This window comes from Microvirga antarctica, from assembly GCF_017921815.1.
In the GTDB taxonomy this organism is placed as follows: Bacteria; Pseudomonadota; Alphaproteobacteria; order Rhizobiales; family Beijerinckiaceae; genus Microvirga; species Microvirga antarctica.
This window is the reverse complement of sequence record NZ_JAGEMM010000002.1, coordinates 57,672-112,651: the sequence shown is the minus strand read 5'-3', so window position 1 is coordinate 112,651 and position 54,980 is coordinate 57,672. Positions and strand designations below refer to the sequence as shown.

The window sequence follows — 54,980 nt, the reverse complement described above, 5'->3', positions numbered from 1 at the left end:
ATGTGGGCGCCATCGGGGCCGGCGGCGGATCGATCGTGTGGGCAGACGCACAAGGGTTGCTGAAGGTCGGGCCGCTCTCGGCCGGCGCCGACCCCGGGCCGGTCTGCTACGGACGCGGCGGCACGGAGCCCACGCTGACCGATTGTTACGTCGTGCTGGGCATCATCGACCCGGCAACGTTTCTCGGCGGACGCATGAAGCTTGACGCGGATGCGGCCTTCAAGGCCGTCGATGCCATCGCGGCGCGCCTCGGCTTTGCCGGCCCGGATCGCGCCATCGCGGCGGCCGAGGCAGCCTTGCGGGTCGCGAGCGCCAAGATGGCGACGGAAATCACCAAGTTGCTCGCAACCGCCGGCGTCGATCCGCGCACCTTTGCGCTCGTCGCCTACGGGGGCGCGGGTCCGACCCATGCCAACCTGCTGGCCGAGGAGGCCCAACTCACCGCCGTGATGGTGCCCACGGCGCCCGGCACCTTTTGCGCGCTTGGCGCACTGCTTGCGGATGTCAGGCGCGATTACGTTCGCACCGCGCGCCACCTCATCGGCGAGACGCCTGTCGCCAATGAGGCCTGGATGGCGATCAGCCAGGTGCGGCAGGATCTGGAGACCGAAGCGCGCGCGTGGATCGCCAATGAGGGCGATCTCATCGGCGAGAGCGATATCGTGGTGTCGTTCAACATGCGCTATCTCGCGCAGGCGTCAGAACTGGAAATCGTCGTTCCATCCCATCTCCTGCACGATCTGGATCATCGCAGTCTCGGTGATCTGTTTCACGCGCAGCATCACAAGCTCTACGGCTTCAGCGAGCCGCGGGTGCCGATCCAGACCGCGACCGTGCGCCTGGCCGTCATCGGCCGCGTTGCGCCGGTCTCGCTGCCGTCCGTCACATCCTCCGATCCCCAACCGCAGGGAGAGCGAACCGTCTGGCATGGGGGCCGCAAGTGGGACGCGAAGATCTACGCGCGTTCGCAGATCGGCCACGGCGCGCGCGTGACCGGACCTGCCATCGTCGAGCAACTCGACACCACGACGTTCATTCTTCCCGGCTGGCAGGCTGAAGCCGATGCGCTCGGGACATTGCATTTGACCCGCGAGGCCGCGTGATGAAGCTCGATCCCATCCTCATCGAAATCTTTCTCCACAAGGTGACGGCCATCACCGAGGAAATGGCCATCACCCTGCAGCGCACGGCGCGGACGACCTATGTGAAGGAAGCGGGCGATTTCGGCACCGCGCTCGCAACGCCGGCCGGGCGCTTCTTCGCCTATCCGAAAGTGCTCGGCGTTTCCGGCTTCCTCGACAGCAATGTGGGCCCCGCACTCGCCGCCATCGACGATCTCGAACCCGGCGACGTCATTCTCACCAACCATCCGTTTGCCAGCGAGGGTCTGGCGACGCACATGCCGGATCTTCACCTGATCCAGCCGATCTTCCACGACGGCAAGATCGTCGCGCATGCGTGGAATTTCATTCACTCGGCCGATATCGGCGGCGGCGTACCCTCCAGCATCTCGCCGCGCTTTTCCGACCTGTTTCAGGAAGGCTTCCAGATCCCGCCGATCAAGCTCGTGAAAGCGGGCGTGATGAACAAGGATGTGGTCACGCTCTACCGCGCCAATTGCCGCACGCCCGAGGTCAATCTCGGCGACATCAAGGCGATGCTGGCTGCACTCGCGGTGGGCGAACGTCGGGTCCAGGGACTGATCGCCCAGCATGGCCTCGACACCTTCCTGCAGGCACAGGGCGATCTGGCGGAATATGCCAGCACCAAGGCGCTCGCCGTGCAGAAACTCATTCCCGACGGCTCGTATGATTTCTGGGATCTGCTCGACGACGATTTCAACTCCAAGGTGCCGATCCGCGTCCGGTGCCGGCTGACTGCCAGCAACGGACAGGTGCATCTGGATTTCACCGGCTCCGATCCGCAGGTGCTGGCAGCCTACAACATACCCACCGGCGGCCATCGCCATCCCTGGCTGACCCTGAAGCTGATGCATTTCATCTACAGCCACGACAAGACGATCCCGCTCAACCACGGCATCTTCGAAAACATCACCGTGGAGGCGCCACGCGGCTCGATCGTCAATCCGGAACCGGGCGCTGCGGTCGGTGTGCGCAGCGCGACCGCCATCCGCCTCAACGAGGCGCTCGTCGGAGCCATCGCCATGGCAAAGCCCGGCCTGATGCCGGCGCCCAGCGGCGGGATCATGATCCCGTCGGTGCTGGTGGAAACCGATTCGCTCACGGGCGAGCGGAACGTGATGGTGCTGCAATCGCTTGTCGGCGGCACCGGTGCGCGCAACGGCGCCGACGGCGTCGACGGACGCGATTCAAGCCTCGCCAATCAGCGCAACACGCCGATCGAGAAGACCGAGGAAGAGGCCGAGGCCACCATCGTCGATTATTCCCTGCGTCAGGATTCCGGCGGCGCCGGCTGCTGGCGCGGCGGCACCGGCGTGACGTTCAGCGTGCGCATCGCGCGCTCCGGCAGCGCGGTGCTCGGCCGCGGCATGGAGCGGTTCGTTTTCCGGCCGTGGGGCATGGCCGGCGGCAGGCCGGGCGAGAAAGCCCGCGTCGTCGTCAATCGCGGGACGCCGGAAGAGCGTGAACTCGGCAAGCTCGATATCTTCTATCCGCAACCGGGCGACATCGTCACGATCATGACGCCGGGCGGCGGCGGTTATGGGGATCCGCTCGACAGGCCCGCCGAACAGGTGCTGAGCGATGTGCTTCTCGGCTATATCAGCCTTGCCTGCGCGCGAGACGATTATGGCGTCGTCATCGCCGACGAGGAACTGGATCGAGGCGCCACCACGGCGCTGCGCGCCACGCTGCGCACGGATCGCGGCGCAGTGCCGGCGTTCGATTTCGGGCCGGAGCGCAGCGCGTGGGATGCGGTCTTCGACGACGCCACCATGACCGACATCAACGCGCTGCTGATGCGGCTGGGCTCGAATGCGCGGCCGCAGCGGCGGCGCGAATTGTTCGAACGGGTGGTGCCGCGCCTGCCGCAGGTCGGCCTTCTGCCCATGCACGAAGCCATTGGCGATATCCCTGAGGCGCAGGCGCGCGCCCAGGCTGAACTCGCCCGGCTTCGCTCCGAAATCGAGTCAATCCACGCAGGATCGTGAAAGCACCATGACCGACAGGCGACATGACTTCTATCTGCTGACCCCTGGCCCTCTCACGGTTCCGCCGGAGATCAAGGCCGAGATGCTGTCCGATCGCAGCCCGAATGCCGAGGCGCACCAGGCTCTCACCAAGCGCATTCGCGATTACATGCTGGAAATCTGCAATGGGACGGAAACGCATGTCTGCGTGCCGATCCAGGGCAGCGCCACCTATGGGATCGAGGCAGGTCTTCACACGCTGGTTCCGCGCGATGCGAAGATCCTCATTCTCGAGAACGGGTATTACGGCGGACGGCTGCGCGAAGTCGCGGGCGGCAGCGGGTTTCAGATCGTCTCCCTCAACCTGCCGATGATGCCGCTGCCAACCGCGCAGGATATCGAGGCAGCCCTCGATGCGGACGAATCCATCACGCACATCCTGCTGTGTCATGCGGAGACCGGCACCGGCATCCTCAATCCGATCGAGGCCATTGCGGACGTCGCCAAGCGGCGCGGCAAGAAGCTGCTGATCGACGCGGTGGCGTCGTTTGGCGGGTTCAAGATCGATGTGGCGGCGCTCGACGCGGAAGCGGTGTTCTGCTCACCCAACAAATGCCTCGAGAGCGTTCCGGGCGTCGCCCTCGTCATCGCCAAGAAGTCTTCGCTCGAAGCGTCTGAAAAGCGCTCTCCGTCGGTCGTGCTCGATCTGCACGCGCAATGGAAATTCCTCGAGGCGACCGGATGCTGGCGCTGGACGCCGCCGACCCATGTGGTCGGTGCCCTCGGCAAAGCCTGCGAGCGACACAAGGCCGAGGGAATGACGGCGCGGGCAGCGCGCTACCGGTCAAGCTGGCGGCGTCTTGTCGACGGCATGCGCCAGCGCGGTTTCAAGACCCTTCTGCCGGACGAGGCAGCAGCCCCGATCATTGCGACCTTTTACGACCCCGAGGACCCCGCCTATTCCTTCGAGGCTTTCTACGAGGCCATGAGCCGGCGCGGCCTTGTGATCTTTCCCGGTCGCCTGACGGCCGCCGGGACATTTCGGATCGGCATCATGGGCGATATCAACGAGACGGATATCAGCTTCATTCTCGAGACGATCGACGAGTCCCTGGCGGAAATCGGCGTGCGAACCGATGGCGGCGCGCGGTGACCCATATTGCCATCATCGATCCGCAATTCATCGACATTCCCGATATCGAGCGATCGGTCGCAGGCGCGCAGATCACCTTCGACATCATCCGTCCGGGTGAGGACGGCGTGCGCGCGGAGCCGCTGCGCGAGGCCGACGCCATCGTCAACTGCCGCAGCCGCCACCAATTGCCGGCTGCCGTCATCGACACCCTGGAGCGCGCGCAGATCGTCGTGCAGGCGGGCGTCGGGTTCAACCACATCGATGTGGAAGCCTGCGCGCGCAAAGGCATCCCGGTCTGCAACACGCCGGATTACGGCACGATGGAGGTGGCCGATCACGCCATCGCGCTCATGCTGTCGCTGACGCGCGGCGTGACGACCTACAACAACCGGCTGCTGTCGCGCGACGATTCCTGGAGCACGGCCGAACTGCCGATTGCGCCGGTGCGTCGCATGGCCCGGCAGGTCTTCGGCGTCATCGGGCTCGGCCGCATCGGCACTGCCGCCGCCCTGCGCGCCCGGGCGTTCCAGATGGACATCGTGTTCTTCGATCCCTACGTCCCGGCCGGACAGGAACTGGCCCTCGGCTTCCGGAGGGCGGATTCGCTTGCGGCGCTACTCGCCGAGGCAGACATCGTCAGCCTCCATTGCCCCCTCACGAGCGAGACCCACGGCCTCATCTCACGCGACACCATCGCGGCGATGAAACCGGGCGCCATTCTCGTCAACACGGCACGCGGCGGCATCGTCGATCTCGACGCGGTCGAGCACGGACTGCGCTCCGGCGCCCTGTGCGCTGCGGCGCTCGACGTTCTGCCGCATGAACCGATGGATCGCCGTCACCCGCTAATCGCCGCGTGGTCGGCCGGCGAGAAATGGCTCGAAGGACGGTTGGTGCTAACCCCGCATGCGGCCTTCTACACCCCGGAGAGCCTCGCCGACATGCGTCGCCTGTCGATGCTGGCCGCCGTCGAGTTTCTCGGCACGGGGCGTCTGCGCAGCTGCGTCAACCTGAAAGCGTTGCAGCGACACGGATACCATCTCGACGCCTGACCCCAGAGAGTGTGATGCGTCCACGCGCCACGGGGAAAGATCGGTCAAAGGGGCAGTCGCGCGGGCGAACTGCCTGAACCATGCAGGCATGGCGCGCATTGTTGAGGACACATTGCGAGTCCCCACATGACCCATCACACGAAGCCTCTCCTGGCAGCCAGCCTCCTTGCCCTCATCGTCGCCGGCTGCGGCGAAAGCGCGACGGTGCCGGTCGAGCAAGGCTATGGGCCGAAACCCACCCTGCCAGCCCCGAACAAGACGCTGATCCCGACGGTCAACATCGCGCCGGCGAAAGGCTGGCCCGCAGGCGGCAAGCCGACGCCTGCGGCAGGCCTCGCGGTCGCGGCCTTCGCCACCGGCCTCGATCATCCCCGCTGGCTCCACGTGCTGCCGAACGGGGACGTTCTGGTGGCCGAAAGCAATGCACCGCCCAAGCACGACGAGGTGGGCTTCAGCATCAAGGGCTTCGTCATGGGCATCGTGATGGGCAAGGCGGGTGCGGGCGTGCCAAGCCCCAACCGCATCACCCTGCTTCGCGATGCGGATGGCGACGGCGTCGCGGAGCTGCGCCAGCCCTTCCTCGAAGGTCTGAATTCGCCCTTCGGCATCACGCTCGTCGGCGACCAGCTCTATGTTGCCAACACCGATGCGATCGTCAAATTTCCCTACAAGACCGGCGACACGAAAATCACCGCACCGGCCGTCAAAGTGGCCGACCTTCCGGCCGGTCCGATCAATCACCACTGGACGAAGGACGTGATCGCAAGCCCGGACGGCAGCAAGCTCTTCGCCACCGTCGGGTCCAACAGCAACGTGGCGGAGAACGGCATCGCGGCCGAGACGGATCGCGCGAGCGTGCTGGAAATCGATCCCGCCACCGGCACGAAGCGCGTCTTCGCATCGGGCCTTCGCAATCCGAACGGGTTGTCGTGGCAGCCGCAGAGCGGCGCGCTGTGGGTCGCGGTCAACGAGCGCGACGAGATCGGCAGCGATTTGGTGCCGGATTACATGACCTCGGTAAAGGATGGCGGCTTCTACGGATGGCCCTACAGCTATTACGGCCAGCATGTGGATTCCCGCGTGGAGCCGCAAAAACCCGACCTCGTCGCCAAGGCTCTGGTGCCGGATTACGCGCTGGGTCCGCACACCGCCTCCCTCGGCCTGACCTTTTACCAGGGGTCGCTGTTTCCGGCAGAGTACAACGGCGGGGCGATCGTCGGCCAGCACGGGTCCTGGAATCGTAAGCCGGCGAGCGGTTACAAGGTGGTGTTCGTGCCGTTCCAGAACGGGACGCCCGCGGGCGCGCCGAAGGACATGCTCACCGGCTTTCTCGATTCCAATGGGGATGCGCTTGGCAGGCCCGTCGGCGTTGCGGTCGACAAGGCGGGCGCCGTGCTCGTGGCGGATGATGTGGGCAACGCGATCTGGCGGCTGACGCCCGCCAAGTAGAGCGGATTGTCAGGCGTCCCGTTCCAGCAGGGCATCGAGCGCGCGCTGCTCGTCACTGGAGAGAGCAGCCGCGCTCCTGTGCCGCCGCCTCACCGCGTAAGCCAGACCGATGCCGCCGAGGCCCAAGACCAGGACCGGCGTCAGCCATAACAGCAGCGTCCGCAAGCGAAAGGTCGGGCGCAGCAGCACGAATTCGCCATAGCGATCGACCACAAAGTCCCGCACCTTGGCGTCGCTGTCCCCGGCGGTCAGGCGTTCGCGCACGAGGAGGCGCAGATCGCGGGCGAGATCGGCGTCGGAATCGTCAATCGACTGGTTCTGGCACACGAGGCATCGCAGGCCCGAGGAGATCGCCCGCGCCCGCTGTTCGAGCGCGGGGTCCTTCAAGACTTCGTCGGGCTGCACGGCCCTTGCCGTGCCGAAGGACAGGAGGATGATGGCGAATGCGATCAGCGCGCGCATCAGAGCGTCATTCAGCCGGGAGCGGGGAGACAGGCAGCCGCCGCGCCTTGGCGGCCGCGCCAACGCGCAGGCGGCGGTCCGTGAGCGACAGGCCGCCGCCCGCCGCCATCACCACCGCGCCCAGCCAGATCAGCAGAACCAGCGGCTTGTAGTAAAGCCGCATCCCGAGCGCGCCATTGGGTTGGATCTCGCCCAGGCTCACATAGACCTGGCTCAATCCGCGCGTGAGGATGCCCGCCTCCGTGGTGGGCATGCCGCGCGTGATGTACAGCCGCTTCATGGTCTCGACGCTGCCCAGTTCGCGCCCGCCCGACAGGATCGTCAGCGTTGCCACGTCCTCGCGATAATTGGCGCTCCGACGCGGGACAATGGTTTCGAGCCGTGCCTCATAGGGCCCGACCGCAAGCCGGTCGCCCGGCCGCATGGTGCCCAGGCTCTCCACGTCCCATGCCGTTGCGGCAATCCCGATGACGGTCAGACCCACACCCGCATGTGCAATGGCGGCGCCCCAGGAGGAGCGCGGCAGGCCGAAGGCCTTGCGGCGGATGAGCGACCAGTCGCCGCCCTTGACCCAGGAGCGCGTGACGATGTCGTTCAGGGAGCCGAGGATGAGGAACACACCAAGGCCGATACCCAGCGGGGCTGCCACCGGGCCCTGATGGGTGAAGGCGAAGATCACGATCATGACCAGCAGCGAGAGGCCGAACGCCGCATAGAGCCGTTGCGCTGCGCCGAGCAGGTTGCCGCGCTTCCACGCCAGCGTCTGACCGAGCGGCAGCAGCAGCAGGAGCGGGATGATCAAGGGCACGAAGGTGAGATTGAAGAAGGGCTCGCCGACGGAAATCTTCTCACCCGTCATCACCTCGAGGGCGAGCGGATAGAGCGTGCCGATAAAGACCGTCGCACAACCGGTTGCGAGGAACAGGTTGTTGAGCACCAGCGCGCCCTCGCGGGAGATCGGCGCGAAGACGCCGCCCTGCTGGAGCATGGGCGCGCGCCACGCGAAAAGCGCGAGCGAGCCGCCGATGAAGACCACGAGAATACCGAGAATGAACGAGCCGCGCTCCGGGTCGACCGCGAAGGAATGAACCGAGGTCAGCACGCCCGAGCGCACCAGGAAGGTGCCGAGAAGGGACAGGGAAAATGTCAGGATCGCGAGCAGGATCGTCCAGATCTTGAGGCTGTCCCGCTTTTCCATTACCACCGTCGAATGGACGAGGGCGGTGCCGGCAAGCCAGGGCATGAGCGAGGCGTTTTCAACCGGGTCCCAGAACCACCAGCCGCCCCAGCCGAGTTCGTAATAGGCCCAGTAGGACCCCATCGCGATGCCGAGCGTCAGGAACGCCCAGGCGATCAGCGTCCAGGGCCGCACGATCCTGGCCCAGACCGCATCGATGCGTCCGTCGATGAGCGCCGCACAGGCGAATGCGAACGCGATCGAGAACCCAACATAGCCGACATAGAGCAGCGGCGGGTGGATCGCGAGGCCGAGATCCTGCAGCAGCGGATTGAGGTCCTGCCCGTCGGCGGGCGCCGGAATGACCCGGTCGAAGGGGTTCGATGTGGTCAGGATAAAGGCCAGGAACGCCAGCGTGATGGCGGCCTGGACGGCCAGGGTGTTGGCCTGGAGGCGGGCCGGAATGCTGTCACGCGAGAGGGCCACGATGCCGCCGAAGAGGCTGAGAATCAGCACCCACAGGAGCATCGAGCCCTCGTGGTTCCCCCACACGCCGGCGATCTTGTAGATCAACGGCTTGGTGGAATGGGAATTCTCGACGACGTTCAGGACGGAGAAATCCGACGTCACATAGGCCATGGTGAGGGCGAAGAACGCGAATCCGATACAGGCGAACACCGCAAGCGCCGTGGTCGGCGCGACGGCCATCAATACGGGATCGTTCGCCCGCGCACCCCAGAGGGGCACGACGACCTGAATCAGCGACAGGCCAAGCGCCAACGCCAGCGCGAAATGTCCGGCCTCCACCAACACGACGGCACTCTCCCTATTGCTCGGCCTGTTGTGAGGCTTTTCCTTCGCCCTGCCAGTGGCCTTGTCGCCGCAGGGCGTCGGCCACCTCGCGCGGCATGTATGTTTCGTCGTGCTTGGCCAGTACGCTGTCGGCGCGGAAAACGCCAGATGGGTCGAGCGCCCCTTCGGCCACGATCCCCTGCCCCTCCCGGAACAGATCCGGCAGCAGGCCGCGATACTGGACGCGGATCACGCTCTTCGTATCGGTGACCTCGAAGGCCACCTGCTGCCCGTCGCTGCGCACGACCGAGCCTTCCTTGACCAGTCCGCCGAGGCGGAAACGGGTGCCCGGCCGCACGTTCTTGGTCTGGACGTCGGTGGGCGCGTTGAAGAACAGGATGGTGTCGTTCATCGCGTAGAGCACCAGCCCCAGGGCTGCGGCCAGCACGCATCCGGCCGCCACGATGACCGACAGACGACGCTGCTTGCGGCTGAGCCCGCGGGCCGGAGGCTTGCCTGTCATGGTGTCACGTCACTCAGGCGCAATTCGCGCGCCATCGTGTCGATGGTCTGCAATCCGGCGGGGTCGCCGGCGAGCGCCTGGCGAGCCTTCAGGGTTGCGGCCGCTGCCTTGTCGCGTTGTCCCATCACCGAATAGGAGCGCATGAGCCGGGCCCATTCGTCCGCGCTTCCACCTTGGGATTCGAGGCGGGACGAGAGGCTCGACACCATGCCGGCGATCGCATCGGCGCTGTCAGACGCTGCGGCAACCTTCGCGCCGTCGAGCCGCGCCAGTTGGTCGCGCACGAGCGAAGCCCACGGGGCATCGGGGGGCGATGCGGCGAGGATCGCATCGTAATCCTGGCGAGCCTTGTCGAGGCGGCCATCCTGCTCGGCCGCGCGGGCCAGATAGAGCCGCGATTTCGCCGAGCCGGGATCAAGCGCCAGGGATTTCTCGAAGGCCGTCTGCGCGTCCTTCGACACCAGGCCGTCCTTGGCGATCACCAGCGCCTCGCCGTAATTGGCCAGGCGGTCGCCCTCGGGGCCCAGTGTGCGCAGGGCGGCCTCATAGGCCTTCACCGCATCCTCAAGGCGTCCCATCCGCAGATAGACCGGGGCGATGACCTCCCAGCCGCGCCCGTCCTGTGGATTCTTTGCCAGATGGGCCTCAATCTGACCGACGGCAGTGCCCAGATCGGCACCGGCCGCTGCGGCAGGTTTGGGCGCATCCTCGAGGATGTGGGGCGATCCGGTGGCGCCATAAACCGCAAGCGCGAGGATCGGCACCACCGATAGTGCAAGCGTCGAGGCCGCCCGACGGCGCCGCAAAGCCGGTTCGCCCACCGCCACCACCTCGGCGTCTGCCGCGTCGTTGGCGCGCAGAAGGCGGCGCGCGGCTTCGGCCTTGGCGGATTCGGCTTCGGCCGCGGGCATGGCGCCCCGGTCCCGGTCGCGATCGATCTCGGCAATCTGCTCCTTGTAGAACCGCGTGTTCGGGTCGGACTGACGGGCGACAGCATAGTGTCGCGACAGCGGCCAGAGGACCGCCATCACGGCCGCGGCCGTCATCGCCAGAAGAATGAACCAGATCATCATGCGTGCCTACTTAGCGTGCGCTTTCGTCAAGCACGACGGCGGCACGGTGTCACGCGCAAAGCCCGAGACGATCAGCTGCGATCCCCAGGCAGCACCAGAACGGCGCGCAGGCCGCCGAGCGGCGAGGCATCGAGTTTCAGGCTGCCCCCATAGAGGGCCGCAAGGTCGGTGACGATGGACAGCCCCAGGCCGGAACCTGGTTTCGTTTCGTCAAGCCGCCGACCCCGCTTGATCATTTCCTCCCGGCCGGTTTCCGGAAGTCCGGGCCCGTCATCGTCGATGATGAGCGTCAGACGCGGGCGCTCCGGATCGTCGAGGTCGATCACCCCCTCGACCGCCACGCGGCCGCTCGCCCACTTGGCCGCGTTGTCGATGAGATTGCCGGCCATCTCTTCGAGATCCTGTCTTTCGCCGCGGAACCGCAGGCCGTCGACCACCGCGAGGTCGATGGCAAGGTCCTTGTCCCGGTAGATCTTCGCGAAGGTGCGGGTCAGGCCGGCGATCACCGGCTCCACTTCCGTCAGGGTTCCAAGCGTCCCGGCGAGCGCTGCGGCGCGGGCGCGGTCGAGATAGTAATTGACCTGGTCGCGCATCAACCCGGCTTGTTCCCTGATTCTGACGGCGACCTCGTCAGGGGCGTTCTCGGCCTCGTTGACCACGATGCTGAGCGGCGTCTTAAGCGCGTGTGCGAGGTTTCCCACCTGGGTGCGGGCGCGGTCGAGGATCTCCCGGTTGGTGTCGAGCAGCAGGTTGAGGTCGATGGCGAGGGGCGCGATGTCGCGCGGGTACTCGCCCGCCACCCGGTCCGCCTCGCCCCGCCGGATCGCGCCGAGCGCCCGGCGCAAGTCGGAGAGCGGCCGCAGGCCGAAGCGGATCTGCAGCAAGGTCGTGACCCCCAATGCCAGGCCGAGGAGCGTGAACGTGACGACGAGGGCGAACACGAACCGACGGGCATCGCTTGCGATCTCGTCGGCTGGGCCGGCGACCCGAATAATGAAACGCCCGTCCTCGCCGACATCGATATCGCGCTCGATGACACGCAGGTCGCGGTCGTCGGGCGCATTGCCGTATCCCCGGCGGATCTGGCCGAAATTCGTGTCATCGGCCGGCGCCAGCGACGGCAGTTGCCCGCCAAAGAGGGATTTGGAACTGCGGATGTCGACCGCAGGCGCGCCGGGACGGCCGACCTGCCAGTACCAGCCCGAGAGGGGCAGCTCGAATCGCGGATCGCCCACAGGGCCGAGATCGCGGTCGGGCTCCCCCGGAGCCACGAGATTGGACGCGAGCGTATTGGCGTAGACGAGCAGGCGCTGATCGAAGGCGCGCTCGGTATTCTCGCGGTACAGGGCTGACAGGATGAGGCCCGCGATCAGCAGGATCGCGAAGCTCCAGAACAGGGCCGAGACCGCGAGGCGGACCGCGATGGAACGGCCCGCCACCCGATCCAGGATCGGCCGAAAGCGGCTCACGTCCTGGTCTGGCCGGGATCGAGGAGGTAGCCGAGCCCGCGCACCGTCTGGATGATATCGACCCCGAGCTTCTTGCGCAGGCGGCCGATGAAGACCTCGATGGTATTGGAATCCCGGTCGAAATCCTGATCGTAGAGGTGTTCGGTCAGTTCACCGCGGGAGACGATCCGCCCCGTGTGATGCATCAGATACGAGAGCAGCCGGTATTCGTGCGAGGTGAGCTTGACCGGGTTGCCGTCCACCGCCACCCGGCCCGAGCGGGTGTCGAGTTTGACCGGACCGCAGCTGATTTCGCTCGTGGCATGGCCCGTGGCCCGGCGCAAAAGCGCCCGCACGCGGGCCAGAAGCTCCTCCATGTGGAAGGGCTTGGTCACGTAATCGTCGGCGCCGGCATCGAAGCCCTGCACCTTGTCGCTCCAGCGGTCGCGGGCGGTGAGGATGATCACCGGCATCTTGCGTCCCTCGCGCCGCCAGGCGTTCAGGACGGACACCCCGTCGACCAGCGGCAAGCCGAGGTCGAGGATGGCCGCATCATAGGGCTCGGTCTCGCCGAGAAATTGCCCCTCCTCGCCATCCAGCGCCGAATCGACCGCATAGCCCGCGTTTTCCAGGGCTGTCACGATTTGCTTGTTGAGAGTCTGATCGTCCTCGACGACGAGAAGGCGCACGACTTGACCATCCTTCAAAGGCGGGATCGGGAAACCGGCGGCAGAGGCCGCTTCCCTCGTATAAGCGAAAAGATAGCCGGGGGTTCAGATACGGCGAAGCTGAATCCGATTTAATGCACGGATTTCACCTTGCCGGACGGTCCGTCGATCGTGACCTGCACGACCCGGCCATCCTTTTGCAAGGCCATGATGATGTAGACCAGGGCATCGTCGCTGCGACAGAGGTTCGCCCGAACGACGTCCGCATTGGGCACCTGTCGCCGCGCAGTGATCACCGCCGAGGCCGGCGTCACGACGCCCTTGCCCGCGACCGCTTCCTGAACGGCGCGCGGCGCAAGGCAATTGCCAAGGGCCGAGGCCGCACTCTGGGCATGTGCAACACCCATCAATCCCCAGAGGGCTATGATCCAGTAAGCCAGACGCATGCGCGACCCTTGCGCATCGCCACTGAACAAAGGCTGAATGTTACTTTACTTCAGGATTTGTTTCGTCGCCACGACGCGAAACACGCTGGATGCGATAAAGCTCACCGCAGCCACGAGCTGCGCGATGGCATCCAGCACGACTCCGTCCGTGAGGGCCGAGGCATCGTAGCCCCTTAATCCCAGGACCAGGGCCGCCAGCCCGATGAGGTTGGACCAGATCGTGCGGCTGGCCAGGAGTGGTTTGACATCGATCATCGCGATTGTCCTTGTCAGGGTTGAGGGGAATCGGCCGCAAGCCTCAGGGCCTCGCGCTCGACGGCGAGAGCGCGCTTCCGCCAGCCCTTCCCGAAAACCGGCCAGGTCGAAAGCCGGGCGAGAAAGGCGAGCCGCGCCCGGGTCAGGCGGCGGATGAGATCGGCAGCCGGCATGTGGCGCAGGGCCGAGAGCGTGTCCGGCCCGACGACGCCGTCGCCAGCCTCGCCAACGAGGGCTTGCAGCACCCGCACCGCCCGCCCCGGCCCGGCATGGACCGCGAAGTCGAACAATGCGAGCGAGAGGCCGGCCGGCATGTCGGATGCCCGGATGGTGTCCCAATAACGCCTGCGGTAGATGGCGGCGGCCTCCTCTCGCGTGAGGGCTTTCACGTCCTCGACGGACACCGCCCGCCGGCGCGCCTCGGCCAGGGTCGCGCGGGTGATGCCGAAATTTGTCGCCCCGCCCGGATCGGCCGGATGCATCACGAAGCCGCCTTCCTGCGCCAGCACCACGGAGACGGAGTGCGTGAAGGTGTCGGACGTGAAGGTGTTGGCTTTATCGGTTGCCATGTCAGAGCTCCGCCTGCAGGGCGACGAAGCCCGTATTGCCCAAATGCAGAAGGCCGACGGCGCCCGCAGCCCCCGAAAACGACGTGATGGCCTGGAACCGCAGGACCATGGCGCTGGCACTCGGCGCAACCGCCGTGCCGAACCCGACCGCGCCGGAGGCGGCGATCCACGTGGCAGCGGCGGGATCATAGAGGGCCGCCTGGTTGCCGGTGGGCGAGGCCGCCGCCCAGACAAGCCCGCTCGTCGTCACCGAGGGCGCAGCCCGCATGGGGACCGGAAACGTGTAGGGAATGTCGATCATGTTGACGCCGCGGCGCTGCCCGAGCGCGCCCGCCATCGCGGGCGCCGATCCGCTGGTTGCCATGCGCTGGTAGTAGCGGCGGCACCGCATCTCGTCGGCCTCGAGCCAATCGCCGATCCACGGGGTCGCGTTGGGGCCGATTTCGAGCTTGGGATGCGCGAAGGTGGTGGCCGCGGCACTCTGCAGGCGCAGCAGGAGATGGCTGGTGGTGACCGCATCGAGGGAGACCGAGACGGCCCGCCGACCCGCGCCCTCGGCGAGGGTGACTGTCCGCGATCCGATGGTCACCGACAGGGCGGCCGAGAGGTTCTCCACCGAGAATGTCAGCGTGCAGCCGCCGAAATGCGGCAGCCCGATCAGAGCCGGCGCCTGTGCGACGTCGACGACCTGCTCGAGGATTCCGCTGAGCGTAACGGACCCGTCCGCATTGCGGCTGACGGTGCAGCCACCGCTTCCCGCCTTCCAGCGGTCGAAGCCGTAGGTCGAAGCCGCCAGCGCACCGCCCGGATGGCCCCGCTGATTGACGAGGAACGAGGCGTTCAGCAGCAGGTTCGCGCCCGGCGCGGTGGCGATGCCGGACGGAAAGGCGACAGTGCCGGTGCGCGCATCGACCCGCAGCGCGTCGCGCCATTGCGCCCCATCGGTCGAGACGCGAATGCCGAAATCGTCATTGCCGATCAGCCCGGTTTCGGCGCGCCCGCCATAGCCGGTCTGGTAGAGCTGCGACAGGACGTTGCCGGGGCTCTCCTTGTTGAGCACGAACCGGAGATCGCCGGTTCCGCCCTCGCCCGTGCTCTTGGCGGTGAACAGGGTCGCGTTGAGTTTGGCCGAAAGGGGATTGCCCTCGTCCGGGTTCGTTCCCACGGCCAGAAGGCGAAACGCGCCCTGCCCGTCGACGAAGTCGCGCCAGCGGGTCCCGTTAAACACGAGAAGCACATCCTCGGCCTCCACATAAGCGCGCCAGCCCGCCTGCGGGACGAAGAACCGCCAGGCGCCGAGATCGAACAGCGCAATCGCGCCGCCATGACCCGCAAACGCCCCGACGCCGCCATCGCCGACCAGATAGCGATCACCATCCTGCGGGTCGGATGGCGGGTTGAGGCGATCGCGCTCCTTGACTGAGAGATGCACGAGCGCATCGAGGGCGGCGATGGCCTCGTTATGGGTGACGTGCTTCTGCGCCTGCGCGGCCGCCAGCAGCGGCAGCGCCAGATGGGGCGTTGCGGACATAAGATTTCCTTCGATGGATGAATGGCGCTCAGGCGATAGAAATGAGTTGCGGCGCGCCGAATCCTCGGCCGACAACGGCGCTGAGCTGCACGACGCGCAAAGTGAGGACGTCCTGCGCCACGCCGAAATCCGAAAGCTCCTGGGCGAGCGGATAGATAACCTCAGGCTGCGTGCACGTGAGCGTACGGATGACGCTGCTATCGCGGAGAATTTCGACCTCGTAGGCCTCGGTCGCTTCCGACAGCGGCACGTCGACGGGTTCCCAGCCGTCGCCGTCGAGACGCGTCCGGCGCTGCCAGGTGATGCGGATGTCGCCGGCCTGCCGCGCGGCGCGGAGGCGCACGGGCGAGAGCGGACGCAAGGGGTCGGAGCCTGCAGTAGCGGCCATCTCAATGAAGCTCGGATCGGCGTGGTCGCGGCCCGCCGGGCCGATGCGGTAGCGCCAGGTTTGACCGAGATCGCGCAGGTCCGTTGTCAACGGGACCACCGCCTCGTCGAGCCGCACAATGGGCGCGCCGGCCGGGACGACCCGCCCGGCCTCCGCCTCGCTGCCCGCCAGCCCGCGCAGCATCCGTGACAGGCGAAAGCGCTTCTCGCCGATCATCTTGGATCGTGCGGCGGAGAGAATTTCCCAGCGCCCATCCGGGCCCTGCACGGCAAACAGATTGCCGCCGGCGAGCGCCGCCTCGTCATCGATGGCGGCAATCGTCCCCGACGAGATCTGCACGTCGAGCACGGCCTTCGGATCGAAGCGCCAGAGCGGACCTGCCGCGAGATCGCTTTGCGTCACGCCGATCACCGCCGGCAGATCGAGAAGGCGGTGGGCGTCGAAGCTGGCACCGGTCCCCGAGCGATAGACCGAGACCGCACCCGGCCACGGATCGGCCGCCACCGCCAGATACTGCAGCGGCGTCGGATCGGCTGTGCTGACCGGCAGATCGAGGATGAGGACAGCAGGTTTCCCGGCGACCTTGGGCGGGCGTTTGACCGGCCGGGCCATCGTCCCGCCCGGCGTCTCGAACACGGCAGGCTCGATGGCGCGCGTGCTGATCCGGCGGGTCGGCCCGTCGGCGATGCGGACGATGCGATGGAGGCGCGGACCCGCATCGGTCGGCACCGACACGATGTCGCCCGGCTCGAGTGCAATCCGTCGCGGCGAGATCTCGAACTCCGCACTCTCGCGCGCCGCCCACAGATCCTGCAGCCACGCATCCGCGAGGCGCTGCGCTTCGGCCCGCCGCGTGATGAGTGGCGCATCGGCCCGCGCCTCGCGTCGGCTCGACCCCGCCAGACGCCGGGAAGCGACCGCTGCCCTGCGATACTCGGTCTCGGATTCCGTAAAGCCGATCTCGACCTGCTGCGGCAGCTCGGTTTCCTGCGCGCGCGTCAGGCGCAACGGCGGGTTCTTGTCGTCGAGCACCAGATCGTCGGATGTCAGCGGCACGACCTGACGGCCGCCGCGTCCGTGCCAGCGGATGCTGCCGCCCGACGCCACCGCGTCGATGCCGAAGATCCGCATCAGCGGTTCAAGAGCAGCCCGCGCCGACATCGGGCGGTCGATCACGTAGCCGTCCATGAAACCGTCGAGGACGACAGGCCCCGGATCGGCGATGCCGAAATCCTTCAGGATCGCGCGGATCAAGCGGTCGAGGGCGATGCCCTCGATGCGGCCGGTGATCCAGTGGCCGGTTTCCCAGTTGGCGCCATCGGCCCAAACCGTGGTGAACTCCGGAAAGGCCGGATAGGGCCTGGCGTCCCACGCCCAGATGAACATGTTGGCCGGGTCGATCATCGGCCCGCCATAGACGGGCGAGACCGGGTTATCGGCAGCCTTGTGGCCCGTGAGCGCCGGATCGAACCGCGACAGGATCGCCTCGAGGCCGCGCGCCTGCATGAGGTCGTCGCGCACCGCGCGGGAGAACGGCGGATAGGCGGATTCCGAGGATTTCGGATCCGGAAACACGTTCGGGCCGTTCGGCCCCTTGTCGACAGCCGGAATGCCGATCTCGGTGAGCCACAGGGGCTTGGCGCGGGCGCGCCAGGCGGTGGTGCGGATCTCCGCGCCGTTCAGCCGCTCCACATGCGGATTGGACCACCACGACACGAGGTCCTTCTGGCGAAACATCCACGGCTTGCCGAAGGCCCCGTCGGTGATCGGCGTGCGCTGCTGCGCCATGCGGCGTGCCGCATTCGCGTAGTACCAGTCGAACGCCTCGCCGCTTCCGAGGCGGTCGCGCAGATAATCCACGTCGTAGATGCTGCGGGCGATGGCAAGATCCGCATGATCGGGACCATCGCGCCAATCGGAGAACGGCGGATAATAATCGATCCCCACCGCGTCGATGGCCGGATGGGCAAAGAGCGGATCGAGAGGGAAGCGCACCTCGTCGCCGCCATCGAGCACATGCGCGCCGTATTCCGTCCAGTCCGCCGCATAGACGAGGTCGGGTGCGCTGCCCAGCACCTTGCCGACATCGCTCGCCAGCTGCTTGAGCGCGTCGACCGCCGGATAAACCCCCGAGGCCGAGCGCACGCGGGTGAGACCGACCAGTTCGCTGCCCAGAATGAAGCCCGACACGCCGCCTGCCTTCACCGCGAGATCGGCACAATGCAGCACCAGCCGGCGAAAGCCCCATTCGCGCGAAAACCATGGCTCGACCTGGGCTGCCGCAGCGCCCGTGCCATCGGGCGATCCCGGCACGCCCGGCGCTGGATGACAGGTGATGCGTCCGCGCCAGGGATACGGCGCCTGGCCGGTGCCCCCATAGGGATCGGGCAGCGTGTTGGCGATCGCCACATCCATCATCACGAACGGATAGAGCACCACCTCGAGCCCCCGCTGCTTGAGGTTGCGGATGAGGCGGATGACGGAAGCGTCGGAGGGCGTGCCGCCATAGGCGGGCGCGCCCGCGACCTGCGAGACGGGTCTGGCATCGTTTCGGGTGAGACCGGCCACGGCCCATTCGGACCCGTCGGTCTGTTTCGTCGTCACGTCCACGCGCGGCGCGATGGTGCAGGACCCGGCGCGCAGATCGTCGCCGAACCAGCTTAGCACTAGAGAGACCCGACGCAGGTTCGGGCACAAAGCCTGCAGCGCGTCGAGCGAGGCGTTGACGTCGCTGGAGCGCTGCAACTGATGGCGGTTCTCGGATTGGGAAGCGCCGAGACCTAGCACCTGCGTGACCGGCAGATTGTCGTAGCCGAATTCGCTCGCGCCGGGGATCAGGCAGACGGCGCGCACCATGCGGTTCAGCCCGTCGACGGGGCGGATCACCTCGAAGGAGAATTGCGGCACGCGATTGCCGAATGCGGCCAGCGGCAGCCGCTCGAACACCACATAGGCGAGCCCGCGATAGGCGGGCGCGTTCACCGCGCCCTCCTTGGCCACGATGAGCGGATCGGCGGCCTGCGTCTGGTAACCCTTGTGAATGCGCATGACGATGGCGTTGAGGTCGATCTCGCGGCCATCGGCCCAGACACGGCGGATGAAGGCGATCTCGCCCTCGCACAACCCCACGGCCAGATTGGCGAAATACGAATAGGTGGTCGACTTCGTCTTGCCGCCCTTGCCCCCGAGACTCTTGCCGCCCTGGCTGCCGGAGCGCTCGACGCTGGTATTGGCCTCCTCCACGAGACGCGTCGCCCAGATGAGCTGTCCGCCGATGCGGGCGCGGCCATAGACCCGCGGAATTGGCGCGCCCTCTGTCGAGGTAAGCCCGTCGATCTCCTTCAGGCGCGGACCCTCGACACTCTTGTCGCCCTCCGAGCCAGAGAGCAGCGCGTTGTCGATGGCAGCGCCCGCAAGACCGCCGAGCACGCGGCCCGCCATCGCGCCAAGCGGACCCGCGACCATGCCGCCGACGACGGAGCCGACGGTCTGAAGAACGATGGTGGCCATGCGGGATCTCTCACGGGGTGGGTCAATCGGGAAAACGGAACGCGCCGGCGAGATGCCGCCGCCACCACGGACGAAACGCCACCTCGGCAACGCACGCCCCGTCATGGGCATGCACCATCGCGTCACACGCGGTGGCGATGGCGCAGTGCTTGACCGGCAGATGACCGCGCCAGCGAAACAGCAGCACGTCGCCGGGTCTGATGCTGTCCATATCGCCGGGAGCGAGATGCCGCCGCGCGGCGGCAAGCAGCGTATCGGCGCCCGCTTCCGCCCAGTCTGGCGCATAGGGCGGCGGCAATTCGGGCTCTGTTCCCATCACGTCGCGCCACACGCCGCGCAGCAGGCCGAGACAATCGCAGCCCACGCCCTTGAGCGAGGCCTGATGGCGATAGGGCGTGCCGATCCAGTCGCGCGCGGCGGCGACGATGGGAGAATCCGTCATCGTTATGGCCTCAAACGAACAGGCTTCAGCCATCGAGCCCGGGTTCGCCCTGCTGCGGCATGCGGATGATGAAATCGTTGCCGGGCATGTGCGGGAAGCCACGGAAGTTCACCCCATTGGCGAAGCGGTCGCGGCACATGGCGTGGGTCTTGTTGCACCCCGCCGTGACGCGAAAGGTGTCGCCGTGGCGGATCGGTTGCGGGGCGCGCTGCCAGAGATCGAATTCATCGGTGCCGTCGATGGCGCGATGGACCTTCACCTCGACGGCAACGCCCGCATTGGCGCCGCCGGTCCAGGTCAATCGCCCGGCGGTATAGAGCCCGTCGCCGCCGGCGATGCCGGAGGCCGCGATCGCCAACGCGCCGTCCGTGCGGGTGACGGTGCCCGCATCGCTGAAGCGCGACGCCGTCAGGTCGATCCCGCAGGCTGCGTCACCGAGATCGGCCGCGCAGGTGGCGCGAAACAGACGGCCGCGCTCCTCGTCGAGGCGGTGCATGAGACCACGCACCTCCGCAACGAATCCGCCATCGGCGCGGCGAATCTCGCCGAGCGACCCGATATCGAGCAGCAGGCGCTGGGCGCTGTCCTGCCAGTTGACGAGCCAGGTCTCGATGCTCGCGTCGTCGTAGAACCCGGACGCGATGTCGTCCTCCGTGAGCCCCGCCGAGACGAGGGCGCCCGCGACCTCGCCGCCGCCGACAGCAAAGCCCAGTTCCGCCGTCGCTTCCGCCGCTTCCAGCCCGGAGCGGGCGAGATAGGTGATCCCGCCGAAGGCGAGGTCGCCGTCATGGTCGGTGAAGCCGAAGGCCGTGCCGTCGCGCCGGACGAGTTTCCAGCAATGACACAGGGACGTGACGCCGTCGGACAGGTGAGTGGCGAAAGCGGGCGGGATGGTGCGCATGAAGGCTCCGGGGGCATGAAGGGCAGCAGGCTCAGACAACGATTTCCACAAGCGGAATCTGGGGAATCGCCCCGGCCTCGAAGGCCGACAGGTCGATGTCGAGTTCATCGGTGTCGAAGCGCACCGGCACGTCGAAGGCAAAACCCGCCGTGATGGCGGCACCCGCAGCGGGCGGCGCCGCAAAGGTCACGACGCCCGTCGTCGGATCGCAGGTGAACGCGCTGCCGACCTGCTGTTCGATGCCGCCGACCGCGACCCGCACCGAGGTGCCGACCGGTTTTGCGATCATGCGGAGGTAGGGGGCATAGGCCGCCCCATAGCGCTTCGTCAGCGGATAGATGGCGGTGACGCCGTCGCCCGTGCCGATGGCCTGATCGAACGGCGTCGGCTCGTGTCCCGGGGGTCCGGAGCGCCAATCGGTGCGGTCGCGAAAGCGAAAGCCGATGAGGCGGCCGCGCCGCTCCTCGAAGAACGCGATCACCGCATGGAGCGCATCGATGCTGCGCACGCCGAGGCCCGCATCGTAGCGTCTGCGCGAATGCGCCCAGCGGCTGTTGCGATGTTCGCGGCCGGAGGCGAGCGTCACGATATCGGTGCGGCGCACCGGCCCGCCCCGGCTGCCGAGGCTGATATCGAGGGGGAACCGGACCTCGTGAAAATCGGATGCCATCGCGGAGACCTTTTGCAGGGGTGATGTCGCGGTCGCGGGACAAAGACTTGTGGCGACCGGAGCTAGAGTCCGCGCTGGCCGCGCGCGACGGCGCGGGCGAGCGCCGCCGAGACCTGCGCCTCGGAACGGCGAAAACTGTCGGCATCGGGGGTCGACACATTGACCGTGACGGACATGGGCCGCCCACCACCGCCACCGCCCGCGCGCACACCGAGACGGCCGTCGGGCCCGCGCGCCAGCGGCATCACCGCCTCCGCGCCCTTTTCGCCCATCACGCCGAGGCCGCGCCCGAGGGGGAAATAGCTCGGCGCGCCGACGACGCCGCCCTGCGCGAACGGCATCACCGCGCCACGCGAAAACACGCCGCCTGCCGCAAAGGGCGCTGCCGCAGCACCCGTCGCCGCCGATCCGCCGCCGAACACCGAGCCGAGAAGCGACCCGAGGCCCTTGACGAGGCCGCTCATCACGCCGCCGGATTCGGACGATCCCGCGGAGGCGCCGCCAGCCAGGTCCTTCAGGCCGCTCTGCAGCGGCGAGAGCGCGAGACGCAGGCCGGTTTCCACCAGCGAGCGCTGCACGGATTTCAGCATGGCGTCGAATTTATTGCCCTCCGCCACGTTCTTGGCGAAGGCCTTCGTCATCGTGGTGCCGAAGCGGTCGGACAGGCCGATGAGGGTGTCGAGCTGGCGCTGTCTGTCGCGCGCGGTGCCATCATCGGGTGCAGGCCCGGGCGTCGCGGCGTTGGGGTCATTCATGGGAAGCTCCGGATCGGTTTACGGCGTCGGGAAACGCCGTCATCAGTCGTGCGAGGTCGGCCCTGTCCGCCGGTACGTGCGGAACCAGCCCGCTCGCGCCCTCCCAGGCCGCCACCAATTCGCGCGGCGTCGCGCGCCAGAAGGCAGCCGGGCTCCACCGCAGAATGCCGAGCGCGAACCGCATCGCCGCGTCCCAGGGGAAAGGCTCCCAGGAGGCAGGCGGCGGCGCGTTCACGCATCCTGCGGCTCGGGAGGGTTTGGGTTTAGGCCCTCGGCCGGCGCGCCCCCGAAGGTGTTGACCAGCAGCGCGACGACCGCCTCGGCCAGGGGCTCGATCCCGTCGCTCATCGCCATCTCGGACAGGGCCTTGTCGGAGACCGCATGTCCGCCGCCGCGCAGGCCGAGGCCCAGAATGGCCAACAGGTCCCGGCTCGACAGGCGGCCGGTGCCGAAGCGCTCGGCGAGCGCCGGGAGATCCTGCACGCCGAAGGCGTCTTCCAGCTCCGCCAGCGCGCCCAGCGTCAGACACAAGGTGTAGGTTTCGTCGTTCAAGCGAAGGGTGACTTCGCCCCGTCTCGGATTGGCCATGAAACCCCTCCCCTCACAGGGCCGCGAAAGTGAGGGCGCCGGCGGATTCGAACGCCATTTCGAACGTCACCTCGCCTGCGTGATCGCCGCGATATTCCAGAGAGGTGATGAGAAACGGCCCCTCGATCCGGCCGAAATCCGGAATGACGATCTGGTAGGTCAGCGCCTCGCCATCGAAGAAGACCTGGCGCATGCGCGCATCGGACGCTTCGTCCTTGAAGATGCCCGCGCCCGTGATGCCGGCCCGGCGCACGCCGACGCCGGCGAGCAATTCGCGCCAGCGGCCGGCCGATTCCGAGTTGGTCACGTCGACGGTCTCGGCATTGAACGCGACCTGGCGCGTGCGCAAGCCCGCCACGGTGACGAAGCCGGATGCGCCGTCGCCGATCTTGATGAGCAGATCCTTGCCCTTTTGAGCCGACATGTGTTGATCCTTCGTGAGTTGCGGCGCTGACGCCTCAGGCTGTTTCGGTAACGGCGCGCAGGCGCAGGGTCGCGCGGATGCGCTGCGAATCCCGGTCGCGGGCCGACGCCATCGCGGTCACGCGCAGATTGACGAGGCGATGACCCGCAAGGTCGAGATCCGCATCGTCCAGGATGACCGACAGGCGTTCGAGCGCCGAAAGCGCGTCCCGTGCGCTGCCGCGCTCGCCCCACACCACGATGGTGAGATTCTGCGTGTAGCCACGGTCGAAATCGGTCGACCAATCCTCGGCTGTCACATCGCCGAAGAGGGCATAGACACCGGTCGCGCCACGCGGCGGTTCGTCGTAGAGCTGCAGGGCGCCGCCCATCAGGGCGATGAGGTCTTGGTCGCCCGCCGCAATGTCGAGAACCGCGCGGCGCAGGGCGAGAATCGGGCTCGTCATGGGCCGACCTCCTCCACGAGGCAGACGAGATCGCGGCGCGCGCCGTCCGGGTCGGATGTCGCCCGGATGGCGAACCGGCGAAGGCCGAGCGTGAGGCGCATGGCGCCGGTCACGCCGTCGCGATAGCGCAGGGTGATGCGGTGGGTGAGCGCCTGCTCGGGCCGGTCGGCGCGCACGCGCTCGGTGCCGGAGAGCATCTCCATCGCGCCCCAGACCTGGGGGCCGGACGCGTAGGAGCGAATCAGGCCGCCGAATCCATCCGGGCGATCCTGGGGCAGTTCGAGGACGAAGCGGCGCGCCCGCTTGCCGATGGGCTGCGATCTGGGTGTCATGGCGTTGGCTTTCGAAAAAATGGCGCGGCGTCAGAGCCGGGGGCGTTGAAACGGCCCGATCAGCGCCAGCGCCTCGGGCGGCAAGGTCTGGTCGCCCGCGATGTCGCCGCGGTTCTCGAACCAGCGCGCGACGATGATCTTGACCGCGAGGCACAACGGCGCCGGGACGTCGGCGGGCGCAGCGCCGAAGCCGGCCCGCACGGTGATCGCGAGCTCATGGGCGCACAGGTCCGGTGGCGGCGGTGCCAGAAACCGCAAGGCGGGCGGATCGCATTGCAGGTCGGCGGCGATGGCCCCTGAGTCGACCGGCCTTGCTGTCCCGAAAGCATCGACCATCTCGACGGCCTCGATGGCGATCAAAGGCGAGAGCGGCAGCGGCAGCCGCTGCGAGTGCGGCCAGGCGGGCAGCATGAGCTTCCATTCTTGGCTGATGACCAGCCGCCGGGAGGCGGCCTCCACCATCATGCGCGCCGCCTTCACGAGGCCGGCGACGAGATCGTCCTCGGCATCGTCTGTGACGCGCAGATAGGCTTTCATCTCTGCGAGCGAAACGGGCTCGACGGCGGGGCCTTCGACGAGTATCGGGAACATCGAAACAGGATTCCTTCGTGATGATGAAACGGCGTCTCTGCCTGCTGCTCGCCGCCGGCCTGATCGGTTCCGGCGAGGTCCGCGCCATCGTCGGCGGGGCACCCGATGACGGCGCGCTGTCGCGGGCGAGCGTGATGGTGCTGAGCTCGAAAGGCGGTGTGTGCAGCGCCGTGGTTCTGGCGCCAGACGTGGTGCTGACGGCCGCCCATTGCGTGACCGGTGCGGATCAGTACCGGGTGCATTTCCGTGACGAGGCGAACGAACCCGTGCTGATCGCACCGCAGACCATCGCGGTGCATCCGGGCTATGATGCCAAGGCCATCGAGAAGCGCACCCGCTCCATCGACCTTGCCCTGGTGCGGCTGCCCGAATCCCTGCCCGCGCGGTTTGACGCCGCGCCGCTCACCGCGGTGCGGCCGACGAAAGGCGACCCGGTGACGGTGGCAGGCTACGGCCTGTCACAGGAGGGCGTGGCCAAGACCACGGGCACCTTCCGCTCCGCCGCGTTGTCGGTCGTCGAGCCCTATGGGCCGAGCCAGATCCTGCTCTGGACCGACGGCAAGGGCGCCATCGGCGCCTGCCAGGGCGATTCAGGCGGGCCGATGGCCTCGGGCGACGTGGTGGTGGCGATCACCAGCTGGTCGGCCGGCACCAAGACGGCCAAATGCGGCGGGACCACGCAGGGCATTCTGGTGGGGCCGCAGCGGAGCTGGATCGACCGCGTCGCCGCGGGCTGGCAGCGTCATGCGCAATGGCGGGCTAATTAAGCGTGGACTTCTCCAGGCCGCCGGAACATCCTTTGCGCTCACGCCTTCCCGTTTTGAGCCCCCCGCCTCGGTGTTTGTTGGACATATGCGCGCATCCCTGTTTTTGAGTCTCGTGGCTGTCGCGCTCCTTGCGGGACCAGCAAACGCCGTCGTGCTGGGCACTCCCTCGCGGGATACGAATGGTGTCCGGCGCGCCGTGGTGGCGGTCGAAAACAGCGCCGGCGAATTGTGCACCGGCGTGCTGATCGCGCAGGACCTCGTGATGACGGCCGCCCATTGCATGCTCGACGAGGCGTCCTACCGCATCGTGTCGGTGAGCCGGGCGTTCAAAACGGCGGCGGTCAATGTCATGGCGATCGCGATCCATCCGGCCTTCGTGCGCGGAACGACGCCGCGCACGCAGCCCGGCGTCGATCTGGCGGTGCTGAAGCTCGAGCGGCCGCTGGGCAGCGACTTCGTGCCGATGGACCCGCGCCTGGCCACCCGCATCGAGGATGACGACCTCGTCACCATCGCGGGGTTCGGCGTGCTGGCGGAAAACCTCAAGCGTTCCGCCCGCACTCTCCGACAGACGCTTCTCGTCTCGGTGGGGACTGTCGAGGTGTCGAACCGCGTCCAGATCGCCGTCGACCGCAACCGGCTCGCCGAGACCACGGGCGCGGGCGCCTGCCGGGGCGATTCCGGCGGACCGGTTCTCACCGGCCGCGCCAGCGATTACCGGCTGTCGGGAATCGTCAGCTGGTCGAGCGGACCACTGAAGACGACGCAGCCCAGCGCGTGCGGCGGATTGACGGCGGTGACACCGCTCGTCGACCATCAGCGCTGGATCGCCGACGCCACCCGGCGGCTCGGCGGACGCGAGGGCGCCTGGACGCGGCAGTGACGATCAGGCGGCGAAGTTCAGCAGCTTGATGGCCGCATAATCCTGCACGCCGCCGCCGACGCGCTTCGTGGTGTAGAACAGCACATAGGGCTTGGCCGAATACGGATCGCGCAGGACGCGAAGGCCCGCCCGGTCGACCACCAGATAGCCGCGCTTGAAATCCCCGAACGCGACGGCGCGGGCATTGGCGGCGATATCCGGCATCTCCTCCGCCTCCACCACCGGGAAGCCCATCAATGTCGCGGCCTGGCCGAGGCTTGCGGGCGGCGCCCAGAGATAGTGTCCTTGCGCGTCCTTGAACTTGCGCATGACGCTCTGCGTCTTGCGGTTCATGACGAACGAGGCGTTCTGGCGATAACCGGCCTTCAGCGCATAGACGAGATCGACCAGCACGTCGGTCGGGTTGGTGGCGGGAAATTGCGGCCCGCCGGTCTGGATGGTGCCCAGACGCCCCCATTCCCAGATTTCATCCTCGACCGTCGGCGCCGCCAGAAACCCCTTGGGCTTGTTGATCCCGTCGCCGTTGACGAAGGCCGCGCCCTCCTGCTCGGCGAAGGCCGCCTCCACCTCGTCGGCGATCCAGCGGTCGATATCCACGATGCTGTCATCGAGCAGCGTCTGGGTCGCGGCCGGCATGGCGTAGAGCTCCATGGCCGGGAAGCTCATCTCGGAGAGAGTCGGCCCCGCCGTCTGCGGGCGGGACGCGGTCTCGCCGACCCAGCCGGCGGCCGGGCCCGAGACCGAGAAGGCACGCTTGTAATGCCCGCCCGAAATCACCCGCACCGACGCGATGGCGCGGATCGGCGAGACGACCGCCAGCCGTTGCAGCACCTCCCGCTCGACGCTATCCGGCACGAGATAGCCGCCATCCGGCCCGGAGCCGGCAGACAGAGCCTTTTCCTCCAGCCGCTTCAATCCAGCAGCCTCGCCCGACCGCATATAGGCCTGGAAGGCCGCCTTGTGTTCGGCGAGCGCCGGATCGCGTGGAGCGTCAGGGTTTGCTCCCAGCGGCGGACGGGCGCGCTCCACCGCCAGACGGTCGAGACGCCGCTTGGCGTCATCGAGCGCGCCGTCGATCCGCGCGAGCTTTTCCTCCGTCACCACGTCGCCGGTGAGCCGGGTCTCGATTTCCCCGAGACGGGTGTCGTTGGTCTCCTTGAACGCCTCGAAGGCACGGGCGAAATCCTCGACGGCGGACGCGACATCGGGGGTCAGAGCTTTGGTTTCGATGGTCTGGATCATGGATTGGGTTTCTTCAAAAGGTGTGGGCCGCCTGAGGGCGGGGGCTTGGTCAGATCGGCGGCGGAGATCAGAGGGAGGGCGGAACGAAGCCGCGGGCGTAACGGTCGACCTGCTTGGCCAGATGGATCAGATCGAGATCCCGGAAGTGTCGACCGACAGCTCGAACCCCGAACGGGACACCGGACGAATGCACGCCGAGCGGCAGGCTGACGGCGGGATTGCCCGTGATGTTGTAGAGCACCGTCATGCACATGTAGGTGATCGTGTCAGGGATCGTCGTCCCGGCAACCGGCGCGCCGACCGCGTGGGTCGGTGTCAGGATGAGATCCGCATCACCCATGACCGAGGCGAGAAGCGAGCGCATCTTGGCCGCTTCCACCATGCCGGACAGGTGATACTCGAAGGGCCGCGTATTGCCCGTGTAGAAGGTATTGTCCCACGAGCGCTTGTTGACGTTGATGGTCGGGTAATAGGTGTTGAGGACCGCGCCCGGGTAGTTCCACAAGGCGTCGTAGAAGCCTGCATACTGATTGTAGTTGAGCGGGAAAGCGGACGCCTGGACGACCGTCACGCCGGCTGCGCGCAGGGCGTTCGCCAAGGCATTGAAGGCCGCCTGCACGACAGTGTCGCAGTACCAGACGCCGATCTTGTCGAGCAGCACGACCTTTCTGAGCTGTGGCCCGGTAAACGGCCGAAGCGGGGCGACATCGGGCTTGCGCACGCTCGCCGCGTTCAGAATGGGCAACAGGGCCGCGATATCGTCGAGACTGCGCGCGATCGGCCCGTAGGTGCACAGGTCTCGAAACACAGGCGGGCGATCCGGCGTGACCGGCCAGATGTCGCCTGCGCTCGATATCGTCCCATACGTTGCCTTGAGGCCATAGACCCCACAATAGCTGGAGGGAAGACGGACCGATCCGGCAGCGTCGGAGCCGATATCGAAACCCGTCAGACCAGCCGCGACCGCAGCCGCCGAGCCGCCGGAGGAGCCGCCGGTTGCGTAGCCTGGGTTGCGACCCGCCGTGTAGGGGTTGTTGCATCGCCCGAACACCGCCGTCTCCGTGAAGACGGGGCCACCAGGCGCATGTGTCTTGCCGATCAGAACAGCGCCGGCGGATTTGAGCGCCATGGCGATATCGCTGTCCGCCCCGACGGGCGGATAGTAATCGACAGCTGTGGTGCCGGTGCTGGTGCGCGTCTCCTCCGCTTCCAGCACGGCCTTGAGGGTAAACGGCACGCCATCGAGCGCGCTGCGGCGTGTGCCGGACGCGGTTCTCGCGTCGGACGCAGCGGCATCGGCGAGAATCTTGCTGGCGCTCCGCCGGTAGACGACGGCATTGATGAGGCTGTCCTTGGCCGCGATGCGGTCAAGGTACATCTGGCAGAGGGCAACGCTGGTGGTCTGGCCGGCGGCGATCCGCGCGCCGAGAGACACGGCACTTTCAAAATGCATCGCATGATCCTTGTGTGCAACCAGGCATAAAAAAACCCGCCTTGCGGCGGGTTGGGTTTGGAACGATGGGCCTTTGGTTCAGCGGGTGGCGCGTCTGACGCCGCTGGAGACGGACGGACCCGTGAGCGCGCCGACGCCTGCGCCGGCGACCGCGCCGACCGGTCCTGCGACAGCGCCGACGCCCGCGCCGACTGCGGCGCCGCCGACCCGTTCCTGGGTCGTGGTGCAGCCTGCGGCCGCGAGGGCCATGAGGGTGACGAACGCGAGGGTCTTCATGGCGCGGTTCTCCTGATGGGTGGGCCGGCTTCTGCCGGGTTGATCGTCAACGCCAACAGCGGCTTGTGGGTTCAGGCAAACAGGCGTTCGGCCGTCCGGCGGATCGTCTGGGCGAGCGGGAGATGCTGCCGCTTGACCGCGTCGACCCGCGCGTCCGGCAGCATCGGGAAGGTCACGATGGAGATTTCCCACAGGTCGATCTTCTCGAGCCGGCGGAGACCTTTTGGACGATCCGGCCGGGCCCGCTCGACGCGAAAGCCGATGGACAATCCATCGACCCCGCCGTCGCGGATCAGGGCGTCGATGTCCCGCGCCCGCCCGACCGCGAGGTTGAGCCTGCCGCGCACCCGCAGGCCCCGGCGGTCTTCCGCGAGTTCGAGCCAGCGCCCCACGGGCTCGCCGGGATCATGCTGCCAGAGCAGGCGAATCCCCGCGACGCCGCGCCGGGACAGTCCTTCGCGAAACGCCCCGGGCATCACCACGTCGCGGCCGAGGTCGGGCACTCCGAACAGGCTCGCATAGCCCTCGAAAACGCCGTCCGGCGCGACATGGCGGAGGGGCAACGTCGCTGCGGCGGGCAAGGCGGCCATCAGGCGGTTCCTCCCCGCCCCGGCCGGGCCGCCCGGGTGTCGAGCTTTTCGAGCTGCCGCACGAAATCCCGAAACACGAAGGTCGCCCGCTCCAGGGTTGCGCGGGGGGCTTTGCCGCCGCGCGCGGACGGCTTGCGGGTGGTGGAGGACGCGCGGGGTTTGGCAGGTTTCATCGGGGGCCTCGCTTGGTGCGACGGTTGAAGACGGACAATTCCCGCACGAAGGCGTCGAACCGGCGGTTCGCCGCCAGCAGATCGCGCAGGGTCATGGAGAGCAGCGCCGAGGCCCCGATCGCCCAGGCGAACAGAACCAGATGCGCAAGGTCGCCCCGGCTGATCACAGCCTCGACGAACTGATCCAAAGTGTTCACGATATGTTCCTGACAGCTCCCTAAATGCTTTTGAATAGTCAAAAGTCTGAACATTCCTCCAAGAGGCATGCCCTGCCTTTCGCGGGCAGAACCGACCGTGTTCTCGGCAGACTTGAAGTCCGCAAATCAGTCGCCTAGCAGGGGCGCTTTTTGATCGACTATTCGGTGTTCTCTATCCTAGAGTCGCATCAAATATTACGTTGGTTAAACTGATGCATTATAAACGATGATGGCGAAAGCGACGACAGGTATAGGGAGGACTCTCTACTCGCCTGTTGGAAGTTGTATCTATTGCGGCCGCAGCAATTGCTCGCTCAGCCTTGAGCATATCGTGCCGGAATCGTTAAATGGCACTCTGGAGTTGCCGGCAGCTAGTTGTGAAGAGTGCCAGAAGACAATCAATCGCTACGAACAAAGGGTCGGGCGCGAGATTTTCGGGGACTTCCGGATCCGTTTCAACATGAGATCGAAACGCTCCAAATCAAAGCGCCCCTCCACAATAGAAGTTGGAACAGTGAGCGCTGATGGTTCGCTTCTCACAGAGACGATTTCTAGGTCGTCCTATCCTGCTCCAATCTTTTTCTACAAATTTGGCCGGGCATCCATATTGCGGGGCCTTCCGGCCGAGACCGGAATTTTTGAGTGGATTCCCTATGTCATTCACGCATCAGAGGCTTTCGAGACTTTTCATAGGACTCACCCCAAGGCAGTCTTCAAGAGTCGGATTTCACCGGTCGAGCTGGCACGAACTCTCGCAAAGATTGGATACGGATACGCGGTTGCGACCATCGGGCTAGAATCTTTCGAGCCATTGCCGGAAGTACTCGACACAATTCTTTGCAGGACAGAAGATGTGGCGTTCACTGTCGGGAGCGACTTAAAGGAAGGTCTACCGATGGCAAGTGAGGGGCACGTTCTTAACCTGCGGTGTCACTGGCAGCACCACAAGGCCCCCTTGCTGATCGTCGACATCCGGCTCTTCGCGGAACTTCCGACGCCGACATTTCATGTCGTCGTGGGACGGGTTTCTCTTACGACATACAATGCGATCCTGCGATGAATCGAGATCGGGAAATGCACGTAACGAATATCGCAATGTCATTCATCGGTGATGGCATGTTGTCCTCGTAGGAGCGCATTTTTACAGAACGGTTTTTAGGTGGGCCTCAGATTTTTCGTTCCCAAGGCTGTTCCATAGCCCACGGCCTCGCGCTTTTCGTCATCGCTCAGGAACGTGGCAGCCGAGACGCGGCGCCAGAGGCTTTCGCGCTCGGTCGACAGCGCCTCGATGGCGTCGAGATCCGGATGGAGCGCGAGCGGCGCGCCTGCCTCCGGCGCGAGCCATTGCACCAGGGCTTCGGCGGTGCGTTTGACCAGCGGGATGACGGTCTGGCGGTAGAAGGCCCGGTTGGCTTCGGCATAATTGGCATGGGTGTTGTCGCCCGGCAGGCCGAGCAGCAGCGGCGGCACGCCGAAGGCGAGCGCGATGTCGCGGGCGGCGGCGGCCTTCGCGTCGACGAAATCCATGTCCTTGGGCGACAGCGACAGGGGTTTCCAGTCGAGGCCGCCCTCCAGCAGTAGCGGACGTCCCGCCTGGGCGCTGCCCTGATAGTTGGTCTCGAGTTCGGCCCGGAGCCGCGCGAACTGCGTCTCGGTCAGGGTCGAACCGCCAACCACCAGCGCACCGGAGGGCCGGGCCGAATTGTCGAGCAGGGCCTTGTTCCAGGCACCGGCCGCATTGTGGATGTCGAGCGCGATGGCGGCGGCTTCCATGGGCGACAGGCCGTAATGGTCGTCGGCCGGATGGAACAGGGTGAGGTGCAGCACCGGGGCCTCGCCGTCGCGCGGGGCGAAGCGGATGGTTTCCCGGCCGATCGTATAATCGTAGGCGGCGGGCCAGCCATCGGCGCCGGGCACCACGCGCATCCGGTCAGGGCGCAGGCAATGGAGTTCGCGCGCCGAGCCGTCGATCCGCACGGCCTCCACATAGGCATTTCCCGACACCATGAGATGGCCGTACAGGCTCTCGAGAAAACGCTGCCCGCCTTCGCGCGGATTGGGGCGGCCGAGGAGGGTCAGGATCGGGTGGCGGGTGAGCTCGGTCTCGCCTTCCTTCAGCACCAGCGGCAGCGAGGCCGCGGCCTCGGCGATCAGCCGCACGGCCCGATGCACGACGGCATTCTTCTGAAACCCCTCCCGCGCGAGCGCGCCGTAATCGCGGGGCGTCCAGACCGGATGGCCCGCCATGTAGAGGGACAGCGCAGGCTGGGTGCGCGACGCCTTGGCTTCGGGCGGCGCATGAAAGAGACGGGTCAAGGTCTTGAACATGAAGAACTCCAGCGTGGCCCCAATGTCAGGCTCGCGCCTCGACGGCGGAGTGGAAGGGCGGTGTTTGGGGCTGCGCAGATCGGGGGTGGACGTGAAACGGGATGCCGTTGGCCGAAATGGCTTGGCGAAACCCTTGTTAAGACTTCCGTTAAGGCACCACGTGAAGACCGTTTTTCGCGAAAACACCGGGCTCTGGCGGGAAGTCCTCACGCAATGATTCAACGGGCCGGCAGGCCCCCTGCCCCGCTACAGGGTGCGGATACGGGGCTGTAGGCGCTCGCGCAGCATCAATTCGGTGAGCGCCCAGACAAGCGCGTCGAGCCGATCCGGCGAGCGGCCCGAGGTCAGGCCGCCGGGGCCGAAATCGCACAACTCGTCCTCCAAATCCGGCAGCGCGCCCACATGGTGCACGCGGCCCTGATTGTAGAGAACCGCCACGGGCTCGGCCCGCAGATACTTGCCGCGGGTGGCGCGCACGCTGGTGACCGGCACGCTCGGATCGACCTCGCGGATGACGCTGGTCACCATTTCGCCGCCCTGGTTGACCTCCACCACGAGGGCGTCGGCCTTCAGGCGGCGATAGAGGGCGATCGCCTTCATGGCCCATTCGGAGGGCTTCAGGCCGCGCGCGCTCTCATCGGCGAGCACATAGGCCTGTCCGCCCTCGTCGAGACCGGCCGCGACAAGGCCGCAGGCATCGGCCCGTCGCGACGAGGTCGCGGGCGGATCGACCGCGACCACGATCCGCGCCATGGGCGGCGCCGCGTCGAGCCGATGGATCTCCAGGCCCTCGCGGGTCCAAAGCGCATCCGGCCGGTCCTCGATCATCTCGCCGTCGAGTTCCTGCCGTCCGAGCCGCGAGCCCTGATAGCGCCCCACCACCGTGTCGAGAAATACCGGCGCGAGGTTGGAGGCGTTATCGGCGGTGCGGGCGCGGGAGACCGCCACCCTCGGGTCGGCGAGAAAGCGCTTGAGCAGCGGGATGGGACGCGGGGTGGTGGTCACCATCTGGCGCGGCTGGGCGCCAAGACGCAGCCCGAATTGCAGCATGTCCCAGCTCTCCTCGACATGCCGCCATTTGGCGAGCTCATCCGACCAGGCGGCCTCGAATTGCGGCCCGCGCAGGGAATCCGGATCCTCGGCCGAAAAGACGTGGGCGACCGCCCCGTTGGGCCATTCGAGCTTGCGAAGCGACGGCGACCAGGTCGGCCGCTCGTGCCTTGCGTGGACCGCCAGCAGGCCCGCCGGTCCCTCGATCATCACATGGCGGGCATCCGCGAAGGTCTCGCCCACAAGCGCGATGCGGCGGAGCGCCGGCTCGGCAAAATCCGGCTCTCCCAGCGCGATGCCGCGCACCCATTCGGAGCCGGTGCGGGTCTTGCCGGCGCCGCGTCCGCCCAGCATGAGCCAGATCGTCCATGGCAGGCGCGCATGACACAGGCCGGGCACCCGCTGCTCCGGGCGGCAGCGCAGCGGCCAATGCCGCAACGCGCGCTCGAACTCCGCCTCAGACCAGGATTCCGTCGCGGCCGCGAGCCTCCTCGTCCGCCACAACGCGCTCAAGACAGGCAGCAAGTTCGTCGCGCAATTCGCCGAGGCTGCGGGGGGCGGGCTCGTCGGCCTGGGCATCATCGGGGGCCGTCCCTTCCTGGTCGAGCAGCGTGCGGGCGATGGTCAACGTCTTGGCGTAGGTCGACAGGATCCGCGCCAGACGGTCGTGGTCGGCCTCGGGACCGGCCTGATCGGCCATGAGCGCGTCGAGGCGGCTGCGGGTGGCGGTCGTCAACGCGGCGGCAGCGTCCCGCAGGCCGGATCGGGGAGACAGCGTCGGCGGGGTCGTCGCCCCGGCAGTGATGGTCGCCCGGGACGCGGCGGCGATCGCCTCGGGCCACGACGGCCACCCCCAAACCCGCCGGAAGCGCCGGAAGCTTCTCGCGCTCAGCCCGAGAAAAACCGCGATGGCGCAAAGCGGTACCGAGGCGTGCTCGGCGTAATACATGAAGGCCTGCTGCCGGAGGGCGTCCGGCACCACACGTGCTGCCATGGGAAATCCATACGAAAAAACCGCCCGAGCTGGAGAGCAGGAGCGGCGAAAGGGTTTTGGGGAGCGGGTCTGGAAATCGTCACACTTCGTCAGTGTTCTTGTTTTGTACTCTAAGACCGTCGCGCTGTCAAGCAGCAAAAATGTCAGATGGCCGAGCCGACCGCCGGCCTCCAAATCACGCCAGGGCGATGCGCCAAGAGAGCGTTCGCTTTTTGTTCCAAACACCCCAAAAACCCATCCCAAAGAGGGATAAAGTTACATAAATGTCGGATCAAAGCTTGAACGAATCGCCAATGAAACGTGAACGAATACTTTCTTGGGCGATCCCTCTTCTGGATACTACTCAAATATACAGCTATTTAATCGTGCAGTCAAAGAGAAACCCTCCTGAAGTGCTTCCGCGGCCAGTTATCGGGGCTCGCCGACGTCGCTTGGCGTCTCGGCTCAGAACTTGGCGTCAAACACCGCGTCGAGGAGCAGCATCTCATGATCCGAGATGGCGACGCCGTTCCCGTCGAGGGCGGGGACGACTTTCGCCCCCGTCGGCGTGAGGCCGCGCACCAGCAGCCAGTCGAGTTTGCGAAACGGCCCGATCGGTTTTCCGGACGGGCCGGTGCGCTGGGTGACCGCCGGCAGGTTCGATGAAAGCCAGCCAAATCCCTCCCTGCGCAGGTCCGCAAACAAGGGCTCGAACTGTTCGGCCTCTGCCAATGCCCGGTCCTGGTCCGCCTCGCCCGCAGGGAGGGCCTTGGTGTTGAGATCGCCCCCGATGATGCAGGCCTCGCCGGCAGCGAAACTGTCGAGACCGCGCAGGAGAGCCTGCATCTCCCGCTGCCGATCGCGCGCCGTGGTCTTGCTCTCGAGATGCACTGACACGACCCAGAGGGGAAAGGGCGAATCGACGAGCCGCGCCGCCAGCGCCATGCGCCCGCCGATCCGGCGTTGGGCGCCCCCCTGCCCGGGAAACCAGAACCCGCTTTCCTCGAGCGGGATGAGGTGCGGACGCTCCAGCCGCAGGCGGGACACGATGGCGTTGCCGTGGAAGCCCAGCGCATTGACCTCGCCCGCATGCTGGCGCATTTCGACCGCGTCGCCGAGGTCGAGTTCGACGAACTCGGCGCCGAAGAGATAGCCCTCCCCGGTCTCTGCCGTCAGATCGCGCAGGGTATGGGCATTGCCCGACCGCGCCATACCGAGATCGACCTCGCTGAGGAGGGCGATCTGCGCACCGGACTGATCCAGCAACGCGCGCAAGGAAGCCCCGTCCTTGAGACGCTCGGCGTTGAAGGCGGCGATCCGCAGCGCAGCGGGGAATGGCGCGATCGTCCGCACGGCTGCCGCCTCGATCAAGTTGAGGGCCGGCAGGTCGCCGCAATAGCGGGAATGAGCGTCAGCCGACGAGTCCGTCCGGGCCTGCTCGAGGATTGCCTGCGGCACGGGCAGAAGATCCGGCACTGTTTCCCGCACGATCGCCCGCATGACCGCCTTCTCCTCTGGTAGCCCCCAAGCGTAGCCGGAGCAGGGCGCTTAAAAAAGCGCTGGCTGTGCCGAATAAATCGGCTGCGCGCGTGCGAATCACTCTTTCCAAAAATTCTGCCTGCCCCTACGGAACATCTGTCACATTTGCGTGTTTAAAAGCCGCACCAAAACTCTGGCTGAGGAGACGCCCATGGCTACCTGGGCAACGATCGTCGCGCTTACCACTGGTGTGGCTGCTTACCTGGCCAGCGATTTCCCTTCACTTCTGACTGGCGCGGGCGAACTTGCCGCGGTCGTGGCGCTGTTCGCGCTCGTCTGTGCCGCCGAGGCCTTCAACTAGGCGATCGTCGCGGCGTGAAAACCCTCACAGCCCGGCCGCCTTGCGCGCGTCGTATCGTTGTTGCGCATCCTGCACCGATTCCATGTGCGCCTCGGCCCATATCCGGAGTGAATCCACCGTCACCGCCAGAGTCTTGCCGAGGGACGTGATGCTGTATTCGACCGTGACCGGCACCGTGGCGATGGCCTTGCGGGTGACCAGATCGTCCCGCTCCAAACTCTTCAGCGTCTGCGACAGCATTTTCTGCGACACCCCTTCAATGGTCCGGCGGAGTTGATTGAACCGGACAGGGCCATCGAGCAGCAAGCCGAGGACGAGTACCGCCCATTTATCGGCGATCCGGTCGAGGACAAGGCGTGTCGGACAGGTGGCCGCGTAAGCGTTCGGGCCCATGGCAGTTTCCTTAAGGTGACCAACGAAGGTAGGAGTGCCTCATTTACACCAGCGGGCATTCATAGCACTTGGTATCCATCAGATACCAGCATTCAGGAGATGAGCCATGAACGTCGCGTTGATTGGAGCCACCGGACAGGCCGGCTCGCGCATCCTCGCCGAACTGGCCAGCCGCGGACACACGGTCACGGCCATCGTGCGCAATCCGGAGACCGTGCCGGCGTTGCCGGGAGTCACCGCCAAAAAGGCTGACGTGCTCGACCAGGACGGCCTTGCGAAGGTGCTGCACGGACACGATGCGGTGATCAGCGCCGTGCATTTCACCGCGAGCGATCCCCACAAGCTCCTCGCTGCGGTCAGGGCCTCCGGGGTCAAACGCTACCTCGTCGTGGGTGGCGCCGCGAGCCTTGAGGTCGCGCCTGGCGTCAAGCTCCTCGACACACCCAATTTCCCCGACGCCTACAAGGCCGAAGCCTCGGCCGGCTCGGCGTTTCTCGATCTGCTGCGGGCCGAGCACGACGTGGATTGGACCTTCCTGTCGCCGTCGGCCGCGTTCGGGCCGGGCGAGCGCACGGGGACCTTCAGACTGGGGACGGACCAACTCCTCACAGGCCAGCATGGCAGCCGCATCTCGTTCGAGGATTACGCCATCGCGCTGGCGGACGAACTCGAAAAGCCCGCCCATTCCCGCGCACGCTTTACGGTCGGGTATTGAGCCTGTTGATCCACTTCCGGCAAGGCAGCGGACGGCAAGGCAGCGGACGATAGGCGGTGTCCCGTTGAAGGCGGGATGGTCTGACGAGGATGTGAGGCTTGCAACACGATCCTGACATCGCTCCGCCATCGCCGTGCCTCCCCTTTGGGCAGCTGCGCAGTGAAAGGGGTATTTTTCCAATCCCCCTCTAACCCATTGGTCGAACGGCAGCGAAACCTTCTTGCAGGGGCGGCGGGTTTCGGTGTCAATACGCAACAAGTGACAGAAGTCACGGTCGATCTGTTGAGTTCACGACCTTTAGGGAGAAGACAGGAATGAAACGTCGTCAGTTTTTGCAGGCCGCCACCATCGGCGCCGCGTCGACGGCAGTCGCAGCTCCGGCCATCGCGCAGTCGATGCCGGAAATCAAATGGCGCCTGCAATCGGGTTTCCCGAAATCGCTCGACACCATCTACGGCGCCGCCGAAGTCATTGCGAAATTCGTCAATGAAGGCACCGATGGCAAATTCCAGATCCAGCCCTTCGCGGCCGGTGAAATCGTCGGCACGCCTCAGGTGGCGGACGCCGTCGGCAACGGCACCATCGAAATGGGCCATACCTGCTCGTACTACTATTTCGGCAAGGACCCGACCTTCGCCATCGGCACCGCCCTGCCCTTCGGCCTGAATGCCCGCCAGATGAATGCCTGGCTCTATCACGGCACCGGCAACGACCTGCTCAACGAGTTCTATGCCAAGCACAACCTGTACGGCATGCCGGCCGGCAATACCGGCGTGCAGATGGGCGGCTGGTTCCGCAAGGAAATCAAGACCCCGCAGGACCTGCAAGGCCTCAAGATGCGCATCGCGGGCCTTGCCGGCATGGTGCTGGCCAAGCTCGGCGCGGTGCCCCAGCAGATCCCCGGTGGCGACATCTACCCGGCGCTGGAGCGCGGCACCATCGATGCGGCCGAGTGGGTCGGCCCTTACGATGACGAGAAGCTCGGCTTCGCCAAGGTCGCGCCGTATTACTACTATCCCGGTTTCTGGGAAGGCGGCCCCGCCATCCACCTGTTCATCAACCAGGGCAAGTGGAAGGAACTGCCGAAGGCCTATCAGTCGATCCTGACCGCGGCTGCGGGCTATGCCAACGCGGACATGCTGGCGAAATACGATGCCCGCAATCCGGCAGCGCTTCGTCGCCTGCTCGGCGCCGGCACCCAGCTGCGTCCGTTCTCGCAGGAAATTCTCGACGCGGCCAACAAGGCTGCCTCCGAGGTCTACGACGACGTCTCGGCCAAGAACCCCGATTTCAAGAAGATTTACGACAGTGTTCGGGCCTTCCGGAACGAAGAATACCTGTGGTTCCAAGTTGCCGAATACGCCTATGACACGTTCATGATCCGGGCGCGCGCCCGCGGCTGATCCCTCACCGGGAAAAGGGCCGGACCACAAGAAAAGGGCGATCCACGGATCGCCCTTTTTTCTTTGGACCGGCAAACAGCCGGCCATTTCGATCTCATGATGAAAGACTTGGTTTGAACGCCTGAAAGTTCCTGGGCTGAAAGTTCCTGGGGTTGGCTGCGGCGACCTCGGATGTATTCGGCTGCGTTACACGCCCTGCAAAATCATCCAGCCGACCATGCCGAGCGGAAAAACGGCACCAAGAACAAAACAAATCACCGTCGACGTCATCACCAGATCCTCCTGGCCCTGTTAACCGCGCATTTACCATTTCGTTCCGGCGCGTCCGGCGGGGGAAAACGCCGTCTTCACAGGGGCCAGTTCAATGTCTCGGGGCCTTCCCGTCCGGCGCGTCTCCTCACGGGGCGCTGCTTCGTAGGAGACCGCAGGTCAGCGCCTGCCGGTGCAAGTCCGTGATCCGGTTTGGCCCGCCCCGCCGCGAAAGCAGTTCGCTCCCGCACACGCGCGGGGCGGGTCGCATCATCGGAGACACGACCTTGTGAAGAATGAGGGAATGAGCAGACGAAGAAGCCGGGCGCAAACGTCTACGCCGGACCACGCGAACCGCGCTCAGGCGACGTAGATGATCCAGCTGACCACGGCGATGGGAAACACCGTGCCGAGGAGGAAACAAACGATCGCGGACGTCATCGCCGAGGCCTTTTGCGAGGTCGAAATAACCTCCCGTTAGCCATAACCGGCACGATGCCTCAGCGTAACTCCCCGGGCGGAGAGGTGCGGCGATCTTTTGGGGGAAGGGCTCGACCCATCGGGCTGGCCATCGCCCGACTATCGGTCGCGGCCCTCGTCCGTCGGCCAGTCGACAAGACGCTCGAGCAGTTCATCCACGGAGAAGTCTTCTTCAGGACCCGCCACCCGTCCGCGCACGGAAATCCCGGCCGCATGGACTGTGTCGGGATCGCCCGACACCAGGGGATGCCACCAATAGAGGTCCCTCCCCTCGTCGAGCAGGCGGTAGGCGCAGGTCGGCGGGAGCCAGGACAGGGTGCGCACGGCCTCCGTCGTCAGCCGCACGCAGTCCGGCACCTTCGCCTGCCGGTTCTCGTAGTCGCGGCACCGGCAGGTCTCGCCGTCGAGCAACGTGCAGCCCACGTCGGTATAGAGGATGTGGCCGGAATCCTCGTCTTCGAGTTTCACGAGGCAGCACCGTCCGCAGCCGTCGCACAGGCTTTCCCATTCCTGCGCGCTCATCGCATCGAGGCTTTTGTCCCGCCAGAATGGCGTGATCTCGGGGGCGAGCGAGAATGTCGCAGCTTTTTCCATCGGCGAAGCTCAATCCTGTCTTTACGGCATCTTGAAGGTGATGCTTGTTAAACGCGGTTTTCCGTTACGGTCGGACGAAGTCCTCCGCCCGTTGAACCCGTGCATGCCTCTCGAGTTATCGCAGAGGAACCCGTTCGGCAGGTGCGCTGGCGTACGGACTGTCGTGTCCTATCTTTGTGTATATCAGGTTTGCAGACCTGTTCGAGGAATGCCGTGCGCCCGAACTCCCCGACCCCCCTGATCACACGGATCAAGCGCGCGGCCCTCGCTTTCGACGCCTGGCTGACGTCGTTTCTCTATCAGTCATGGCGCTTTCTCGCCCGGGCCTGGGAGGTCGCAACCGACCTGTCGAACCGCCTGCGTTTTCGCGGCCCCGGGCGGGTCGTGCTCGATCTCACGAGCGAGGCCACCACCCTCGGCCTTCTCGGCGGCGTCGTGATGCTGGCGCTCGCCCTTCCGGCCTTCCGCGAAACCAATGACGACTGGTTGAAAACGCAGGACCTCGCCGTCACGTTCCTCGATCGCTACGGCCAGGAAGTCGGACGGCGCGGCCTCCGGCTCGATGATTCCTACAAGCTCGAGGATTTCCCAGACTATCTCGTCAAGGCAGCGCTGGCGACGGAAGACCGCCGCTTCTACGACCATTGGGGCATCGATCCCATTGGCACTTTGCGGGCCTTGACGGTCAACGTGCGGGGTGGCGGCGTTGTGCAGGGCGGCTCCTCGATCACGCAGCAGCTCGCCAAGAACCTGTTCCTCACCAACGAGCGGTCGCTCGAGCGCAAGATCAAGGAAGCGTTTCTCGCCCTGTGGCTCGAATTTCACCTGACCAAGGACGAGATCCTCAAGCTCTATCTCGACCGTGCCTATATGGGCGGCGGCGCCCACGGAGTGGTGGCGGCGGCCGATTATTATTTCGGCAAGTCGGCCAAGGACGTCACCCTCGCGGAAGCCGCCATGATGGCCGGCCTGTTCAAGGCGCCGACCAAATACGCACCCCACATCAACCTGCCGGCCGCCCGCGCCCGGGCGAACGATGTGCTGCGCAACATGGTTGAAGCAGGCTTTCTCACAGAAGGTCAGATCCAGACCGCCCGCCGCAACCCGGCGACCCCGGTCAACCGGTCCCGCGAGGCGACCCCGGATTATTACCTCGACTGGGCCTACGAGCAGATCAAGCACCTGGCGGCCGACCGGAAGCTTGGCGGCGACCGTGTGCTGACGGTCAAGACCCCCCTCGATACCGCCTTGCAGCTGCATTCCGAGCAGGTCCTGGAGAACATGCTGCGCCAGCATGGGCGCCAATACCGGGCCGGTCAGGGCGCCATCGTCGTCATGGACGTCGACGGAGCGATGCGGGCGATCGTCGGCGGCAAGGATTACGGGCTGAGCCAGTTCAACCGGGCGACCGATGCGCTGCGCCAGCCCGGCTCCTCCTTCAAGCCCTTCGTCTATACGGCGGCACTCCTGGCCGATCCGAAGTTGCGGCCCACTTCCATCGTCGTCGACAAGCCGATCTGCCTCGGCAACTGGTGCCCGCAGAATTACGGCCGGTCGTTCTCCGGCAGCATGCCGCTGACCTCTGCGCTCGCCCGGTCGATCAACTCGATCCCGGTCTGGATGTCACTGCAGATCGGCAAGGGCAACGCGAAGGCAGGCCGGGCGCAGATCATCGACATTTCCCGCAAGATGGGCCTCACCCATCCGCTCACCGATTCCAGCTCGCTGCCCATCGGGGCTGCCGAGGTCACGGTCATCGACATGGCGTCGTCCTATGCGGTTTTCGCCAATGGCGGCCGCAAGGCAACTCCCTATGCGGCCTTCGAGATTAAGAATTCACAGGGCGACGTGATCTACCGCCATGCCACCGACACACCGCCCGAACAGGTGCTGCCGACCCGACTCGTGAACGACATGAATTTCATGCTCAACAAGGTGGTCGAGGAAGGCACCGGCAAGCGCTCCGCCCTGCCCGGCATCCGCTCGGCCGGCAAGACCGGGACCACGAACGCCTACCGCGATGCTTGGTTCGTCGGCTACACCGGCAACATGGTGTCGGGGGTGTGGTTCGGGAACGACGACCATTCGTCGATGAACAACATGACGGGCGGCACGCTCCCCGCCATGACCTGGCAGGAGGTCATGACCTTTGGCCATCAGAACCTGGAAATTCGTCCAATTCCCGGACTCGAACCGGAATCCGGCGCGAAGGTGGCGGCAAGCGAACAAGCCGCGGGCCAGGCGGCCGCAGGTCCGCCGCAGGCCTACCTCGCCGGCACCCTCTCACGGCGCTCCTACGAGGTGCTGGGCGGCATCGGCTCCCTGTTCAAGGCGGCGGAGGCGTCGGTTGGGCCCCAGCAGCGTGAGGCCGAGTCCGAGCCCCGCGCGACCGGGTCCGCGCCCTCCCGCCAGGTTGCCATGCCGTAGAGCCCGGGGGGCTTTGCAAAGCCGTCCGAAACGGGCCACATGCCCTTGACGAACGACCTCGCGGTCGTTTCCATCCCGCAGCCCGCGAACAGACAAGATCCGTGATCGTCAAGACCCACCAGACGGCAGCCCTCATCGTCTATGCCCTGCTGCTCGGCCTCGGGCTCGGCCTGGGATCGGCCGATTGGGTGCTGAACGGCGACCCGCCCTTCGGCGGCCGAAAGCTCGGGCCGTGGGCGACCTGGCCCAAGCTCGGCTCCTCGGATGCCGATCCCTACATGCGCGCCATCGCGGCACGGCGCGGCGATGTTCCGCTTGCCACCGGCGAGGGCCTGACTCTTCTCGCCAAGGTTGACGACAGCGGCCGCAATCTGGATTCGGCCTGCACCTATCGGGTCGGCTCCGTCACGCCACAGGCCCGCCTGTGGACGATGACCGTCTATGACCGGACCGGCAACTTGCAGCCCTCGGACCTCGGACGCAGCGGGCTCACCTCCGCCGAAATCATCCGGCGGCCCGATGACGGTTTCGACATCGTGGTGGCAAAGGCCCTCAGCGCCGGCAACTGGCTGCAAACGGGTGCCGCTGGGCCGTTCACGCTCGTGCTGCGGCTCTACGACATGCCCGGGGCGGCGGGCGCGAACCTGACAGCCGACGACCTCCCCCGGATCGAGCGACTCGCATGCGCACCATGACGGCCCTCAGCCAATGGCTCTTCGCAACCGCCTGCGGACTCGTGCTGGCGGCGGGCGTCCACATTTTCGTCGTGCTGGCGAGCCCGCATTACGCCGAGGGCGACGCGATCGCGCGGGTGCAGGCGACGTTGACGTCCGAGACCGCGCAGGTCGTCAGCGCGCCGGGCGGCGGCGACACCTGGCTGCCCATGCCGGATCCCGCTTTCGCGGTGGCGGCCTGCGCGTTCGATCTCAGCGAGGGGCCCGCGCGGATCGCGGCGTTGCCGGGTCAGAGCTTCCTGTCGTTTTCGTTTCACACCAAGACGGCCGGCATCTTTTTCGCCGTCACCGACCGGGCGGCGATCCGCGGAGAGCTGGAGCTGGTGGTGATGACTCCGCGCCAGCTCGACGAGGCCCGCGCCGAGGAGGACGAGAGCGAACCCTCGCGCGATGTGAGGATCGTCGCGCCGGAGGAGAAGGGATTCGTCATCGTCCGGGTGGCAGCCCCGGTCGCCAGCCTCAGGCCCTCCGCCGTTGCTGCCGCCAAGGCCGTCTCCTGCACGGTCGACGGCGAGGACGATGAGGAATGATCGGCTGGCGCGCCATGTCTGCTGCCGATCTCGCCGATGTCCATGCGATAGCCCAACGCCTCCATGGCGATCATCCGGAGGATGTCTCGGTAGCGCGCGAGCGTCTCGCGCTCTTTCCCGCCGGATGCCGCGTTCTCGTCGACGGGAGTGCGCTGATCGGCTACGCGGTGAGCCATCCGTGGATTCTGGGCGAGCCGCCTGCCCTCGACACGCGGCTTGGGCGATTGCCACAACACCCGACGACCTACTACGTCCATGACGTCGCCATTCTGCCGGCCGGACGCGGACAGGGCGCAGCCGCTGCTGTTCTCGCGCACATGATGGCCCTTTCCAGAGCCGCTGGCCTCGACAATCTGTCGCTCGTCGCCGTGAGCGGATCGCAGGCCGTCTGGGCAAGACTGGGGTTCGTTCCACCCGCGTGGCCGGGAATGGCTGGGAAATTGGCGAGCTATGGCGAGGCCGCGTTCATGATCAGGCGGCTCGACGAAGGGGTCGGGTAATCGGGCCGATCAGGACCGGCGCCGCCGCGATCCGTTGGAGGCCACGGGTGGTGTCGGCGCATCGCCGCGACCCATCCGCTCGTACCGCACGCCCGTGAACAGGAGCAGGATGCCGCGAGGTTCATCTGGGGCCGGTGGCGACCGCAGCGGGCGCTGGCTCGCATCGGGGAAAGCGATCATCGTTCCCGCCGCGCGTTGGGCCCCGGCCTTGATCCGAATGGTACGCATGTTCAGTCCCTCCGCCGCCCCGTTAACTCCTGTTGCGCCTGTATCACCAAAGAGCGTCCATGGTTAACAGACCGTTTCTATTGCAGCCGCGATCGTGAATGATGTGCGAAAACCCACAGACCAGGCAGACCATACGCTCACCCGCTTTCCGTCAAAATGGCTATTTCGAGCTGATTCGCGAAGGCTCTTAAAGGTGCGCTAAGGGAACCGCCTTAAGCTCCTGCAAGCGTTGCGTTTGTGAGGGTGCGAGATGGCGTCGGCGGGATTGCAGGATTTTTGGCCGGGCCCCTCCGAAGGCGCGGCCGCGGTGGAAAAAAGTGGCAATCCCCGCGCGACGCTGCTGATGGTGAATGCGCAGATGTTCGTCGCGGCGCCGGCCCGCGACCGCGAGGCGGTGGAGACTTTCGAGGCCCTGGCGCTCGGCTTTCTGCCCTTGCTCGATACCCCGACCCTCGTCACGATCGCGCGCATCCTCACCCCGTGCCCCGACACGCCCGACAGCGTGCTTGCCTATCTGCTCCGGCATTCCCCTCAGACCCGCGATGTGGTGATCGGGCATTCCCGCCACGCAGGCGCCGAGAATGCGCCGGCGCTGTTCGGCAGTTCGGAGGGCCGCATGGCGCTGGCCGCGCGCGCGGGCATCGACGCTCTCACGGTGGCGCGGCTCCTCGTACTGGAAGAAGCGGTCGTCGACGATGCGCTGGCGGCCAACAAGTCGTTCGTTTCCTGCGAGGAGGGCTTTGCGCTCCTCCTCGACCGCGCCCGCCATCGCCCCGCGCTCGCGCATATCCTGCTGTCGCGGGAGGACCTGTGCGAGCATGATGAGGCGGCACTCTATCTCGCCGCTTCGCCGGAGCGGCGCGACGACATCCGCCTGCGTCTCCACGACACCATCGCGCACCGGCGCGCCGTGGTCTCCTTCAGCCTCTCCGACGACGATCGGGATACGTTGACCAACGCCGCGCGCAAGGGTGATGGGCCGGCGCTCGAAGCTTTCCTGACCACGGCCTTCGGGTTTCCGGACGGGACACAGTGGCATGTGCTGCGCACGGATCGGCACGACCTGCTTCCCCTCGCCCTGAAGGCGCTGGGCCTGTCCCCGCGTGAGATGGCCGGGATCGCCATCGACCTGCATCCGGCGCTTGCTCATCCCCTGTCGGCGATCAAACGCCTGATCAGGGTTGCGCGCGAAACCGACAGCGCCGTGGCGCTCGCGCTCGTCGAGGCGATCCTGAACGTCCAGGCGCTCTCGGCCCGAGACTGAAGCCGCTAGCCGTCGGCGCTGAGATCGAGGAAATGGCGGCCGATCCGGTCGTCGACTTCGACGAGCCAGAGATCGCTGTCGAACTTCATTTCCTTCGTCATGCGCTCCTCCACGTCGAGGGGCGTCGCATCGACGAGAATGGCTGAGAACAACCGCTCGCCGCTGTCGTCGAGAAAGACCTGCGGGGCCGGGCCGAACAGGCTTGCGGTCCCGTCCAGCCGATCGACCTTGACGAAGATAGCGCCGGCTTCTGCCGCGCCGCGCTTGCGCAGCACGGCCTCGACGCCCTCCACATCGCACCGGCGAATATAGGCCGACACCCAGAAATCGGACCGCAGGCGGTTGCTCATGGGGTCAGCGCCAGGCCGGAGGCGGTGCCGAGTTCGCGTAAGGTGCGGGCGTTGAACGCGCCCGTGACCGGCAGGCGGTGATCCTGTTCGAAGCGCTCAAGCGCGGTGCGGGTTTCACCGCCCATCACGCCATCGGGCTTGACCGCATAGCCGAGCTTGGCCAGCGCCCGCTGCACACCGAGCACGGGATCGGCCCCGTCACTGCGGCCCACATTGGCGGGCGGCACCGGAACCGCTCCGCCCATCCGGATCATGTCCGCGATGGGATCGCGCACGGCGGCGGGCTTTGCTGCTGCTGCTGCTGCTGCATTCGTCGTGGCAGCCGCGGGACGGGCCGGAGGCGCTGCGATCTCGCCGTTGTTGCGGATGAGATCGCCAATCGGCGTGCGCGCCGGCGGCACCGGCGGTGAGCTGGCAGCCGTTGGCGTGGGATCAATCAGCGACGGCACTGCTGCCGGCGCTGCAGGAGGGGCGATGGACGCAGGCGCAACCGCCCGCGCAGGCGGTGCAGGCAGCGAGGCCTGGGGCGCGACTCCCGGGTGCGTGAAAAGCGGCGACGGATGGCGGGCCTGCTGCAGCACGAGTGCGTTCCAGGCAATCATGCCCGCGCAGCCTGACAGAACGAGCGTGACGAGCACCCGGAAGGGGTTTCGCGCGAGACTGGTGAGCACGCGCGAGGCCACGCCGACCTTGGCCTTCCTGGCAGGCGCCCGCCGCGACGGCGCGGGCCTGCGCGCCGGTGCGGGTCGTCGCGCCGGAGAGGACACAACGGCATCGCGATCAGGGCGGGCGGCAAGGGCTTCACGCAAAACTGTCATCCCGTCTTCAGCATCATCATATGGGAAGAATGCGGCAAGGCGAGCGGTGCCATTGCCATGTCGTCAGTGACATCGTCCGCCGTCGCCGCCGCGACCGGCAGGCTGATCCGCACGATGGTTCCGTTGCCGGTCGCATGGGCGATGCTGAATTGTCCACGATGGAGCGCGACCAGTCCCCGCACGACGGAGAGGCCAAGCCCGCTGCCCTTCTCGTCGGCCCGCGACCGGCCGGCGCCGCGATAGAACGGCACGCCGAGCCGCGCGAGGTCCTCTTCGGCAACGCCGATCCCGGTATCGTGAACCGACAGGGAAAGCCACATGCGGTCGCGCCTCGCCTCGACGCGCACTTCACCGCCCCGCGGCGTAAACTTGATGGCGTTGGACAGGAGATTGAGCAGCATCTGCCGGCAGGCGCGGCGGTCCGCCACGATTTTCGGCAGATCCTCCGGCAGGTCGACGGTCAGCGCGATGCCCGCTTCCTCGGCGCGCAAGGCGACGACAAGGCAGCATTCGCGCACGAGTTCGGCCATCGCCACCGGCTCGAAATCGAGCGCGTATTGTCCGGCCTCGATGGCCGAGAGATCGAGCAGCGTGTTGACCACGCCCAGCATGTGCTCGCCGGATTGATGGATGATCTGGGCATAGCTCTCGCGCCGTTCGAGCAGCACGAGATTTCCCTTACCCCTGAGGATTTCCGAATAGCCGATGATGGCGTTCAACGGCGTGCGCAATTCATGGCTGACCGTGGCGAGCAGCTGCGCCCGCACATCGTTCGCGTTCACTGCCTCGCGGCGCAGGACATCGCGCTCCTCGGCATAGGAGCGGAGCGCCGAAATATCGCGCGTGACCGCCACCGCCGCGCAGGCGAGATCGTCGCTGAGGCGCACGCCATGCACGCGCATTTCAACCCAGACGACGCCGCCGGATGGCTCGCCCGTCTTGACGCGAAACTGCGCGGTGGCCGTCGTCGCCCCGCGCGCCGCATCGCTGACGGCCTTCAGAAAAGCCGGCCTGTCGCCGACCAGGATCCGCGTGAACAGGCCGCTGCCGTGAATGGCCGATGAGGGAACGCCAAGGAGGGACGCCGAGGCCCCGTTCGAGCGCAGAATCGCGCCGTTGCGATCATGCCAGGTGACGAGGTCGTCGAGCGCGAGCAGGGTCTCGTCTTCGCGCTGACGTCGTGGCGGCGCGAGTGTCGACATCATCGTGTCGAGGCGATCCTCCGCAATCGCACGCGAGAGGCCGTGCGCCGTCACCAGGATGCTTCCCACCAGGAGCGCGCAGGCCCACGGAGCCGCAAGCGCGCCGACGAGCGGGGGCAGCGCGTCGGAAGCGCCGATGACGGCTCCCATCAACGCGCACAAAAACGCAGCCGCAAACCCGCGACGCGATCCGGACGACGAGGCCTCCAGCGGGACGACCAGGAGCGCAAGGCACAGCATCTCCGGCGAGACCTCGGCGGACCGACAGACGAGCACAACGAACGCCGTCAGCGCCACCGCCATCAGCGCCTGCGCGGCCCCGATCCGGCTCCGACGCGAAGCGACGACCACACACAGCAGGGAAACCAGAACGAGGCCGCCCCAGACGGACAGCACGCTGGCAGGGGCTTCGGCCGCGAGCGCAAGAGGGAGCGTGACGAGGGCGATGAGCGCTGCCACGACGCCGCGCAGGATGAAGCGTTCATGCCTGATCCGCGCAGGCAGCCGCTCGCGACCGGCCGGTTGCACGAACCCGTCCAGCCACTCGTCGATCCAGTACCAGTGTGGAATAGTCCGCACGCGAAAGCGCCTCCCTGCCCGGCGCCGAACGTGGCAGAGGCCGCTTAAGCGAACCCTAAACATTGCAAACCATGGGGCGCGGCCGGGACCTGGCGGCTGGCCCGTTTGCTTGCACGCGCGGCCCCTCGCCACCGCGCCTGCAGGGTTTTCATCGCGAATTCAGGTGCTTGCGAACGGGTTGTCTCGTCATCGGGTTCGGCAACCTTTCGTTAAGGCTGTTTGCAGATGGCTCCGGGCCCGCCTACGCGACAGGCGGGCCCGACTGTATGATGGAGCCCCCGACGAACCGTTTGCCCCAAGGGAGGAGCCGCCATGTTTTCACTGCTGCGCGTCATCCTCGTGATCGGCGCGATCTTCTATTTCTCGCCGGTGCGGCAGGGCCAGGATTCGGGCCTGTCTCTCGACGGCCTGTTCGGCTCCGCGCTCCACCGGGACAGTGGTACGCCGCTCTCCGATTCGTCCGCCCAGAGACTCGAATCGGTCTGGAATGCATTGCCTGAGAGCGCCAAGCAGGCAGTGATCGACAAGATTATCCCGTCAAGGCCGGCGCGTGCTGCAGAGACGCTCCGCGTCCCGCAGGCCGACACCCTCCAGCCGGAGGACCACCGACCGGCCTGGATCGGCGCGGCGAAAAAGCCCGGCGCCTGAGCGACCATCGCCAAAACGGACGGCGGTCCCTATATGGGAGATTGCCCGCCGACCCCGCGAACCGCCCGAACGGGAATGCCATGCTGCCGCCGATTGACGAGATCGTCTCGAACTTCGAACTCCTGGATGATTGGGATGAGCGCTATCGCTATCTCATCGAACTCGGCCGTCTGATGGAGGCCTTGCCCGAGGGAGCCTACACCGACGACAACAAGGTGCGGGGCTGCGCAAGCCAGGTCTGGTTGACCTCGCGGCTCGAGGCGGGCGAAGGCGGCGCGCCGCGGATGCACCTCGCCGGCGACAGCGACGCCCATATCGTGCGCGGCCTCGTGGCCCTGCTGATCGCGCTTTACAACGGCAAGACCCCGGCCGACGCGATGGCGACGGACGCGCAGGCGCTGTTTCGCACCCTCGACCTTGAGGAACACCTGACGCCGCAGCGCTCCAACGGCGTCAGATCCATGGTCGAACGCATCCGCCGGGATGCCCAGGCGGCGCTGGCGGCATCCTAGGCGTTTATCGCAACCCGCCTTCGCTCACGACCGCCTGCCAGGCCCGGATTCCCCGGGAAGCTGCGGGCCCTCGGGCCGCATTCTCGATGCCGTAATGGTCCGCCAGCCGGGTCAGGGCGAGGCGGACGACAACCTTGCCGGAGCGCTGCGGCCAGCCGCGTTCCCGCTCGATGAGTTCGAGGCCCTTCAGAAATCCGCACAGGTCGAACAGCAGGTCGCCGAATTCCGACCCGATGGCCTCGAAGGCATGGCGCACCCGTTGGCGGGCCGCCACCATCCGGTCGGTCGCCTCGGACGGGGAGGCGCCGCCCTTGCCAGCCGGCATGCCATCCCACCGGGCAGTCACCCCCGGCAGCAGGCCCGCCATCATCAGATCCCGCCGCAGCCGCTCGCCGGCTTCAAAGGCGGCCTCGCCGATCAGGCGCTGCCCATCGGGCCCTTTCCGGCGGCGGAGCCAATCGAGCGGGCTTTCGTCGAGATCGACCCGCACCCGCCGGACGCCGGCCGCCGTCTCAAGACAAAGCGACGCGGTTTCATGATGCTGGTCGAAGAACCCGGTCTCCCCGGCGGGTGCCCGCGCCCGACGCAGGTAGGCTTTTCCGACCGCCGTGATGGAAAGGCCGTTGAGGCGTTCGCCCTGCCAGCGGGCCAGATCCTGCCGGACCAGGCGATCCGCATCGGAGCGCGCGAACCGCCCCGCGCTGAGTGAAACCGCGGCCTTCGCACCGCGCAGGATGACGCAGCCCTCGTCGGAGGGATCGACCAGCGCAAAGGCATCGGGCTTTCCGAGAGAGGCGAGCAGCCGAAGCGCGGCTGGCGAAAGGCCTCCGGACGGGCGCCCGCCGGCCGGCGCTTGTTCGTGGGACCCGATTTTCCGCTTCCCACGGGTTGAAGCGGCGCGTGGCGGACGGGTGTTTTGCCTCGAGCCCCGGGGACCCTCACCCGTGTCGGCGCTCGCTGATATCCGAACGTTCCCGGCTTCCGAGGCCGAGACCTCGGGCACCGCATCAGCCTCGCCAGCACGCCTTGCAATATGCTCATATTTGTTCATGTTTTGTTCCATAAATCACTCAACCGAAACCGCGTCTTAAGACCGGTGATTGTGAGGCAATATTCCTATCTGTCAAGGGCGTCCCACCGCCTGTGAATTGCGTGCATAAACCTAAGGTTGGCGATGCGCGCAACCGTTGCTCCCCTTACCAAAAAGCAAAATCTTTCGGCAGCGGTCACGATCGCGAGGGGTCGGAGCGGATAAGCAACTAATGGTTGTGTTGACAAGCGCTGTCTGACAGAGCGGAGAAATGTCCACTCGTCGACGCCGGCCAAATCTGCCGGTAGAGCGCCAACTCCTCCCTGCCTCAAGCCGCGAAAGTCGTGGCAACCGGGCGCACGGTCGCCGAAGGGCTCAACGGAAAAGACCGCCCGGAGGCGGCCTTGGAACAGAATGCATCACTTTCGGCGCAAGGGCGCCACCTAGCAAAATCAGGCGCGACCGCGCCGCTTGCGGCGCTGCTGGCCGAGACCCATTTCCTTGGCCAGTTCCGAGCGCGCCTTGGCGTAGTTCGGCGCAACCATCGGGTAATCCACGGGCAAACCCCATTTCTCACGGTATTGCTCGGGCGTCATGCTGTACTGCGTGCGCAGGTGACGCTTCAACGACTTGAACTTCTTGCCGTCTTCCAAGCAGATGATGTAGTCGGGCGTGACAGACTTCTTGAGGGAGACCGCGGGCTTGGGCGCCTCGACCGGAACCTCGACCGTCCCGCCGCCAACGCGCAACAGGGCCGCATGGATGTCGCTGATCAACGAAGGCAGTTCGCTTGCAGGAACCGAATTGTTGCTCACGTAAGCAGAGACGATATCCGCAGCCAGCTCAATATAGTTGGAGGTAGCGAGTGCGTCGCTCATCGTACTTTCTCTTTCTTTCCGGCCTGGGCAAGCAACCCGCGGGGCAAATCAGCGCATCAGCGGGAATTCGAGAGGAAAGCAATGCTTGCCTCAGCTTGCTACGAACCGTAATCACACAGAATTCGTGTCTGCTTGTTCAGGTATGTCAATTTGCTTGCTCTGGCAAGATGTTCGACAGGAAAACTTTGGAAAACTTTGTATCATCTTGCTGGTTGCACTATAAGTAAGCGGTTGAGCGCGCAAATGATGACCTTAGGTAATGTCGAATCGTTAACGCGTCCTCAAGCAGTGCTGCGCTCAATCGTCCGGTCCCGGCAGAGCCCTCGTGTGCCGGCGGACCTGTCCCCTCTTGAGAACGTTGTCGTCCACTCGAACTGCCTCACCCCCGCACCGATCCGGACCCCTCATGACCGTCGAGCGCCTGCCTTTCCCCACCTCCCTGCCTGTCGCCCCTGTGGTGCCGTCGAAACAGCATAGCTTCCTGGTGCATGGACGGCAGATCAGCGATGAATTCGCCTGGCTCAAGGACCCGAACTGGCAGGACGTGCTGAAGGATCCGGCTGCGCTTGATCCGGCGATCCGCACCGTTCTCGAGCGCGAGAACGCCTATACGGCCGCGGTCTTCGACGGAACGGCCGATTTCCAGCAGACGCTGGTCGCGGAGATGCGGGGTCGGGTGAAGGAGGACGATTCATCCGTGCCCGAGCCGGATGGCCCCTTCGCCTATTTCACGCGCTACCGGGAGGGTGGCCAGCACCCCCTCGTCTGTCGACAGCCCCGGGACGGGGGCGCCGAAACCCTGCTGCTCGACTGCGACAAGGAGGCCGAGGGCCAGGCCTTCTTCGATCTCGGCGGCGCGGACCAGTCCCCCGATCACCGGTTGATGGCCTGGGGTGCGGACGTGAAGGGGTCGGAATATTTTACCATCAAGGTGCGGGACCTCGAGACCGGGCAGGATCAGGCCCACACGTTGCTCAAGACATCCGGCGGGGTCGTCTGGCTCCAGGATGCCAGCGGATTCTATTACGTGGAACTGGACGACAACCATCGTCCGGTGCGCGTTCGCCGCCACATGATCGGGACGACGCAGGACGCCGACGCCGTGGTCTACGAAGAGCCCGATTCCGGGTTTTTCGTTCAGCTCGGCCTGACCCAGTCGGGCGCCTTCGTGCTCATCGAGGCGAGCGACCACGAAACCTCCGAGGTCCACCTCCTCGACCGGACGGATCCGATGGCCGTGCCGCGCCTCGTCGAGCCCCGGACCGTCGCGCTGCAATACGATGTGGAGCACCACGGCGACCGGCTGATCATCCTCACCAACGCGGACGGCGCGGAGGATTTCAAGATTGTCACCGCGCCGGTCGCCACGCCCGGCCGTGCCCATTGGCAGGATCTGGTGGTTGCGCGCCCGGGCGTCATGGTGCTGTTCGCCATGGCTCTCTCGCGCCATCTGGTTCGCCTCGAGCGGGAGGATGCGAGGCCCCGGATCGTCGTGCGAGACTTCGCGTCCGGACACGAAGAGGTCATCGGTTTCGACGAGGAGGCTTTCTCGCTCAGCGTCGATCCCGGCTACGAATATGATACCGCCGTCATCCGCTATCGTTACTCATCCATGACCACGCCAAGCGAGGTCACCGATCTCGACCTCGACACCGGTACCCGGATCCTGCGCAAGCGGCAGGTGGTGCCGAGCGGACATCGGCCGGAGGACTATGTCACAAGGCGGCTTTTCGCCACCGCGCCTGACGGCGCGCAGGTGCCGATTTCCATCGTCCACCGCCGCGACACGCCCCTGGACGGGACGGCGCCCTGTCTCCTCTATGGCTACGGGTCCTATGGGATGTCCATGTCGGCGGGCTTTCGCACCAACATCCTCTCCCTCGTGGATCGCGGATTCGTCTATGCCATCGCGCATATTCGCGGCGGCACGGAAAAGGGCTGGCGCTGGTATCTCAACGGCAAGCGGGACAAGAAGCTCAATACCTTCACGGATTTTATCGCCTGCGGTGAGCATCTGGCGGCCTCCGGCTATACGTCCCGCGGCCGCATCGTCGCCCATGGGGGCAGCGCGGGCGGGATGCTGATGGGCGCGGTGGCCAATCTCGCCCCGTCCCTGTTTGCCGGCATCGTCTCGGAGGTCCCGTTCGTCGACGTGCTCAACACCATGCTGGACGCGGACCTTCCGCTCACCCCGCCCGAATGGCCGGAATGGGGCAATCCGGCTGCCGACGAGGACGCGTTCCGCACCATTCTGTCCTATTCGCCCTATGACAATGTCCGCCGCCAGGCCTATCCGGCGATCCTGGCGCTTGCCGGCCTCACCGATCCGCGAGTCACCTACTGGGAACCCGCCAAGTGGATCGCCCGTTTGCGCGAGCGCATGGAAGGCGGCGGGCCGGTGATGCTGAAAATGAACATGGATGCGGGCCACGGAGGAGCGGCGGGCCGTTTCGACCGGCTCGAAGAGGTCGCGCTGTCGTATCTTTTTGCCCTTCGGAGTATCGAAGGATTCGAAAATTGAAACATTATACGTTTCAGTCGTTGATAGGATGGGGCCCGATTCCGGATCGGGCTGGGCTAAAGAGCGAGCGTCGATGATGGTGGAAGTGCGGGATGCTGGCATGGGTGTCGAACACGCTCGGGATGACGAACGCGTGGCGATCCTCGAACAGAAACTCCGTGCGGCCGAGGCACTCTTGCAGCGGAGCAATGCCAAGCTGCGGGTGGCGCTGGATATGGCCAAGCTCGGAATCTACGAGCGCGACCTCATCAGCGATGAGATCAGCATGACAGCGCCCACCCGCGAGGCGCTGGGCCTCTCGGCCGGCGAGCCGCTCACGGTCGATCGGCTGAGACGCCTGTTCGATCCGAAGGATGCCGCCCGTATCGAACAGGCCATCGCCTATGCGTTGCGGACAAAGACCGATTTCAACATCGAG

General features: G+C 66.2%; 59 protein-coding genes (2 of these 59 cut by a window edge). 20 read left to right on the top strand and 39 right to left on the bottom strand.

All coding sequences use genetic code 11. From position 1 onward, the window contains the following. From J4G32_RS07860 to J4G32_RS07840, 5 genes are all read left to right on the top strand, one after another. On the top strand, positions 1-1,103 hold the 3' portion of the coding sequence (locus J4G32_RS07860; protein WP_210485647.1) for a hydantoinase/oxoprolinase family protein. The gene continues 973 nt to the left of window position 1, outside the view; only the last 1,103 of its 2,076 coding nucleotides appear in the window; the start codon falls outside the window, past its left edge; the stop codon is at positions 1,101-1,103. Beyond that, a complete protein-coding gene (locus J4G32_RS07855) occupies positions 1,103-3,130 on the top strand; it encodes a hydantoinase B/oxoprolinase family protein (RefSeq protein ID WP_210485646.1) in 2,028 nt (675 codons plus the stop codon). Before J4G32_RS07860 ends, J4G32_RS07855 begins: the two co-directional genes overlap by 1 nt. A gap of 7 nt (positions 3,131-3,137) precedes the next feature. Next, positions 3,138-4,262 (top strand): 2-aminoethylphosphonate--pyruvate transaminase, encoded by a 1,125-nt coding sequence (locus J4G32_RS07850; RefSeq protein WP_210485645.1) that lies wholly within the window; start codon positions 3,138-3,140, stop codon positions 4,260-4,262. Further along, on the top strand, positions 4,259-5,296 hold the full coding sequence (locus tag J4G32_RS07845; protein WP_210485644.1) for a C-terminal binding protein: 1,038 nt from the start codon (positions 4,259-4,261) through the stop codon (positions 5,294-5,296). The genes J4G32_RS07850 and J4G32_RS07845 overlap by 4 nt, the downstream gene beginning before the upstream one ends. Before the next feature lie 126 nt (positions 5,297-5,422). Then, on the top strand, positions 5,423-6,745 hold the full coding sequence (locus J4G32_RS07840) for a PQQ-dependent sugar dehydrogenase (protein ID WP_210485643.1): 1,323 nt from the start codon (positions 5,423-5,425) through the stop codon (positions 6,743-6,745). A 9-nt stretch (positions 6,746-6,754) separates the two neighbouring features. On the opposite strand, the gene J4G32_RS07835 is transcribed toward J4G32_RS07840, so the two are convergent. From J4G32_RS07835 to J4G32_RS07735, 21 genes are all read right to left on the bottom strand, one after another. Continuing rightward, positions 6,755-7,207, bottom strand: coding sequence for a cytochrome c-type biogenesis protein (locus J4G32_RS07835; RefSeq protein ID WP_210485642.1), 453 nt, complete (start codon positions 7,205-7,207; stop codon positions 6,755-6,757). A gap of 7 nt (positions 7,208-7,214) precedes the next feature. After that, a complete protein-coding gene (locus J4G32_RS07830; protein WP_210485641.1) occupies positions 7,215-9,197 on the bottom strand; it encodes a heme lyase CcmF/NrfE family subunit in 1,983 nt (660 codons plus the stop codon). A 13-nt stretch (positions 9,198-9,210) separates the two neighbouring features. Further along, entirely contained in the window at positions 9,211-9,699 is a 489-nt protein-coding gene (gene ccmE, locus J4G32_RS07825) for a cytochrome c maturation protein CcmE (protein ID WP_210485640.1), read from the bottom strand. Beyond that, positions 9,696-10,772, bottom strand: a complete 1,077-nt coding sequence (gene ccmI / locus J4G32_RS07820) for a c-type cytochrome biogenesis protein CcmI (protein ID WP_210485639.1) — start codon at positions 10,770-10,772, stop codon at positions 9,696-9,698. Before ccmI ends, ccmE begins: the two co-directional genes overlap by 4 nt. A gap of 71 nt (positions 10,773-10,843) precedes the next feature. Next, on the bottom strand, positions 10,844-12,223 hold the full coding sequence (locus J4G32_RS07815) for an ATP-binding protein (RefSeq protein WP_425515507.1): 1,380 nt from the start codon (positions 12,221-12,223) through the stop codon (positions 10,844-10,846). A 14-nt stretch (positions 12,224-12,237) separates the two neighbouring features. Continuing rightward, positions 12,238-12,909 carry a response regulator transcription factor gene (locus tag J4G32_RS07810; RefSeq protein ID WP_210485638.1) on the bottom strand — a complete coding sequence of 224 codons (672 nt, stop codon included), beginning with the start codon at positions 12,907-12,909 and terminating at the stop codon, positions 12,238-12,240. A 110-nt stretch (positions 12,910-13,019) separates the two neighbouring features. Next, positions 13,020-13,334: a PepSY domain-containing protein gene (locus J4G32_RS07805; RefSeq protein ID WP_210485637.1), complete on the bottom strand. Its 315-nt coding sequence runs from the start codon at positions 13,332-13,334 to the stop codon at positions 13,020-13,022. A gap of 45 nt (positions 13,335-13,379) precedes the next feature. Continuing rightward, positions 13,380-13,589, bottom strand: a complete 210-nt coding sequence (locus J4G32_RS07800; RefSeq protein WP_210485636.1) for a hypothetical protein — start codon at positions 13,587-13,589, stop codon at positions 13,380-13,382. Between the two features lie 14 nt (positions 13,590-13,603). Beyond that, on the bottom strand, positions 13,604-14,158 hold the full coding sequence (locus J4G32_RS07795) for a glycoside hydrolase family 108 protein (protein WP_210485635.1): 555 nt from the start codon (positions 14,156-14,158) through the stop codon (positions 13,604-13,606). 1 nt (position 14,159) lies between these two features. Beyond that, entirely contained in the window at positions 14,160-15,689 is a 1,530-nt protein-coding gene (locus J4G32_RS07790) for a DUF2793 domain-containing protein (RefSeq protein ID WP_210485634.1), read from the bottom strand. A 28-nt stretch (positions 15,690-15,717) separates the two neighbouring features. After that, a complete protein-coding gene (locus J4G32_RS07785; RefSeq protein ID WP_210485633.1) occupies positions 15,718-19,587 on the bottom strand; it encodes a baseplate multidomain protein megatron in 3,870 nt (1,289 codons plus the stop codon). 22 nt (positions 19,588-19,609) lie between these two features. Next, the gene (locus J4G32_RS07780) at positions 19,610-20,029 is read right to left on the bottom strand and encodes an NlpC/P60 family protein (protein ID WP_210485632.1); all 420 of its coding nucleotides are present in this window, start codon (positions 20,027-20,029) and stop codon (positions 19,610-19,612) included. Between the two features lie 25 nt (positions 20,030-20,054). Next, positions 20,055-20,930 carry a DUF2163 domain-containing protein gene (locus J4G32_RS07775; protein WP_210485631.1) on the bottom strand — a complete coding sequence of 292 codons (876 nt, stop codon included), beginning with the start codon at positions 20,928-20,930 and terminating at the stop codon, positions 20,055-20,057. Between the two features lie 31 nt (positions 20,931-20,961). Then, positions 20,962-21,600 carry a DUF2460 domain-containing protein gene (locus J4G32_RS07770; protein WP_210485630.1) on the bottom strand — a complete coding sequence of 213 codons (639 nt, stop codon included), beginning with the start codon at positions 21,598-21,600 and terminating at the stop codon, positions 20,962-20,964. Between the two features lie 62 nt (positions 21,601-21,662). Next, the gene (locus J4G32_RS07765) at positions 21,663-22,355 is read right to left on the bottom strand and encodes a phage tail tape measure protein (protein WP_210485629.1); all 693 of its coding nucleotides are present in this window, start codon (positions 22,353-22,355) and stop codon (positions 21,663-21,665) included. Next, positions 22,348-22,590 carry a rcc01693 family protein gene (locus tag J4G32_RS07760; RefSeq protein ID WP_343232611.1) on the bottom strand — a complete coding sequence of 81 codons (243 nt, stop codon included), beginning with the start codon at positions 22,588-22,590 and terminating at the stop codon, positions 22,348-22,350. The genes J4G32_RS07765 and J4G32_RS07760 overlap by 8 nt, the downstream gene beginning before the upstream one ends. Then, positions 22,587-22,943 carry a gene transfer agent family protein gene (locus J4G32_RS07755; RefSeq protein ID WP_210485627.1) on the bottom strand — a complete coding sequence of 119 codons (357 nt, stop codon included), beginning with the start codon at positions 22,941-22,943 and terminating at the stop codon, positions 22,587-22,589. Before J4G32_RS07755 ends, J4G32_RS07760 begins: the two co-directional genes overlap by 4 nt. Positions 22,944-22,956: 13 nt before the next feature. Beyond that, a complete protein-coding gene (locus J4G32_RS07750) occupies positions 22,957-23,367 on the bottom strand; it encodes a phage major tail protein, TP901-1 family (protein ID WP_210485626.1) in 411 nt (136 codons plus the stop codon). A gap of 34 nt (positions 23,368-23,401) precedes the next feature. After that, on the bottom strand, positions 23,402-23,812 hold the full coding sequence (locus J4G32_RS07745) for a DUF3168 domain-containing protein (RefSeq protein WP_210485625.1): 411 nt from the start codon (positions 23,810-23,812) through the stop codon (positions 23,402-23,404). After that, complete coding sequence (locus J4G32_RS07740; RefSeq protein ID WP_210485624.1) at positions 23,809-24,144, bottom strand: phage head closure protein; 336 nt, start codon at positions 24,142-24,144, stop codon at positions 23,809-23,811. The genes J4G32_RS07745 and J4G32_RS07740 overlap by 4 nt, the downstream gene beginning before the upstream one ends. A 30-nt stretch (positions 24,145-24,174) precedes the next feature. Next, positions 24,175-24,735 (bottom strand): head-tail connector protein, encoded by a 561-nt coding sequence (locus J4G32_RS07735; protein ID WP_210485623.1) that lies wholly within the window; start codon positions 24,733-24,735, stop codon positions 24,175-24,177. A gap of 20 nt (positions 24,736-24,755) precedes the next feature. Here J4G32_RS07735 and J4G32_RS07730 point away from each other — a divergent pair, with 20 nt between their 5' ends. Together J4G32_RS07730 and J4G32_RS07725 are read left to right on the top strand one after the other, a co-directional pair. Then, a complete protein-coding gene (locus J4G32_RS07730) occupies positions 24,756-25,502 on the top strand; it encodes a S1 family peptidase (RefSeq protein ID WP_246504913.1) in 747 nt (248 codons plus the stop codon). A 112-nt stretch (positions 25,503-25,614) separates the two neighbouring features. Continuing rightward, positions 25,615-26,385: a S1 family peptidase gene (locus J4G32_RS07725; RefSeq protein ID WP_343232610.1), complete on the top strand. Its 771-nt coding sequence runs from the start codon at positions 25,615-25,617 to the stop codon at positions 26,383-26,385. 3 nt (positions 26,386-26,388) lie between these two features. On the opposite strand, the gene J4G32_RS07720 is transcribed toward J4G32_RS07725, so the two are convergent. From J4G32_RS07720 to J4G32_RS07695, 6 genes are all read right to left on the bottom strand, one after another. Next, positions 26,389-27,627, bottom strand: a complete 1,239-nt coding sequence (locus J4G32_RS07720) for a phage major capsid protein (protein WP_210485621.1) — start codon at positions 27,625-27,627, stop codon at positions 26,389-26,391. Positions 27,628-27,694: 67 nt separating this feature from the next. Next, entirely contained in the window at positions 27,695-29,080 is a 1,386-nt protein-coding gene (locus J4G32_RS07715; protein WP_210485620.1) for an amidase, read from the bottom strand. Positions 29,081-29,158: 78 nt separating this feature from the next. Continuing rightward, positions 29,159-29,356, bottom strand: a complete 198-nt coding sequence (locus J4G32_RS07710) for a hypothetical protein (RefSeq protein ID WP_210485619.1) — start codon at positions 29,354-29,356, stop codon at positions 29,159-29,161. A 71-nt stretch (positions 29,357-29,427) separates the two neighbouring features. Then, positions 29,428-29,946: an HK97 family phage prohead protease gene (locus J4G32_RS07705; RefSeq protein WP_210485618.1), complete on the bottom strand. Its 519-nt coding sequence runs from the start codon at positions 29,944-29,946 to the stop codon at positions 29,428-29,430. Continuing rightward, the gene (locus J4G32_RS07700; RefSeq protein ID WP_210485617.1) at positions 29,946-30,119 is read right to left on the bottom strand and encodes a hypothetical protein; all 174 of its coding nucleotides are present in this window, start codon (positions 30,117-30,119) and stop codon (positions 29,946-29,948) included. The genes J4G32_RS07705 and J4G32_RS07700 overlap by 1 nt, the downstream gene beginning before the upstream one ends. After that, positions 30,116-30,316, bottom strand: a complete 201-nt coding sequence (locus J4G32_RS07695; RefSeq protein WP_210485616.1) for a hypothetical protein — start codon at positions 30,314-30,316, stop codon at positions 30,116-30,118. The genes J4G32_RS07700 and J4G32_RS07695 overlap by 4 nt, the downstream gene beginning before the upstream one ends. A gap of 226 nt (positions 30,317-30,542) precedes the next feature. Here J4G32_RS07695 and J4G32_RS07690 point away from each other — a divergent pair, with 226 nt between their 5' ends. Then, a complete protein-coding gene (locus J4G32_RS07690) occupies positions 30,543-31,376 on the top strand; it encodes a hypothetical protein (protein WP_210485615.1) in 834 nt (277 codons plus the stop codon). A 95-nt stretch (positions 31,377-31,471) separates the two neighbouring features. Here J4G32_RS07690 and J4G32_RS07685 read toward each other — a convergent pair whose 3' ends face one another. The 4 genes from J4G32_RS07685 to J4G32_RS07670 all read right to left on the bottom strand — a co-directional run bounded on the left by J4G32_RS07685 (position 31,472) and on the right by J4G32_RS07670 (position 36,167). After that, positions 31,472-32,644, bottom strand: a complete 1,173-nt coding sequence (locus J4G32_RS07685) for a phage portal protein (protein WP_210485614.1) — start codon at positions 32,642-32,644, stop codon at positions 31,472-31,474. Positions 32,645-32,890: 246 nt separating this feature from the next. Continuing rightward, on the bottom strand, positions 32,891-34,207 hold the full coding sequence (locus J4G32_RS07680) for a DNA-packaging protein (protein ID WP_485020562.1): 1,317 nt from the start codon (positions 34,205-34,207) through the stop codon (positions 32,891-32,893). Next, a complete protein-coding gene (locus tag J4G32_RS07675; RefSeq protein ID WP_210485613.1) occupies positions 34,152-34,688 on the bottom strand; it encodes a hypothetical protein in 537 nt (178 codons plus the stop codon). Before J4G32_RS07675 ends, J4G32_RS07680 begins: the two co-directional genes overlap by 56 nt. 444 nt (positions 34,689-35,132) lie before the next feature. Beyond that, the gene (locus tag J4G32_RS07670) at positions 35,133-36,167 is read right to left on the bottom strand and encodes an endonuclease/exonuclease/phosphatase family protein (protein WP_210485612.1); all 1,035 of its coding nucleotides are present in this window, start codon (positions 36,165-36,167) and stop codon (positions 35,133-35,135) included. A gap of 190 nt (positions 36,168-36,357) precedes the next feature. Between J4G32_RS07670 and J4G32_RS07665 the strand changes: the two genes are divergently transcribed. Beyond that, on the top strand, positions 36,358-36,507 hold the full coding sequence (locus J4G32_RS07665) for a hypothetical protein (protein WP_210485611.1): 150 nt from the start codon (positions 36,358-36,360) through the stop codon (positions 36,505-36,507). 24 nt (positions 36,508-36,531) lie between these two features. On the opposite strand, the gene J4G32_RS07660 is transcribed toward J4G32_RS07665, so the two are convergent. Next, a complete protein-coding gene (locus J4G32_RS07660) occupies positions 36,532-36,900 on the bottom strand; it encodes a winged helix-turn-helix transcriptional regulator (protein WP_210485610.1) in 369 nt (122 codons plus the stop codon). Positions 36,901-37,006: 106 nt separating this feature from the next. Between J4G32_RS07660 and J4G32_RS07655 the strand changes: the two genes are divergently transcribed. Together J4G32_RS07655 and J4G32_RS07650 are read left to right on the top strand one after the other, a co-directional pair. Continuing rightward, a complete protein-coding gene (locus J4G32_RS07655; protein WP_210485609.1) occupies positions 37,007-37,615 on the top strand; it encodes an NAD(P)-dependent oxidoreductase in 609 nt (202 codons plus the stop codon). Positions 37,616-37,929: 314 nt separating this feature from the next. Then, a complete protein-coding gene (locus J4G32_RS07650) occupies positions 37,930-39,018 on the top strand; it encodes a TRAP transporter substrate-binding protein (RefSeq protein ID WP_210485608.1) in 1,089 nt (362 codons plus the stop codon). Between the two features lie 828 nt (positions 39,019-39,846). Here the strand turns inward: J4G32_RS07650 and J4G32_RS07645 are convergent. Beyond that, positions 39,847-40,341, bottom strand: a complete 495-nt coding sequence (locus tag J4G32_RS07645; RefSeq protein ID WP_210485607.1) for a YcgN family cysteine cluster protein — start codon at positions 40,339-40,341, stop codon at positions 39,847-39,849. 213 nt (positions 40,342-40,554) lie between these two features. Here J4G32_RS07645 and J4G32_RS07640 point away from each other — a divergent pair, with 213 nt between their 5' ends. The 4 genes from J4G32_RS07640 (at position 40,555) to J4G32_RS07625 (ending at position 44,532) form a co-directional block, all read left to right on the top strand. Further along, on the top strand, positions 40,555-42,768 hold the full coding sequence (locus J4G32_RS07640; protein ID WP_210485606.1) for a transglycosylase domain-containing protein: 2,214 nt from the start codon (positions 40,555-40,557) through the stop codon (positions 42,766-42,768). A gap of 101 nt (positions 42,769-42,869) precedes the next feature. Next, positions 42,870-43,463 carry a DUF1214 domain-containing protein gene (locus J4G32_RS07635; protein WP_210485605.1) on the top strand — a complete coding sequence of 198 codons (594 nt, stop codon included), beginning with the start codon at positions 42,870-42,872 and terminating at the stop codon, positions 43,461-43,463. Next, the gene (locus J4G32_RS07630) at positions 43,451-44,032 is read left to right on the top strand and encodes a DUF1254 domain-containing protein (RefSeq protein WP_343232609.1); all 582 of its coding nucleotides are present in this window, start codon (positions 43,451-43,453) and stop codon (positions 44,030-44,032) included. The genes J4G32_RS07635 and J4G32_RS07630 overlap by 13 nt, the downstream gene beginning before the upstream one ends. After that, complete coding sequence (locus J4G32_RS07625; protein ID WP_210485604.1) at positions 44,029-44,532, top strand: GNAT family N-acetyltransferase; 504 nt, start codon at positions 44,029-44,031, stop codon at positions 44,530-44,532. The genes J4G32_RS07630 and J4G32_RS07625 overlap by 4 nt, the downstream gene beginning before the upstream one ends. A gap of 9 nt (positions 44,533-44,541) precedes the next feature. On the opposite strand, the gene J4G32_RS07620 is transcribed toward J4G32_RS07625, so the two are convergent. Next, on the bottom strand, positions 44,542-44,760 hold the full coding sequence (locus J4G32_RS07620) for a hypothetical protein (RefSeq protein WP_210485603.1): 219 nt from the start codon (positions 44,758-44,760) through the stop codon (positions 44,542-44,544). Positions 44,761-45,067: 307 nt separating this feature from the next. On the opposite strand from J4G32_RS07620, the gene J4G32_RS07615 reads away from it, so the two are divergent. Next, entirely contained in the window at positions 45,068-46,024 is a 957-nt protein-coding gene (locus tag J4G32_RS07615; protein ID WP_210485602.1) for a hypothetical protein, read from the top strand. A gap of 5 nt (positions 46,025-46,029) precedes the next feature. Here the strand turns inward: J4G32_RS07615 and J4G32_RS07610 are convergent, their stop codons facing one another. The 3 genes from J4G32_RS07610 to J4G32_RS07600 are packed head-to-tail and all read right to left on the bottom strand — an operon-like array spanning position 46,030 to position 48,973. Continuing rightward, positions 46,030-46,374 (bottom strand): DUF1491 family protein, encoded by a 345-nt coding sequence (locus tag J4G32_RS07610; protein ID WP_210485601.1) that lies wholly within the window; start codon positions 46,372-46,374, stop codon positions 46,030-46,032. Further along, a complete protein-coding gene (locus J4G32_RS07605; RefSeq protein ID WP_210485600.1) occupies positions 46,371-47,192 on the bottom strand; it encodes a peptidoglycan-binding domain-containing protein in 822 nt (273 codons plus the stop codon). The genes J4G32_RS07610 and J4G32_RS07605 overlap by 4 nt, the downstream gene beginning before the upstream one ends. Beyond that, a complete protein-coding gene (locus J4G32_RS07600) occupies positions 47,189-48,973 on the bottom strand; it encodes a sensor histidine kinase (RefSeq protein ID WP_210485599.1) in 1,785 nt (594 codons plus the stop codon). The genes J4G32_RS07605 and J4G32_RS07600 overlap by 4 nt, the downstream gene beginning before the upstream one ends. 312 nt (positions 48,974-49,285) lie before the next feature. On the opposite strand from J4G32_RS07600, the gene J4G32_RS07595 reads away from it, so the two are divergent. Both J4G32_RS07595 and J4G32_RS07590 read left to right on the top strand, forming a co-directional pair. Next, the gene (locus J4G32_RS07595; RefSeq protein WP_210485598.1) at positions 49,286-49,621 is read left to right on the top strand and encodes a hypothetical protein; all 336 of its coding nucleotides are present in this window, start codon (positions 49,286-49,288) and stop codon (positions 49,619-49,621) included. A gap of 80 nt (positions 49,622-49,701) precedes the next feature. Beyond that, entirely contained in the window at positions 49,702-50,133 is a 432-nt protein-coding gene (locus J4G32_RS07590) for a SufE family protein (protein ID WP_210485597.1), read from the top strand. A gap of 4 nt (positions 50,134-50,137) precedes the next feature. Here J4G32_RS07590 and J4G32_RS07585 read toward each other — a convergent pair whose 3' ends face one another. Beyond that, positions 50,138-51,184 (bottom strand): DUF6456 domain-containing protein, encoded by a 1,047-nt coding sequence (locus J4G32_RS07585; RefSeq protein ID WP_246504912.1) that lies wholly within the window; start codon positions 51,182-51,184, stop codon positions 50,138-50,140. 431 nt (positions 51,185-51,615) lie between these two features. Next, positions 51,616-52,041 carry a Ros/MucR family transcriptional regulator gene (locus J4G32_RS07580; RefSeq protein ID WP_210485596.1) on the bottom strand — a complete coding sequence of 142 codons (426 nt, stop codon included), beginning with the start codon at positions 52,039-52,041 and terminating at the stop codon, positions 51,616-51,618. Positions 52,042-52,447: 406 nt separating this feature from the next. Here J4G32_RS07580 and J4G32_RS07575 point away from each other — a divergent pair, with 406 nt between their 5' ends. Both J4G32_RS07575 and J4G32_RS07570 read left to right on the top strand, forming a co-directional pair. Next, on the top strand, positions 52,448-54,562 hold the full coding sequence (locus tag J4G32_RS07575) for a S9 family peptidase (protein ID WP_210485595.1): 2,115 nt from the start codon (positions 52,448-52,450) through the stop codon (positions 54,560-54,562). A gap of 100 nt (positions 54,563-54,662) precedes the next feature. Then, positions 54,663-54,980 carry the 5' end (the start) of a PAS domain-containing protein gene (locus tag J4G32_RS07570; protein WP_210485594.1) on the top strand. The gene runs 2,034 nt beyond the window's last position, so 318 of the gene's 2,352 nt are visible here — the first part of the coding sequence; it begins with the start codon at positions 54,663-54,665; its stop codon lies off the right edge, out of view.

What these genes read in the sequence shown, in the direction of transcription:
- J4G32_RS07835 (WP_210485642.1), bottom strand. Translation starts at nt 7,207, where the DNA reads ATGCGCGCGCTGATCGCATTCGCCATCATCCTCCTGTCCTTCGGCACG.
- J4G32_RS07770 (WP_210485630.1), bottom strand. Translation starts at nt 21,600, where the DNA reads ATGGCATCCGATTTTCACGAGGTCCGGTTCCCCCTCGATATCAGCCTC.
- J4G32_RS07605 (WP_210485600.1), bottom strand. Translation starts at nt 47,192, where the DNA reads ATGACAGTTTTGCGTGAAGCCCTTGCCGCCCGCCCTGATCGCGATGCC.
- J4G32_RS07625 (WP_210485604.1), top strand. Translation starts at nt 44,029, where the DNA reads ATGATCGGCTGGCGCGCCATGTCTGCTGCCGATCTCGCCGATGTCCAT.
- J4G32_RS07805 (WP_210485637.1), bottom strand. Translation starts at nt 13,334, where the DNA reads ATGCGTCTGGCTTACTGGATCATAGCCCTCTGGGGATTGATGGGTGTT.
- J4G32_RS07715 (WP_210485620.1), bottom strand. Translation starts at nt 29,080, where the DNA reads ATGCATTTTGAAAGTGCCGTGTCTCTCGGCGCGCGGATCGCCGCCGGC.
- J4G32_RS07665 (WP_210485611.1), top strand. Translation starts at nt 36,358, where the DNA reads ATGGCTACCTGGGCAACGATCGTCGCGCTTACCACTGGTGTGGCTGCT.
- J4G32_RS07730 (WP_246504913.1), top strand. Translation starts at nt 24,756, where the DNA reads ATGATGAAACGGCGTCTCTGCCTGCTGCTCGCCGCCGGCCTGATCGGT.
- J4G32_RS07785 (WP_210485633.1), bottom strand. Translation starts at nt 19,587, where the DNA reads ATGGCCACCATCGTTCTTCAGACCGTCGGCTCCGTCGTCGGCGGCATG.
- J4G32_RS07595 (WP_210485598.1), top strand. Translation starts at nt 49,286, where the DNA reads ATGTTTTCACTGCTGCGCGTCATCCTCGTGATCGGCGCGATCTTCTAT.
- J4G32_RS07575 (WP_210485595.1), top strand. Translation starts at nt 52,448, where the DNA reads ATGACCGTCGAGCGCCTGCCTTTCCCCACCTCCCTGCCTGTCGCCCCT.
- J4G32_RS07585 (WP_246504912.1), bottom strand. Translation starts at nt 51,184, where the DNA reads ATGAACAAATATGAGCATATTGCAAGGCGTGCTGGCGAGGCTGATGCG.
- J4G32_RS07765 (WP_210485629.1), bottom strand. Translation starts at nt 22,355, where the DNA reads ATGAATGACCCCAACGCCGCGACGCCCGGGCCTGCACCCGATGATGGC.
- ccmI (WP_210485639.1), bottom strand. Translation starts at nt 10,772, where the DNA reads ATGATGATCTGGTTCATTCTTCTGGCGATGACGGCCGCGGCCGTGATG.
- J4G32_RS07660 (WP_210485610.1), bottom strand. Translation starts at nt 36,900, where the DNA reads ATGGGCCCGAACGCTTACGCGGCCACCTGTCCGACACGCCTTGTCCTC.
- J4G32_RS07675 (WP_210485613.1), bottom strand. Translation starts at nt 34,688, where the DNA reads ATGGCAGCACGTGTGGTGCCGGACGCCCTCCGGCAGCAGGCCTTCATG.
- ccmE (WP_210485640.1), bottom strand. Translation starts at nt 9,699, where the DNA reads ATGACAGGCAAGCCTCCGGCCCGCGGGCTCAGCCGCAAGCAGCGTCGT.
- J4G32_RS07735 (WP_210485623.1), bottom strand. Translation starts at nt 24,735, where the DNA reads ATGTTCCCGATACTCGTCGAAGGCCCCGCCGTCGAGCCCGTTTCGCTC.
- J4G32_RS07630 (WP_343232609.1), top strand. Translation starts at nt 43,451, where the DNA reads ATGCGCACCATGACGGCCCTCAGCCAATGGCTCTTCGCAACCGCCTGC.
- J4G32_RS07620 (WP_210485603.1), bottom strand. Translation starts at nt 44,760, where the DNA reads ATGCGTACCATTCGGATCAAGGCCGGGGCCCAACGCGCGGCGGGAACG.
- J4G32_RS07850 (WP_210485645.1), top strand. Translation starts at nt 3,138, where the DNA reads ATGACCGACAGGCGACATGACTTCTATCTGCTGACCCCTGGCCCTCTC.
- J4G32_RS07745 (WP_210485625.1), bottom strand. Translation starts at nt 23,812, where the DNA reads ATGACGAGCCCGATTCTCGCCCTGCGCCGCGCGGTTCTCGACATTGCG.
- J4G32_RS07775 (WP_210485631.1), bottom strand. Translation starts at nt 20,930, where the DNA reads ATGCGCACCATCCCGCCCGCTTTCGCCACTCACCTGTCCGACGGCGTC.
- J4G32_RS07590 (WP_210485597.1), top strand. Translation starts at nt 49,702, where the DNA reads ATGCTGCCGCCGATTGACGAGATCGTCTCGAACTTCGAACTCCTGGAT.
- J4G32_RS07610 (WP_210485601.1), bottom strand. Translation starts at nt 46,374, where the DNA reads ATGAGCAACCGCCTGCGGTCCGATTTCTGGGTGTCGGCCTATATTCGC.
- J4G32_RS07750 (WP_210485626.1), bottom strand. Translation starts at nt 23,367, where the DNA reads ATGTCGGCTCAAAAGGGCAAGGATCTGCTCATCAAGATCGGCGACGGC.
- J4G32_RS07790 (WP_210485634.1), bottom strand. Translation starts at nt 15,689, where the DNA reads ATGTCCGCAACGCCCCATCTGGCGCTGCCGCTGCTGGCGGCCGCGCAG.
- J4G32_RS07645 (WP_210485607.1), bottom strand. Translation starts at nt 40,341, where the DNA reads ATGGAAAAAGCTGCGACATTCTCGCTCGCCCCCGAGATCACGCCATTC.
- J4G32_RS07670 (WP_210485612.1), bottom strand. Translation starts at nt 36,167, where the DNA reads ATGCGGGCGATCGTGCGGGAAACAGTGCCGGATCTTCTGCCCGTGCCG.
- J4G32_RS07700 (WP_210485617.1), bottom strand. Translation starts at nt 30,119, where the DNA reads ATGAAACCTGCCAAACCCCGCGCGTCCTCCACCACCCGCAAGCCGTCC.
- J4G32_RS07855 (WP_210485646.1), top strand. Translation starts at nt 1,103, where the DNA reads ATGAAGCTCGATCCCATCCTCATCGAAATCTTTCTCCACAAGGTGACG.
- J4G32_RS07840 (WP_210485643.1), top strand. Translation starts at nt 5,423, where the DNA reads ATGACCCATCACACGAAGCCTCTCCTGGCAGCCAGCCTCCTTGCCCTC.
- J4G32_RS07690 (WP_210485615.1), top strand. Translation starts at nt 30,543, where the DNA reads ATGATGGCGAAAGCGACGACAGGTATAGGGAGGACTCTCTACTCGCCT.
- J4G32_RS07685 (WP_210485614.1), bottom strand. Translation starts at nt 32,644, where the DNA reads ATGTTCAAGACCTTGACCCGTCTCTTTCATGCGCCGCCCGAAGCCAAG.
- J4G32_RS07795 (WP_210485635.1), bottom strand. Translation starts at nt 14,158, where the DNA reads ATGGCAACCGATAAAGCCAACACCTTCACGTCCGACACCTTCACGCAC.
- J4G32_RS07755 (WP_210485627.1), bottom strand. Translation starts at nt 22,943, where the DNA reads ATGGCCAATCCGAGACGGGGCGAAGTCACCCTTCGCTTGAACGACGAA.
- J4G32_RS07800 (WP_210485636.1), bottom strand. Translation starts at nt 13,589, where the DNA reads ATGATCGATGTCAAACCACTCCTGGCCAGCCGCACGATCTGGTCCAAC.
- J4G32_RS07650 (WP_210485608.1), top strand. Translation starts at nt 37,930, where the DNA reads ATGAAACGTCGTCAGTTTTTGCAGGCCGCCACCATCGGCGCCGCGTCG.
- J4G32_RS07710 (WP_210485619.1), bottom strand. Translation starts at nt 29,356, where the DNA reads ATGAAGACCCTCGCGTTCGTCACCCTCATGGCCCTCGCGGCCGCAGGC.
- J4G32_RS07705 (WP_210485618.1), bottom strand. Translation starts at nt 29,946, where the DNA reads ATGGCCGCCTTGCCCGCCGCAGCGACGTTGCCCCTCCGCCATGTCGCG.
- J4G32_RS07580 (WP_210485596.1), bottom strand. Translation starts at nt 52,041, where the DNA reads ATGAGCGACGCACTCGCTACCTCCAACTATATTGAGCTGGCTGCGGAT.
- J4G32_RS07655 (WP_210485609.1), top strand. Translation starts at nt 37,007, where the DNA reads ATGAACGTCGCGTTGATTGGAGCCACCGGACAGGCCGGCTCGCGCATC.
- J4G32_RS07720 (WP_210485621.1), bottom strand. Translation starts at nt 27,627, where the DNA reads ATGATCCAGACCATCGAAACCAAAGCTCTGACCCCCGATGTCGCGTCC.
- J4G32_RS07740 (WP_210485624.1), bottom strand. Translation starts at nt 24,144, where the DNA reads ATGACACCCAGATCGCAGCCCATCGGCAAGCGGGCGCGCCGCTTCGTC.
- J4G32_RS07780 (WP_210485632.1), bottom strand. Translation starts at nt 20,029, where the DNA reads ATGACGGATTCTCCCATCGTCGCCGCCGCGCGCGACTGGATCGGCACG.